The following is a 57,671-nucleotide window of genomic DNA, read 5'->3' as shown; positions in this document are numbered from 1 at the left end:
AGCAGGAGTTAGCGCAACAACCACTTTAATTTAGATGTTTCCACTCATGTGAACACCTTATCTGCTTTATGTTACAAATTAGGCTTGTAAATATCGGGCACGACAATTTGCATAAAAGGGAATGCATTCGTTATTGGCTCAAAGCCATATTGCTCATACAAGCCATGTGCATCCTTAGTGGCTAGCATAGTGCGCCGTAACCCTTGTAGTTCGGGATGTGTCTGTATCGCCTCCATCAACCTTTTACTCAACCCTTGGCCTTGAAAAGCAGGTTGTACGAACACATCCGCCAAGTACCCAAACGTGGCTTTATCCGTGATCATACGCGCAAATGCCATAAGCCCTGCTTGTGGGTCTATAATAGCAAAACACACACTGTTCTCTAACGCTTTTCTAAGCAGCGGTTTAGGGATATTTTCTGCCCAGTAAGATTGGCTAATATTTGCGTGAATATCGTCGAAATAAGAAAGGATGAGATGAGAGTCTGAGGTCACGTTTACTTGCATATTGGGCTCCTTTAAATGCAACAGTGTGATTGCCACATTATCACCACTTAGGAGCCCATACTATTGAATTTTGGTTATTTATGAACCTAAATATTCATAACTTGCTTGCAAACCCAAAGGAATATCCAGTCCCCAGTAAACCAATAAGAACAAGCTCCAACCTATTAAGAAGGCGATTGAATACGGGAGCATCATCGCTATCAATGTGCCAATGCCTGTTCCTTTTACATATTTTTGGCAATAGACCACAACAAGCGGAAAGTAAGGCATCAATGGAGTAATAATATTGGAGCTTGAATCGCCTACGCGATACGCCGCCTGACTTAAATCAGGAGAGATCCCTAATTGCATCAACATAGGCACAAAAATAGGCCCTAATAGCGCCCATTTTGCTGAACTAGACCCCACAAACAGGTTTACAAAAGCGGTTAGGAAAATAATACCTACGACTGTAATTCCGCTAGGCAGTGCTAACGCCTTGAGTATTTCTGCGCCTTCAATTGCTAATAAGGCACCTAGATTCGACTTTGCAAATGCAGAAATAAACAATGCACAGAAAAATGCCATTACGATGTAATAAGCCATGCTCCCCATGGATTTACTCATCGCATCTATCATATCTTTCGAAGATTTAAAGGTGCCTACCATAAAACCAAACACGGCACCTGGGATCCAAAATAGTAAAAAGATCAGCGGCACAATAGATTGCATTAAAGGAGCACTAAAGTCTGTCAATGCCCCTGAAGGGCCGCGTAGAGCTGAGTCTTCACCGCTTGCCGCATACGTCAATAGGGCTATTCCTGCTAGCATCACAGTGCTGGCTACGTAAAAGCCCTTACGCTCCACATCGGTGACTTCATGAAATTCAGGTAGGCTATCGGTGTCTCCATCCACAGGAGTATTTTTAAGTCTTGGTTCAATAATTTTATCGGTGATGTACCAGCCTAATAAAATGATAAACACACTCGATGCTGAGGTGAAAAACCAATTATTCAGCGGGTTTATAGCCATCTCAGGGTCAATAATATGTGCGGCACTTTGTGTAAAGCTCTGTAGTAATGGGTCTATTCCTGAAGGAATAAAGTTGGCACTAAAGCCGCCACTTACACCTGCAAATGCAGCAGCAATACCAGCCAAAGGATGCCGCCCCATGGCATAAAAAATCACCCCAGCAAGTGGAATAACCAGTACATAACCAGCATCCGTTGCTGTGTGGCTTACAATTGCCACCAAAATGATTGAAGGCGTGAGCAGAATTTGTGGTGTGCGTTTGAGCATCAGCTTGAGGCCAACATTGATATAGCCAGAATGCTCTGCCACACCTACGCCCAACATAGCAACCAGTACAACTCCCAAAGGAGCAAAGCTGGTGAATGTTTTAACCATAGTCGCCAAGAAGCCCGCGAGTGCATCACCACTTAACAGATTATGCACCACAATTGCTTGCCCTGTTCTTGGGTCAATCGATTCAAATTGAGTGTTAGAGAAGAGCCAAGATAGCAGCCAAATCAATAACATAGAAAATAAAAAAATCATGGCAGGATCTGGTAGTTTATTCCCAACCCGCTCAATAAAATTCAGAAATCGAGTCACTGCGCCATTGTTTACCGCACCGTTCGCCTGTGAGTCCATAGTTGTTCCTTAATAAAAAAATCACCTAACTCTACTTAAAATTAACATTCGTCGCAATATCCAGAACATGTCACACCACAACCGATGAGCCGTCGATGCATATACAGTATCACTTGATTTCATATTAAATAGGCTATGCTTTGGGCTAACCCTTTGACTTGGTGCACGCTACTATGATCAATATTGATGACAAGGTAATAAACGACATAAAAAGAGGCTTTAATTTACCACCTAAGCCAGAACTTCTTGAACAATTACAAACAGCTATTCAACACCCCGAGCCTGATTTAAACCACATTGCAAGCCTAATTTCCACTGACCTTTCAACGTCTGCTGCCGTACTTAAAGTTATTAATTCGCCAGCTTACGGCATGTCACGCACGATCACCGATATTAAACAGGCCGTGATGTTTTTAGGTCTAGATAGCGTTACTCAGCTGGTCACAAGCTGCCTGTTGCAACAAGCTTTTGAACAAAGCTCTTGTTGTATCAGTCTCGAAAGGTTTTGGGACACCTCAACAGAAATCGCAGCGGTTGCTACACTCATCGGCAAAAAAGTGAAATCTAAAGTGCCCTCGGAAAATCTACACATGCTTGGATTGTTTCACGATGCAGGGATCCCCGCTATGGCGGTTAAATACCCAGACTACGTTAAGGTGCTCGATATAGCCAATAACAGTCATGATGAACCTCTCACTCAATTTGAAGAGCAAGCGTACAACACCAATCACACCATTGTAGGGTTTTTTCTAGCATCCAGCTGGCATCTACCAAAACCTATCTGTCAGCTTATTTTACGTCATCATGATTTAGAGTTCTTGACAGAACCGCACGATCAGGAGTTACTTCTCAGTTACGCCACATTAAAAATGGCTGAGAACCTAGTACACACGCAAAAGCGCTTTAGGAATACAGCAGATTGGCTGCATGTAAAAACAGAGGTACTTAGCACCTTAGAGTTGGATGAGGACGATTATCAGGATATTTTGGAAGATACGGATGACTACTTCCAAGAACGCTTTGGTTAAATGGGTTTGCGGAGTGCCGAAAATTGTAAACTAACTGTTCAGTTTTAAAAGCACAAGCGCTACTATGGCACAAAAAATCATAAGGAATCACCGTGCTGTTGGCGCTAAAACACAAATTCACTTCCGTTGGGGCGACGCTTGGCCCCGGCATTCTCATGGCAACCGCTGCCATTGGCGGATCCCATTTGGTAGCTGCAACGCAAGCTGGAGCACTATTTGGTTGGCAATTACTCTGGCTGATCCTAGCCGTTAACTTGCTTAAGTATCCCTTTTTTCGCTTTGGAGTCGAATACACCCTGTTAAGTAAAAACAGCTTAGTTGCAGGTTATCAGCAACAAGGTAAGGCCGTTTTTATTGCCTTTGTCGTTCTTAATATCATTGCTGCTATTGTCAACACCGCTGGCGTATTATTACTTACGGCCAGCTTGTTGCACTATGCACTGCCTTGGGCAATAGACATCACCACCCTATGCTTTGCTATTTTGGCGCTATGTCTCGCTATTTTGTTACTCGGTCATTATAAACTACTTGATAAAGCGAGTAAGTGGATCATGGCGACATTGACAATTTCAACTGTGGCTGCCCTTTGCATTGCAGTGAGTCAAGGCGCGGCTAACCCACCACCAGCTAATCCACCGGAGCCATTTCAAATGGCCATGCTTGGCTTTCTTGTGGTGTTAATGGGCTGGATGCCAGCGCCGATAGAGATCTCTGCTATCAACTCTCTTTGGCTAAAAGCTAAAACGAGAACATCAGCCCTTACACTCAAGCAGGGATTATTTGACTTTAACCTTGGTTATGGACTTACCGCTGTACTTGCAGTGGTATTCTTCTCGTTGGGCGTACTCATTCAATATGGCAGCGCCACCAAGATTGAGTTAGCTGGTATCGCGTTTAGCCAACAGCTCATCAGTATGTATACACAAACCATTGGCCCGTGGTCACATTCACTGGTTGCTGCGATTGCCTTTTTGTGTATGTTTGGCACCACACTCACAGTATTGGATGGTTATGCCCGAACGCTGAATGAGTCCATGCAATTGACGAAAAAGTCAGTTCCAAAATATACCTTATCGTTGTTGGTGCTAATTCAAGCAGCACTGGGCATGACCGTCGTACTATTTTTCAAGGCTAATTTAAAAGACATGCTGACCTTTGCAATGACACTGGCGTTTGTTACAACCCCAATCTTTGCATGGTTTAACTATCGACTCATGAAGGTGATTGATAATCAACCAAAAGGGTTTATGAAGTATCTCAGTTTGCTCGGGCTGGTTTACTTGTTCGGTTTTACTTTGATGTTTTTGTATTGGAAGTTTTAATCAACGAAGGAGCCATAGTTTTGGCTCCCTCTCCTAATCACCGACTATTATCGCCAATGTTGAGGCTCAGCACTTTTTACTCATGAGTTTATACTTTTTGAAGGTGAAAAGACTTCATTTAACGACCCATTTTAAACGCCAGCCGTACCGAAGTTTTAGCACTAACAGCCTCACCATCCACAAATTTAGGCGCATAACGCCAATCTTTTAATGCTTTGATAGAGTTTTTCACAAACATTTCACCATGCTCTTTATCCAATACTGTTATATCTTCAACAAAACCTTCTGGTGTTACCGTAAACTCCAAATCAACCCACCCTTCTTTGCGAGCTCTTGCTGCTCTGGTTGGATATATGGGTTCTATCCGATATAAAGGTGTCTGCTCAATATCATCCTGCCAAGGTTTCATTTTGGCAATGGCAATGCAGTGCTGTGTCGCTTGTTCACGCTTACCCAGCTTTTCATATAGACCAACTAAGCGAGAATGCGCAACAAGCTCGATAGGGTGATCAAATTCCAGCTTCTCGTCGAACACCTCAATAATGCTGTGGAGTTTCTCAACAGCACCACTATTTTGCTTGCGGGCAGCAAGTAATTCTGCAACCCATAAATCTACCGTTAATCGATGAACAGCGTCTTTTGGTAAGTGCTTTTGATTAATTTCATCTGCATGAGTTAGATAGCGTTTAACTCTTGTGTAGTCTCCTACACGATTGAATACTTTTGCTGCTTCAAAATAGATTTTTGATTCGAGCAACTTATTGTTATGGTGTTGGGCAATATCCAATGCTTTAACAACATACTCCCTAGCAGTGAGGTCCTTACTTGGAAGTAACCAATCTACCTTGAGCATATATGTATCTATTAACTCTATCGCGTTATTACCATGTACCTGTTTCAAGATAGCAATTGCACCACTCACTAGATTAAGCGCTTCTTCTTTGTCATTAAAGGCGATGGCTTTGGCGTAGTTAATTGCTAGGTTTGCGGTGTTTTCGGTTTGCTCCCCAAATACTACACGACCTTGCTGGTAAGATAACTTTGCGTATTTTTCTATACTGTCGTAGTCTTCTCGCGCTTCAACAGCTTGCTGATAAGCACGGTAGTTTTGATTAAATTGCTCACGAACATCAGATTGTGCAAACGAGGTTGAGCAAACTAATAAGCTGGTTAATAACAGCGCTTTTGGTATAGAAGTCATTTAGAATCCTTTCAAATAAATTCCCTATTATATATACAAAATTTAAAATGGGAATATCTTTCCTTACGCCGCTAACCCTTTCACTTGCTCCCAAATGTCAACAACGTGGGCTTTATCGTCTTCGCTAAGTTCGCCACTGTGATACGCTTTAACTAGGCTTTTTTCTACGTTTTCGTTTAACTCTTGTGGGCTCATCTGTTCACCCGCAACTTGGGCATAACCTACAGCTAGGTCAAAGTGACCTCGTAGGTAGCCACCTGCAAACAGTTCATCATCTGTTGCCTTATCTACCAGTGCATCAAAAAACTGCTGTGCAGCATCTACGTATTCTTGAAATGACATAAGTATTTTCCTAATTTAAATCTGGGTGGCCTACGGCATACATCACATGATCATTGTACCCTGTGATCACTTTAATATAACCGCTTAAGGCCTCATCTAGTTGCTCATCGCCAGTGTCAGCAATAAGTGGGCGACCATTGAGCGCTTGTAGCTTGGTTTTCGTTGCGACAACGATGATGTTGTCTTTACCAATTGTTCTAATTAATTCCGGGCTGAGTTGCTGGTTGCCTCTGCCAAAAATATGACCTTGTCCCCCAATTAGCGTGATCACTAACTTAGTCGTTGCGCCTTTAACATTGGCAAGTAGCTGGCTTGCAGTCATATCCTGAGCCACTAATTGTTGATCTCGAATAAGGTCAACACCCAACAAGGTGTTCTCAAGACCCAACTCTTCCATAATGGCAGCAACGGTTGAACCCGACCCCATAATATATTGGGTATCTGGGTCCATCTCACTGATAACATAAGCTGCGATATCGGCAAGTACGAGTTCATCACTTTCTTTACCGCCATTTTTAACGCTTTGCACATAACGTAATTCCGAAGGCACTTGCATTTCGCCATAACGTTTCGCCCTTACCGAGCCTTGACGAAATGCCTCTTCGTCAATATCCATCACATCTGCCTCTGACAGGGTAACCAACTCGCCAGTAACCAACATAGCTACGACACGCCCCGCCGCTTTAGGGGTAATGGCGTAAACACCTGAATGAATTTTACAGCCTGCTGGTACACCAAGCACCGGAATACTATCGTCCACAGCCGCGCAAATATTACGTGCGGTGCCATCACCACCTGCAAATAAAATCATATCAACGCCACATGCCAACATAGCCTTCGCAGCTTGCTCTGTGTCCTGAGGGGTAGTTGGCTGATGGCTTTGATATACAACTTGGGTTCTAAAACCAAGTGCTTTGGCTGTGGTCTCCCCCATTTCCCCATCAACCGTAAACACCGCTATCTGCTCTTGATAGGCAAGCAGTTGCTCAAGTGCCATTTGGGTTCTTTGATTAGCCTTAGGCATAGCCCCCAAAGCCAATGCCTGCTGTGCAGTCAGCTCTCCATCGCTGCCTTTTAGCGCAACACTACCACCCAAACCAGCTACAGGGTTAACTATCAAACCAAGTTTAAACTGCATCAAGAAGCTCCTTTGGACAATGCCAACTAAATTGTGCCTGCGAAAGCGGCCATGGGGTTTTATAGAAATCACTCAACACATGTAGCAACTGCTCTGTACGCGTATTAAAACCGCCCTCTAGTAGTGCCATTACTTGCTCATGCACTCTACGCTGAAATCTAAAGCGACATGTTTGTTCGCCATTGAGATTGTCTACCGAGACATTAAAATCAAATCCAGCAGCCACGCTCAGCGCCCATTCAATGGCCTGAGGTTTTACTTCAACATTTTCAAATTCAAGTTGTTTGGCCTTGTCGCGACCATCCGGACAATACCAATAACCATAATCTTCCAAAGTGCGGCGTTTTGTACCCGCCACCAGCCAATGGGCAATTTCGTGTAACGCACTGGCATAAAAACCGTGAGCAAATACCACTTGGTGATAGCCACAACTGGCGTTAGCTGGAATATAAATAGGCTCATCATCGCCTTTTACGAGTCGCGTGTTGTATTGAGTTGAAAATAGTTGATCAAAGATAGTGATCAGATCGTCGATGTGATGCATTAACTACGAGCAAACCATGTGTTACATAATGGCCGCAGATTGTACGTACTTTTAGGCAGGAAGTAAAAACCTCTAGTGTGAAGCCATCATCAGTTCGGGCTCAAACATGACCGCCTGATTTCGACCTCGGCTTTTTGCGCGATACAATGCTGCATCGGCTTGATCGACGCAGTCATTTGCACAGTGTTTGTCACTGACAAAATCATAGGCGACAACACCAATACTAAGTGTAAGTTCATATTCCGTTTGCTCGGCAAACTCTTTAACTAATCGCTCAGCAAAGCTCATCACACTATGATGTGCGGTTTCAGGACACACTATCAAAAACTCATCTCCTCCCCAGCGCCCAATTACATCGGTTGGTCGCGCGGATTCATTCAGAAATTGGCACAGGTTTTTTAACGCCATATCACCCACTAAATGCCCTTCTTTGTCATTCAATGGCTTAAAATTATCAAGATCGATTAATAACACTGATAATGGCCGGCGATAACGGTTCGCTCGAGTGAGTTCATCCTCAAGCAAAGAGTAAGCATGCCTGCGGTTATACACGCCCGTTAGATAGTCCCGTTCAGCTTTTAAAGCCAGCTCTTCTTCTTGGCGTATATCTCGAACGATAGCGATTGAAAAATCTTTCGCCCCGTGGCTAATACTTGCAATGGCGATATCCAGTGGCAGCTGCGTGCCATTTTTGTGCAGACCAACAATTTCCAGCCCATCTTTTTTGCTGTGTCGCATCTTAGACTTACCTAAGTAACCTTGTCGAAGGTGGATGTGATGGGATCGATACGGCTGTGGGATCAAATCCTCAACCTTCATGGTAAGTAATTGTGCTTTACTGTAACCAAACAATTCCTCCGTCGCCTTGTTCACTCGGATTATCTTCCCTTGTTTATCGCAATAAAGGATTGAATCAGGTGTCACTTCAAATAGAACATCTCTTTCACGAAACAGTACTGCTATGCGCCACAACGCAATCATGTTGAGAATGGCCGCTAAACAAACAATAGGAGACACCACAAATGCCCCGAGTTTTATGGTAGATAATGTCTCGTTGCGAAGCTTAGTCTGCAAGAGCAATGCCTCATGATTACTACTACGTAAGCTTGCTCGCAAGCTCTGCTGGGCACGTTCAGCATTGTCATCATCAACACGTACCAATTGATCCAACTGCTCAACACTTAGCTCTCTATAGCTCTCAGACTGAATTTCGGATAATTTATTGGCATAAGTACGAACAGTGCTTTCAATAGCATCAATTGCCGATACTTCTTCGCTTGTGAGCTTGAGCTTTCTCAATGCTTTTATGCTGTCATAAACCTGTGAGAGTCCTGTTTGTGCGCCCAAGAGATAAAGGCTATCGCGACGCAGAACGTAGTTTTTAAAATGGTGAATAAACCCCCCATAACCCATATTCTGGTCTAGTTTAGCGAGCAACACGGCTTTTTCTAGGTTACTGCTGGTAATTTGCTGCCAGTTTGCGTTGAGCTGCTCTGATTTTTGAATGGCAACTGTATTCCAATAAAAAAGCGCAAAGTTAACCAAGACTGTTAACAACAATAATGCGCCCAACTGCCAGTAAAAACGCCGCTCCATATCCTTGCATCCACGCGAAAGTGTTACCGTAAGTGTAGTCAACAATCAAATGACGGCAATAAATTACCAGGCTAATTTATTCGTGATAACAGCAATTAAAAAAGGGAATACATCGTGCGATGTATTCCCTTTTTTTAACACGCTAAACAATAAACTGGGTAGTGTTTTTTAAGGCGTTTCGGTTTGTTCCTCATTCGACTTAGCGACTTCTTGAGGTTGCGACTTACTCACTTCACTCAAAGCGGGTTTAGCATCTTGATAAAACTTAGTGCCTGTTTCAGCCATCTTCATCAATGGCTCTGCTGGTGTAAACACTGGGTTATCAGAAGCATACGTCGACAGTTCTGAACATACCTTGTTAACTCCACGATTATCCATATAACTAAATGGACCTCCTAGGAATGGCGGGAAACCAATACCAAAGATTGCGCCAATGTCACCATCGCGAGGGCTAGCAATAATGCCCTCATCTAAACAACGCGCGGCTTCGTTGAGCATCTGAGCAACACAACGGCTTGCAATTTCTTGTTTGTTCAGACGTGGACTGGTGGTAATTCCCAGTAATTCATATACTGACTCGTCCACTTTTTTGTCTTTTTTATCGTAGCTATAGAAGCCTCTGCCAGTTTTACGACCTAAACGCTTCGCGTCTATCAGGCGGTCAAAAGCATTAGGCGCCTTAAAACGCTCCCCTAGTTCTTTTTCCAAAATTGGCGCTATTTTAGAACCAATATCAATGCCTACTTCATCAAGTAGTGCCAACGGCCCTACTGGAAAACCAAACTCTACCAATGCTTGGTCAATCTTTTCGATTGGCTCACCCGCTAACAATAAGTTGGCCGCTTCATTCACATAAGGCGCCAAAATACGGTTGACGTAAAAGCCAGCTTTGTCTTTTACCACAATAGGCGTTTTGCCCTGTTTGCGCGCAAAATTCACCGTGCGAGCAATTGTCTGCTCCGAGGTAGCAGCATGAGGAATGATTTCTACCAATGGCATTTTTTCAACTGGAGAGAAATAATGTAAACCTATTACATTCTCAGGGCGTTCAGCCTTTTCAGCGATTTGAGCTATCGGCAGCGACGACGTGTTGCTGGCAAAAATGGTTTCTTTTTGACAGTGCTGTTCAATATCAGCCACCATACCTTGCTTGAGCTTTAAGTCTTCAAACACCGCTTCAATCACCATATCAATATGTTTGAAACCAGAGTAATCTGTAGCACCAGTGATACGGTTCATGGTCTGTTGAAGCTGCGCTTTTGTCATGATGCGGCGCTTTTGACGCTTGGACAAAATTTTGTAGCTGTAATTCATTGCATTGGCGATGCCTTGCTGAGCCACATCTTTAACGCGTACCAGTGCTTGTGCCTTAACAGCACTGACATGTGCAATACCCGCGCCCATCAAACCGCCCCCTAAAACAGCGGTGCGCTCAATTGGTGCAACATCGTCATTTTTCCACTCTTTTTTCATTTCAGTGGTGGCAAAGAAGATCCCGCGTAGCGCTTTTGATACATCGGTCATCACCAAGTCGGCAAACCCTTCCGCCTCGGTTTTATATGCCTTGAGCTCATCAAGCTCTATCGAAGCGCGTACGGCTTTTATGATATTCACTGGTGCAGGATAGTGACCACCGGTCTTTTTCAAAACATTTTCCTGCGCTTTTTTGAATATGATGTTACGACCGAATGGGTTTGACTCAAGCAGCTGGCTCAATCTATCTAAGCGAGGTTTAGTTGGTTTAGCTTTACCTTTAGTCGCCATTTTTGCGGCAACAGATAGCAAGATACTCGCTGGTACACAGTCGTTAACTAAGCCTGATTTTTTGGCTTGTTTAGCGCGTACCTGCTTGCCTGTTAACATCCACTCCAGCGCCTTTTGGATACCTACCAACTTTGGTAAACGCTGAGTGCCACCGCCTCCTGGTAATAAACCAAGCTGTACTTCAGGTAAACCTAGTTTGGTAATATCACTGTCGGTACACACACGATAATCACATGCAAGCGCAAACTCTAAACCACCACCAAGAGCCGCACCATGAATCGCAGCAACCGTTGGGTAAGGCTGTTTTTTCATGGTGAAAAACGCTTGCTGACACATTTCTGACAGGGCTAGTGCATCTTCGCGCGTTTTGGCACTATCCAACATTTTGATGTCTGCGCCCGCAATGAAGTTATCACTTTTGCCACTGATAAAAACCATTCCAGTAATGTTGTCATCACGGCCCTGTTTTAGAATTGCCAATAAATCTTCGGCAAAACTATCCCGCAGAGTGTTCATCTTTTCACCCGGCACGTCGATGGTAACGATGGCTACTCGTCTTTCGTTTAATTCATAACTAAATACTGACATTACGCGCTCTCCAATACAAAGGCTGCACCCAAACCACCCGCCGCACAGGCTGTGGTAAGTGCTAAGCCGCCGCCACGACGTTTTAACTCATGTAAGCTTTGCGTGATCAAACGAGCTCCTGTTGCCGCAAATGGGTGACCATATGCCAATGAGCCGCCGTTAACGTTAAATTTATCCATATCAATTTCACCAATCGCTTTCGAGCGACCCAGTTTTTCTTGCGCAAACTTGTCCGAGCCAAACATTTTCATGTTCGCCAATGCCTGCGCGGCAAATGCTTCGTGCATTTCAATCAAATCTAAATCTTGTAAGCTAATACCCGCTCTGTCTAGCGCCACAGGCGTTGAATGAGCAGGTCCCATCAGCATATCTTCATGTACACCAATTGCTGAGAATGCAAAGCTACGAACATAACCTAAAATGTCGTAACCCAATGCTTTAGCCTTACTCTCACTCATCATCAGTACCGCTGCAGCGCCATCTGTTAACGGTGTAGCATTGGCTGCTGTAACCGAACCATGCACTCTATCAAATACTGGCTTCAGCTTGGCATACCCTTCTAATGAAGAGTTGGTACGAATATTATTGTCTTGTTCAATAAACGATTTGTAAGGCGGCACATGCGCCGTCATCACTTCTTCCGCTAATAGCCCATCAGCCCATGCTTTGGCTGCCAGTGAATGCGAACGGTGCGCCATGGCGTCTTGATCTGCGCGGCTAATCCCGTGGGTTTTTGCCATTTGCTCAGCAGTTTGTCCCATTGAGAGTCCCGTTGAATATTCGGCTACCGCAGGAGGAACTGGCAGTAAGTCTTTCAAACGTAACTTGGAGAAAATCTTTAAACGCTGACCTAACGTACGCGCTTTGTTCAAATCAACAAGGCTACCGGCTAGTTTCTTACTCACACCGATTGGTAATACGGAAGATGAGTCTGCGCCACCCGCAATACCCACAGTCGCAGACCCTGCAATGATTGATTCAGCCACATTGGCAATCGCTTGGAAACTGGTTGCACACGCACGTGATACAGAATAGGCATCAACAGATACTGGCATACCGGTACCCAATACAATTTCACGAGCGATATTGGGTGCTTCTGGCATTTGTACAACTTGACCAAACACCAACTGGTCTATTTCATTTTTATCGAAGTTTAAACGCTCAAGCATTTCGTTGACTACCAGCTTACCGAGGTCCAATGCTGGTACGTGGTGGAACGCCGTAGCTTGTTTTGCAAATGGAGTACGTAACCCGCTTACAATCGCGATACGGTCGCCTTTTGTTGTTTTTAGAATATTTTGCTCAGACATTAATATGCTCTCCCGCTGACAGGTCTGACCTGTTAAATTTTACCTGATTCTAAACAACCGCTAATACAATGCCAATAGTAAATTCAAAATTGGTTACAAAAGAATCAAACATCACTTACCCTAGTCGTTTTTTTATACAGTCGCAAAAGTTATTGAAAAAACTCGGGAACTATTCAAAAAACCAGAGTCTAAGTATGACGCAAAAATGTCAATCAACACTTGAGATCAGACAACAAAACCATATAACTTAAAGCAAAAATTTGTCACAACAAGGACAAAGCAATGGCAGTAAATGAATTTTCACAATTAAAACGCTATCTCGATACACAAATTATTGGTCAGCCGGCTTTGACTCAGGCTTTACTTATCGCAATTTTGGCTGATGGTCACCTTTTGGTTGAAGGCCCGCCAGGACTTGCTAAAACCCGCGCAGTCAACGCCCTAGCAAAAGGGATTGAAGGCAGTTTTCAACGCGTTCAGTTTACCCCAGATTTATTACCTGCAGACGTCACAGGTACGGATATTTATCGTCAACAAACCAGTGAGTTTGTGTTTGAAAAAGGCCCACTTTTTCACAACCTGATTCTGGCTGATGAAATTAACCGAGCCCCTGCTAAAGTGCAATCAGCACTGCTTGAAGCAATGGCTGAGAGACAAATCACCGTGGGTAAAAATACCTACCCCTTGTCTGAATTGTTCATGGTTATGGCAACACAAAACCCGTTGGAGCAAGAGGGGACTTACCCGCTGCCAGAGGCCCAGTTAGACCGCTTTTTACTCCACCTGAACATAGATTATCCGCACGCAGAGAATGAACTGGCGATTTTACGACTGACACGTGGCGAAGCCTTGGAGCAAGAGCCGGTCAGCTTTGCTCCTATCAGCCAAGCCACCTTATTTGCCGCCCGTAAGAGCGTATTATCAATGCACCTTGCCGAGCCGCTTGAACAATATTTGGTACAACTGATCATCGCGACGCGTCAAGGTGCAAAACTCGATGCCCAACTTGGCGCATGGATTGAATTTGGTGCAAGCCCGCGGGCAACCATCGCATTAGATAAATGTGCACGAGCGCATGCATGGTTGCATGAGCGTGACTTCGTTACTCCTGAAGATATCCAAGCCGTGGTCCACAATGTTTTGCGTCACCGCATCATCCTGAGCTACGAAGCACAAGCGGATGGCATCAGTAAAGATGAAGTGATCAGTCGAATTGTTGATTTAGTGCCAGTACCGTAATGAAGCAAGCAACTCAGTTATCAACCCAAGCATGGTTAGAGCAATGCCACAGTAATGGTGCACAGCTGGGCTTGAAAGAGTTACTGTATTACAAGCCCAAAGCTAATTTATTGTCGCTAAAGCCTAGCGCACGCATCAAAAGTGCTCAGGCAGGCCAATATTTAGCCCCCCACAAAGGCCGTGGGATGGAATTTGCCGAGGTGCGCCAATATCAGTATGGTGATGACATTCGTGCCATTGACTGGCGCGTTACCGCAAGAACGGGCGAAGCGCACACTAAACTTTATCAAGAAGAAAAAGAGCGTCCCGTCTTTGTTTTTACCGATCTTACAAACAGCATGTTGTTCGGCAGTAAGCTACTACTCAAGTCAGTGCAAGCAGCACATTTAAGTGCGCTGGTTGCTTGGTCTGCATGTCAACGTGGTGATAGGCTCGGTGGTATTGTTTTTAGTGAATATGGTCACCATGAGCTCAAACCCGCAGCGCGAGATAAAGGCGTGCTAGCCTTGTGTCATCAGCTGTGTGATATCCACCAACTAGCCTTACAAAACCGAGAGCAAGTTGTTGAGCATCAGCAGATAGAAAATCGCTTTGCCGACAATCTAAAACGTCTTACGCATCTGGCCAAGCCAGGCAGTCTGATCTATTTAATTTCAGATTTCACTCATCTTAGTGATACCAGTTTTAAACAGTTAGAACGCTTGGCTCGACATTGTGAATTGATTGGCTGCCATATCAGCGATCCTTTTGAACACCAGCTCCCAGCCTACCGTGAAGCCATTATGGTGGACGCTGGCGCAGGTAGTTGGACATTACCTCTGATGGATAAACAATTTCGTAGCAAATTTGCCGAGCAAGCAGCGGATGTGTTCGCAAAACGCCTAGCGCGCTTAAAACGTGCGGGTATGACCATGCAATCTTTTAGTGCGGCAACGCCCTTAGAATCACAGCTTTTGAGGTATTAACAGTTATGCAGGCTTCTCCACTAGATGCATTACACGACGTGATGCCACCAAGCGAAGTATCATGGTGGCCATTATCCCCCGCTATGTGGGTCATCATTGCAATGTTACTTTTACTCACAATCATGCTGATTGTTTGGCGCTACAAAGCTTGGCAACACAAGCGCGCAAAACGTGAAGCAATTAGCCTGTGTGCGCAATACCAAGATGACGCCCAGCAATTACACATATTAGTCAAACGACTCACCAAACATTACTATGGTAACCAAGCTGTTGCAGGCTCTAATCAGCTTTGGGCGAGCCGTTTGAGCAAATTGAGTGGACAAACATTTAATGCACAAGAGCTAGATACGCTTTACAGCCCAGAGCCTAGCGCGAACTTGGCGTCCAAGTTGCGTATGGCTATCAAAAACTTCAAGTTAAAAGAGGCCATCGATGTTTGAGTTTAGCTGGCCTTGGGCCTTTGTGTTACTGCCACTGCCGTGGCTGCTGGCAAAATTGAAACCTGTACAATACACAGCCAATGCTCGTTTGCGTATGCCAAGCTTTGCTAACCTCGCAGAGCTAGCCCCGAAAGCTGTACAACAAAGCCGCAAAATACACTGGTTAGAGCTACTCATCTGGCTACTACTTGTGGTGGCTGCAGCAAACCCAAAATGGCTGGATGAACCAATAGCCTTGCCCAACGAAGGTCGCGACATCATGCTTGCTGTGGACTTATCTGGGTCAATGACTGAACAAGACATGGAGTATCAAGGACGTTACGTTGATAGATTGTCCGTTGTTAAGGCCGTACTCAGTGAATTTATTGAACAACGACAAGGTGATAGACTTGGCTTAATTTTATTTGGTGATACTGCATTTTTACAAACGCCACTTACAAGAGATTTAAATACCGTAAGTCAAATGCTAAGCGAGGCACAAATAGGCTTAGTAGGCCGTGCAACCGCCATCGGCGACGCTTTAGGGCTTGCAGTAAAGCGGTTCAGTCAAAAACAACAAAGCAACCGAGTGCTTATTTTGCTGACTGATGGTCAAAATACGGCGGGAAATTTAAGCCCAGATGATGCCTTGATCTTAGCGCGTGAAGAAGGAATAAAGGTGTACACCGTAGGTGTTGGCTCTGATGGTAGGCGTGGTTTTAGCCTATTTGGCATGGGTGGTGTCGGTGGCAGCAATATCGATGAAGCTACGCTAAAACATATCTCTAAAGAAACCAGTGGTCTTTACTTCAGAGCAAAAGATGTAGCGGGTTTACAGCAAATTTATCAAGAGTTGGATAAACTTGAGCCTGTCTCTGACGAAGCGCAAACGTTTCGTCCACAACTTGCGCTATTTTACTGGCCGCTTGCTGGGGCTTTGCTCCTAATCACGCTGACAATTTTACTAAAAGCCCTACGTGGCATGAGACAGGAGGTGTAATATGGAGTTCATGTTTATTCGCCCTGCTCTATTGTGGCTGCTTCTCCCTTGGTTACTTATCACGGGCTTACAGTTTGTAAAGAGAAACAATCACAAACACGGTGAGCTTATTGCTCCACACCTTGCGGGAGTGATGCTCAGTGAAGCAAAGCAGCAGAAAAAACAAAGTAGCCCGCTGTTGATGAGCCTATTTTTATTGCTTGGTATTTTAAGTATCGCAGGCCCAAGTTTCGAAAAACAACAAGTACCCGTCTATCAAGCCAAACAAGCGCGAGTGCTGTTAATGGATATGTCCTATTCAATGTATTCCACCGACATCACACCAAATCGTTTAACCCAAGCGCGTTTTAAAGCACTGGATATGATTGAGCTATTCAAAGAAGGTGAAACGGCACTAGTAGCCTACGCAGGTGATGCCTATACTGTTTCACCGCTAACCAGTGATGCAGCAACATTAGCTAACTTAATTCCCAGCCTAAGCCCTGAGATTATGCCTGATAGAGGTTCAAATGTACTCGCTGGTATCGCTCAAGCGGTCTCCTTACTAAAGCAAGCAGGTTATACCCAAGGTGATATCATTTTGGTGACTGACGGACTAGACCAGAACGATGTTGATGACATCACCTCTGAGCTAAAGAATGAACGTTATCAATTGAGTATTTATGGTATTGGTACCGAACAAGGCGCGCCAATCGCGGTACCTGAAGGTGGATTTTTGAAGGACGCTTCAGGACAAATTGTAGTACCTAAAATTAATTTCTCGCGCTTAGCGGGGCTTGCAAAAAGTCATGGCGGAAAATTTGTACGCTACAGCCCTGCAGGGCAAGACATCAAAGCGTTTAAACCCAAAGTTAAAAATGATGATGTACTAAACGAAACTCAACAAAGCCAAGCATTATGGCGTGTGGATGCAGGGCATTATGGTTTGCTGCTCTTGTTACCAATGGCACTGTTGCTCATGCGTCGCGCAGGCATCACTCTCCTAGCCGTGATGTTTATAATGACACCGATTGAGCAACCCATGGCCGCTGATTGGCAAAGTTGGTTAAAAAATACCGACCAGAATGCCCTTGGTGCATATCAAAATGATGACTTTGCAAACGCCGCTGCAGCGCAAAACCCTGAACTTAAAGGTGCCGCCCTATACAAACAAGGCCATTACGACCAAGCCGCTGAAGTATTGCGCGACACACAGTCTGCACTGGGACAATACAATTATGGTAATGCACTGGCTAAGCAAGGCGAGCTAGACGCAGCCATTGAAGCATATGAACAGGCGCTATCAATAAATCCAGACTTGAGCGAAGCGGCTGATAACAAAAAGCTTGTTGAACAACTTAAACAACAACAAGACCAACAGCAGCAAGATGACCAACAGCAACAAGGTGACCAGCAGCAACAAGGTGACCAGCAGCAACAAGGTGACCAACAACAGCATGGTGATCAACAGCAACAAGGTGATCAAAACAATCAGCCCGATATGCAAAGCGACCCCAGTACACAACAGCATGCGCAAAGTGCTGAACAAACTGAACAAACTGAACAAACTGAACAAACTGAACAAACTGAACAAACTGAACAGCAAAACAGTGATGATCACAATGCCCAAGCAGCAATGCAACAGCAGCAAAAGCAACCAAGCTCTGATGAGGCCACTGATGAAGCACAAGGCGCATCGGTTGCGGCTCAACCACTTACCCCTGAAGAAAAAGAAAAGGCTCAGCAGCTCAATCAGTTACTTCGTAAAGTACCCGATGACCCTGCTATTTTGCTACGCAATAAGATGCAACTAAAAGCCCAGCAACGCGCTCAACAACGCCGTCCACAAGGAGTTGAAAAATCATGGTAATACGCTTGTTAATTTCCGTATTCCTTTTACTATTTTTACACCCAAGTATGGCCATTGATACCCTCACTGCCAGCGTCGATAAAAACCCCGTGCTAGTTGGGGAATACTTTACCCTCACCATTGAGGCTGATGGTAAGGTCTCTGGCGAACAGCCCGATACCAGTGCTCTGTCTGCACAATTTGTGACTGGCCCAATTAGTGTTGGGTCTCGAACCAGCATTATCAACGGTAGCATGAGTAGTCAAACCACATGGCAAATGCAGGTATTGGCTAGAAAGCCCGGAACTTTCACGATCCCCGCTTTTGAAGTAGCTGGCAAGCGCTCTGAGGCCATTCAATTAAAAGTCGTGCCTCGGGGCGATGAGCAGCAACAGCAAAAAGATATTTTTGTCACCGCTGAGCTAACACCAAGCAACTTGTATGTTCAACAGGCTGGCCTGTATACGGTTAAACTATATCTGGGCAAAGACTTACTGGATGGGCAACTGAGTGCCCCACAGATGTCAGACGCTCAGATCTCGCAAATGGGGAAACAGCAAGAAGACTACGAAGTCGTTGATGGCCGCCGTTATATGGTCATCACTCGCGAGTACTTGATACAGCCACAAAAAAGCGGCGACTATACTATTACAGCACCGGTGTTTAATGGCCAGGTAAGAGAAAACTATCGCCGTATGGCTGTTTCTGCCATCGCCGAAGATACACAACTTGAAGTAAAGCCAATTCCAGATACCTATCAAGGCGCCTGGTTGCCTAGCGAGTTGGTCAACCTCAGTGAAGAGTGGCAGCCCGCCGATGAGTCGGTCACGGTAGGAACACCTATTACCCGCACCATCACCCTAACGGCGCTTGGGGTAACACAAGAGCAATTACCCGATATCGAGCTAGATACTATCTCTGGTATTCGCAGCTACCCAGATGAAAGCGATAGAAACCAACTTAGTCGTGACGGGCGCGTGATCTCACAATTGGTGTCATCACATGCGTTAGTGCCACAAAAACCCGGCACATATACTCTGCCAGAAGTGAAAATCCCATGGTTTAACACAGTTATCAACAAGGTAAATTACGCAACATTACCCGCACGAACTATCACTGTGACTGCCGACCCTAATCAACCACTTGCCCCAATTACAGCGCCTGTATCGCCCATAGCACCAGAAAACCCACAAGGCAACACAGAGCAACCCAATCAGCGTGCACAGAGTTTGCCAGTAAATACGCCTGTTGAAACAGCAAGTAAAACCCTTATCGATTGGATTGTAATGGGAGCTGGCTATGTCTTGTGGTTGCTGACTTTGGCAATTTGGTGGTTTAAAAAGCCACAGGCACCTCAGCCAAAAACGTCAGCAAAAGCGCCAGACTCAATGATTGCTCTAAAAGCGGCTGCAAAACAACATAACGCCCATGAGTTTTATCAAGCGTTGAGAGCCTTGGCTAAAAAGCAAGCTCCGACGCTCGGCTTTGATGCTTGGCTGGCACAGTTAAACTCCCCTGAGCTTAGCGATGAAATTGCCAAGCTTCAGGCATCCCTTTATAGTGAGAGCACTCACAGTGCGGATTTAACACAGATATATCAACTGCTGCAAACAGCCATAAAAAAACACGCGGCACAAGATAGCGCTCACCTGACTCAGCTATACTGAGTCAGGTGAAAATTAATTTTTATCGTGATGTAAGAAATTCACGGATCATAAGGTCTTATTAGCATGACCACAAAACAAAAACGCTACGAGGCTTTAGTGCAGGTCTATCATGGTGAGCTTTATCGCTTTGCCTACTGGCTATGCCAAGACCCGACTATAGCCGAAGACTTAGTTCAAGAAACTTTTTTACGGGCATGGCGCTCACTTGACTCGCTTCAAGACAAAAATGCTGCCAAGCCTTGGTTGTTAACTATTTTACGCCGAGAAAATGCACGGCGCTTTGAGAGAAAACAGTTTGATTACGCCGATGTAGATAACGACACCTTAGTCGACAACACAGGCACAAGTTTAGACGATGAGATGGAGCAAACCGTTATACAAAGGCAGATAAGCAAACTTTCAGTCGAGTATAGAGAGCCATTGCTGCTGCAAGTGGTTATGGGTTGCTCAGGGGATGAAATCGCAGATATTTTAGAGCTAAACAAAAACACAGTTATGACTCGCCTTTATCGAGCTAGAAATCAGCTCAAAGAGGCACTAACCGAATGTCAAGAACCATTAAAAGGGGCACAAAACTGATGGATGAACTAGAATTTCGTCGCCGCCTTTTTGCAGATCCAAACGATAAGGACGTTGCGCAAGAGGCAGCAAATAATGCTGAGCAAAACGCCCTGTTAGAGGAACTTCAAGCTTTTGATGCGCAAATTGCAAAAGCGCTGGATGTAGAAGTACCAGCTGGCTTGGCTGAGCGTATTTTGGCAAATCAGCAAGCTGATAATAAGCACAACAAGGTGGTGAAAAAGAGCTGGTTTCGCAGCTACCGCACCCCATTTGCTACGGCAGCAAGTGCGACTTTTGCATTGGGTTTGTATTTTATGAGTGCCACGCAGGCCCCCCTCTTGGCGGGCGAACATGCCTTAGCCCATGTGCGTCATGAGCAAATCGCATTTAAGGGGCAAGATGAAATCGCGCTGCAAACGGTTAACGATAAACTATCGCTATTTGGAGCAAGACTTGAAACGCTGCCTGGCAAAGTGACCTATGCTACGTTTTGTAACTTTAAGGGCCAGAAAAGCCTGCACTTGGTATTTCAGTCTGAACATGGCCCTATGACAGTATTTATCGTACCGCTGTCTGGTAAAAATAGTCTAGGCGGTGACGGTCAATTTGCGGATGATCGCTACAATGGTGTCATTGGTCAGGACAATCACGGCGCTACTGTATTAGTTGCCAATATAGGTTCCCCAGTTGAGCAATACCAAAAAGACGTAAGCAACGCTTTGCGCTGGCAATAGGATGTAAATAAAGCGGTACGTTCTATACGTACCGCTCCCCCCGTTTAATTCCCTATTGGCCCTATTTCTATTTATATCACTCGGCTAATTCATTAAAATTCAAGACAGTTTTAGTTCTTTAGGATAGTTATGAAAAACTTTATTGTACTTTTTTCACTGATCTCATTGTTGTTCGTAAGCAGCTTTAATGCGGAAGCCAGAAAAAAGTTTGGCAGTAAGTCATCTGGTAAAACCCATCAAACCAGTACGACACAGCAAAAGCAACAAACAGATACCAAGTCTCTTTCAGCACCAACAACTGCAAAGCCTAAATCGAGTAAGAAAGGCATTATGGCGGGTGTTTTAGGCGGCCTACTTGCAGGTGGCCTTATCGCTGCAATGCTTGGTGATGACTTTGAAGGCTTTGCGTTTTTAGAAATGCTACTGCTTGCGGGTGCGGCATTTTTAATCTTTAAACTGGTAAAAAGTGCTTTAGTTAAGCGTCAACATCCGCAGATGGCGGGTGGCCCACAAGTTAACCCAAGTCAATTCAATCAGCCTCAACAGTTTCAAGCCCAATCGGCGGCAACTGGTGGCTTTGCTCAGCAAGAGTCAGTTCCTTTCAACTTACCTAGAGATTTTGACATAAATGGCTTTTTACAAGGCGCCCGTCAGCACTATGTCACGTTACAAGAGGCTTGGAATAAAAAAGACTACACGACCATGGCCGAATACCTAAGCCCACAACTTGTTGCAGAGTTTAAGCAAGAGCGTGAAAGCGCAGGTGATGTGGCGACCGAGGTGATGTTTGTGGATGCACAGCTCGTTCGTGCTGACACCAACCCTCAAGTATGGGAAGTAAGTATTCTGTTTAAAGGGAAATACCGTGATTTAGGTGACAAACAAGAAGAGCCTATTCATGAAATCTGGCACTTAGAGCGCCAAACTCAAGGCAATGCGCCTTGGCTAATCGTTGGCTTAGAAGATTTAGCACAAAGCTAATCACATTATTAAAGAAGTAAAAAAGCCGCCAGCACTGATGCTCGCGGCTTTTTTGATGATATCTGGCCTTTATTTGTATTCCAGCCCTCTAAATCTTACTGTGAACTGGAGAAGTACTCTGATGTACCATGCGCATGTAACGCATCTGACAAGCGCTCCAACGCGATTTGGTACACCACTTCACGCATTGACCCATTGGCTTGTTGATATCGCTGCCAAGCATGTTCAAACGCTTGGTGCATGTAGTCATTGAGTTTGTCATGAACTTTTTGTTCAGACCAGGTTTCGCCCTGACGATTTTGACACCACTCAAAAAAGCTCACTACAACACCACCTGCATTGGCCAAAATATCAGGGATCACATGGATCCCCTGCTCAGTCAGTTGCAAGTCGACATCTGAGCTTATTGGGCCATTGGCAATTTCTACGATATAACTCGCTTTTATTTGCTCAACATTATCTTTGTTAATAACACCAGCTAATGCCGCAGGCACTAAAATATCAACATCAAGTGATAACAACTCCTCATTGCTGATACGCGTATGTTCGATATCCTCACAGACGGAATGCTGGCAATAAACAGCCCTAAGTTCATTGCTGCGTTGCTTTTCAGTGAATACACTTTGCACATCAAGCCCTTGTTCACAATAAACTCCCCCCTTTGAATCGCTTACGGCTACGATTTTATAGCCCTCGGCTTGTAGTAATCTTGCACAGTGATAACCACCATTACCAAACCCTTGAATCGCAACTGTCTTTTCGCTTGCTTGCCAGTCTAACTTTCCAGCAAGTGCTTTAATACATAAAAAGGCTCCTCGCCCAGTTGCGCTCTCGCGGCCAAGGCTGCCACCAAACGCTAGGGGCTTACCTGTGATCACGGCTGGACACTTTGTTCTAGTTATTTTTTCATATTCGTCCATCATCCAGCCCATGATACGTGCATTGGTATATACATCTGGCGCAGGAATATCAAGCTCAGGCCCTATAAAATCGGCTTTGGCTCTGATGTAAGAGCGCGATAATCGCTCCAGTTCCATGGGCGACAACTTTTTGGGGTCTACGGTCACCGCACCTTTCGCTCCGCCAAAAGGCACATTCACCACGGCGCATTTTAATGTCATCCATAAAGCTAACGCTTCAACTTCACTTTGATCTGCGTGCTGGTGAAAACGGATCCCGCCTTTGGTAGGGCCGAGCAAATCATTGTATCGACATCTATAGGCCTTAAAGTACGCGGTATTACCATTGTCTTTACGAATTGCGATATGGCTTGTCAAAGTGCTTTGAGGCTGGCTCAACGCTTCTAAAACAGCACTAAATTGGGGAGTGTCTTGAGCAATGGTGCTCAAGCGAGCGAGCGCATCTCGCAGCAGGTCTTTTCTCATATTTAACTCCTTTAATATTATTCGCTATGATGCTTTTGGCATATAACTACAAGCGTAGTGTAATAAAGCTAAGCTGCACAAAAGCGTTGAGAGGTTTTAATTGCTTATTATCAATAACGCTTTCACCGCTGTGTTTAATTATTAAAGAATGAGGCTTTGTCACCTAGTGAGTATTGCTTTTTATTTCTAGCTCAGCTAAAAATCGACATGCGTTGTCTTGTGGCTTAAATAGATAAACTCGCCGCTTAGCACGGGTCAACGCCACATAAAACAAGCGTCTTTCCTCTGCAAAGGAAAATGTCTCCCGTGCTGGCAACATCGCTTCCATCAACGGCTGAATCGGTCGATTCGCGGGAAAGCCCGTGTGACCTTCATAGAGCCCCATGATCACCGCATATTCTGCTTCCTTACCTTTTGCTGCATGAAAGGTCATCGCCCTTATTTTAAGCGCTTTGAATTTACCTTGTAAGTCCACCAGCTCATCACGTGAAGGCAGCATCTTATGAAAACGCGCCAGTAACAACACGCAGGCCTCCCCTTTATCATTGAGCTGAGCAAGTACTTTTTCAAGCGTATTAGCTTCACATTCGACAGTTTCCATTTGTAATGTAGGTCCTGTTTCCGTGCGAGCCGACTTCACGTATTTTTTTAGCTGATGTGGGTTGGCACATACGAAACGACTAGAGATATCTAGGACATCTTGAGGGTATCGAAAAGTTTTATCCAATGCAGTGATAGTAACGCGACCAAAGTGCGCGTCAAACTGCGTGGTTAATGTAATATCTGCACCGCTAAACCTATAAATTGATTGCCAATCATCCCCTACAGCAAACAAATACCGTTTATTTTTTGCCTTCATTAAGGCTTTGAGCAATTTAGCCCTAATGGGTGATAGGTCTTGAAATTCGTCCACCATTATATGTTGCCAAGGTACATTAAAGCGGTCAGCTTCTATATAGGCTATTGCTTTGGCAATCATATCTTCAAAATCAATCGCCCCCTCGGTATCCAAGTAAGATTGATATTCATCAATGATTGGCGTTAGACATTTCAGGAGGTCACTTTGCTGTGAGGCAATTCTTGTCAGTTGACCTAAAGCCGCAACATTCTTATAGACACTTAACAAAGAGGTAATATGAGCGATGACCGCTTTACATCGTGCACTTCTTATAAATTCAGCCAGATCTAAATTAGGCTGAATATGACACTCCTTGATACAAAACTGCTCGAATAATCCCTTGTACCCAGGCTGAAGGCAAAGTACCTGAAGTGTATCTCGAACAAACCTGAATCGCTTCTTGGCATCGTTAGTTAACTCACTGAGCTGTGGCTGTTTACCCTCAACTGTTGCAATCACCAGCATGCCCAAGGCATGAAAGGTCAAACATTCAAACGACTCTCCAGCTCGTTGCTTTAGCTCCTTTGCAGCTTCACTGCCATAAGCAAGGAGTAAGACTTGCTCTGGGGTTGCTACATCACTGTGGACCAAAAACTTGGCTCTTGACGCCATCACACTGGTTTTGCCCGTGCCAGCCCCCGCTAGCAGCAGGTGGTTATCATCTCGAATAATACAGGCTTGCCTTTGTGCTGCTGTTAATGGCTGAGCTTCAACGCTGTCAAAAAAGTGCTGATATTTATTTGCATAGTACTGTATATACTTCGCTCTAAATGCCGCGATATCGTTTGCTTGCCACTGCTGTAACTCTTTAAGCGTATACAACGCCTGCTCGAACTCCGGTGTTGGCGTAATGTGAAGGGTCCAACTCAACCATTGTCGTTCAAGTACAGCAACAGTTTGTTTTACAAGGTCAAGGTTGGATTCCGAGAGGTATTGGTTTTTAAGTGAATCTTCTACCTTACCAATGGCTTTGATAAGCCGATGAGCGTGATGATTAAGCCAATACCGCTGAAGCGCGTCATTGGTACATCCGCTATGCGCCAGCGTAACAGTCAAAACTCTCCCTTGCGCCCCTAGCTTTATTTCTAACTTTGTGAGGAAAACTCCGCTTGTCAGTCTCGGTGGGACAAACATCTGTTGCCATGCTATCTCTTTATGAGAAGTGCCCTTGCGTAAAATTAGCGAATGCTTATTTACACAACAACTATGGAAGTGCGCAACACGTTGTTTTAAAGAAGATAGATTTAAGTTCAATTAATTAAGGCACTTAAGAATTAGCTAAAGAATGATATCGATTTCACACTATCATCCGATAAATTACAGGCATAAAAAAACCAGCATCATGCTGGTTTTTATAATTTGGTGCGGATGGGGGGACTTGAACCCCCACGGCCGAAGCCACCACCCCCTCAAGATGGCGTGTCTACCAATTCCACCACATCCGCATTTTTCGGTTAATCGTCTGATTGAGGAATCAAACCACCGAGTAACTTAAGGTTACTAATCTTTTAATTTGGTACGTCTGAAGATTTGTTGTCTTCAGGAGATACTGGAACATCTGAAGTTGCCGGCGCTGTTGTTGAAGGCGGCACTTCAAGGTTTTCCCACTCATCTGTCTTTTTAATCTGACCCGTTGTAAGGTTACCAAGCACAATACTTAATACAAAGAAAACCGTCGCTAGAATCGTAGTCGTCTTCGTCATAAAGTTACCTGCGCCCGATGAGCCAAATACCGTTGCTGATGCGCCAGCACCAAACGATGAACCCATGTCAGCACCCTTACCTTGTTGAACTAACACCATGCCGATAAGTGCTAAAGCAACAATTAAGTAAACAACCAATAATATTTCGTACATTTTATACGTTCCCTAGTGCACTTTTACAGATGCTGATGAAGGCATCTTTTTGCAAACTCGCTCCGCCAATAAGGCCACCGTCGATGTCTGCCTGTGCAAATAATGATTCACTGTTTTTTTCGTTTACACTACCACCATAAAGGATGCGTAGCGTCTGTGCCACCTGCTCATCATAACTACTCAGCATGTGACGAATGAATTTATGTACCGTCTGTGCTTGCTCTGGGGTTGCTGTTTTACCAGTCCCGATAGCCCAAACGGGTTCGTATGCTATCACAGAATTATTTAACGCTGCTACACCTAATTTATCAATTACGGCTTTTATTTGCTCTGCAACGACTTCTTCTGTTTTTCCAGCATCACGCTGCTGCTCTGTTTCACCAACACATAGTATTGGCGTCAAACCAAACTGCTGTGCTTTGGCAAACTTATCAGCTACCTGTTGGTTGCTCTCTGAAAATAAACTACGTCTTTCAGAGTGACCCACTAAGGTATATTTAGCCCCTATTTCATGAGCTAGTTTTGCGTGGATTTCACCGGTGTATGCACCTGAATCAAACTCAGAAATAGTCTGAGTTCCTGCCATTACCCCCTTGTTTACTACATCTTTAAGTAATAAAGCGGGAGGAAATATAATAACATCCACGTCTGCATTATTGTGCTTTTCAACTTCGCCGCAGATCTCAGATACCAGTTCCAGCGAACCGTTCATTTTCCAGTTGCCTGCAACTATTGGCTTACGTTGCGCCATACGATACTCCGCATCAGAAAGCGGGTGAGATACTAACTCTCCTCACCCAGATTTACAAGAAATAAAATTAAAAACCAGATTAATTGCTCACAGATTCAACAACTTCAGCAATCTTTGTTGCAAAATCGATCACTTGCTTCTCTTGCTCAGCCTCAACCATCACTCGAACAACTGGCTCGGTGCCTGATTTTCTTAATAAAACACGCCCTTTGCCTGCAAGCTGCTCTTCAACTTCAGCGACAACCTGCTTAACAACATTTTGCTGCGTAGGATCATCAGCAGTCGAATAGCGTACGTTGATCATTTTCATTGGATACTTTGTGAATCCGCTACCTAGGTCTTGCAAGGTTTTGTTTTGAGAGACCATCGCCGCTAACACTTGAAGGCTAGAAATAATCCCATCACCAGTACAAATAAGGTCTAGATTAAGCACATGGCCCGAGCTTTCACCGCCAATCGTCCAACCTTTCTGATTAAGCAGCTCCATAACATATCGGTCACCCACTTTGCTACGAGCAAATTCGATACCTTGGCTCTGTAGCGCGTTTTCAAGCCCCATATTTGACATGACCGTACCGACAACACCGCCGTTTAACGTGTCATTAGCGTGGGCTAAACAAGCAATGATATAAACGATGTCATCGCCATCAAAAACATGGCCTTTGTGATCGACCATCATCACCCGATCGCCATCACCATCGTATGCAATGCCCACATCTGCTTTATGCTCAAGAACCTGACGCTTTAGGCTATCAACGTGTGTTGCACCACACTCATGGTTAATATTCAAACCGTTTGGTTCACAGGCATGGCAAATCACGGTCGCGCCTAACTCACGCATTACCGCAGGCGCAATATGGTAAGTAGCACCGTTGGCGCAGTCTAAAACAATTTTCAGCCCTTCAAGTGACAACTCTTTGGGAAATTGGCTCTTACAAAACTCTATGTAGCGGCCATCAGCATTCTCAAGACGTCTTGCCTTACCTAGCTTTTCAGATGCAACACATGTCATGTCCTCATCCATCATTGCTTCAATTTCCAGCTCTACGCTATCTGCCAACTTTAAGCCATTACCGCTAAAGAATTTGATACCATTATCATGATATGGATTGTGAGACGCGCTGATCACAATACCTGCTTCTGCTCTAAAAGTTTGTGTCAAATACGCTACAGCTGGAGTTGGCATTGGCCCAAGCAGAACCACATCAATACCTGCTGCGATTAGTCCAGCTTCCAAAGAAGTCTCTAATAAGTAACCAGAAATTCGGGTATCTTTACCAATAATTACTTTTTTTGTGCCAGTTTTAGACAAAACTTTACCAGCAGCCCATCCTAATTTTAGCGCAAACTCAGGTGTAATTGGGTGCTGTCCAACCAAGCCCCTTACCCCATCTGTGCCAAAATACTTTCTAGTTGTCATATGGTTACTCCATTAATTGCTGCATGCCAAACATTCAGAGCATCAGCAGTTTGCTGAACATCGTGTACTCTGATTATTTGTGCTCCCTGTTGTGCACATAGTAATGCGCCAGCGAGACTTGCAGCTAAACGTTCATTTGTTTCTCTGTTTAATAACTTTCCAAACATAGACTTACGCGACAGTCCAGCGAGTAGTGGTAGTCCAAATGATTGGAAAGCTTTAAAGTTGCCCAATAATTCAAAATTGTGTGCCAAGTTTTTACCAAATCCAAAACCTGGATCGAGTATAAGGCGCTCCCTCGATATGTTCGCCTCGTCGCACGCTAGCAAACGTTCGCTGAAAAATGCCTTAATATCGGTGATCAAATCACTATACGATGGGTTTTGCTGCATGGTACGTGGCTGTCCTTGCATATGCATCAAACAAATCGCCACGTCTGGATGAGCTGCAGCCACCTGAAGCGTGTCAGGCTCTTGTAATGCGCGTACATCATTAATAATATCAGCGCCGGCTGCTATCGCCTCACGCATCACTTGTGCTTTACTTGTATCGATTGAAATAACACAGTCGCTTTGCCGACGAATACCTTCAATCACGGGTATCACTCGATTGAGCTCTTCTTCACATGTGACATCTGGCGCGCCTGGTCGAGTTGACTCTCCTCCCACATCTAGAATGGTTGCACCTTGCTCTAACAATGAAAGAGCCTGATTGACAGCGTTATCACATTGCAAAAACGCACCGCCATCTGAAAATGAATCTGGTGTCACGTTAACAATGCCCATGACTTGCGGCTTATTGAGGCTTAGCAAACGGCCTCGGGGTAAACGTATTGTGGTTGTCATTATCGTTACTCGTTTTAGAGTAATGTTAGCAAAAGCATGTAAGTATGCTGTGCAACTTCATATTGTGCAAAAATCTATCGAAAACTTTCAGTTTTATAGTTATGAAAAAGCCCCGACTTAGCGGGGCTTTAGACATTCGACTATTTTAACCGTTATTCGGTTCTATCATCAAGCTCTGACGACGCTTCAGATTTATCAACTGGCTTTTTATCATCTTCTGCTGTCGGCTTTGTACCCGTTTTGTCAGACTTTGGTTCTGGTTTGCGGTCATGAGCGTCACGAGGTGGACGCACTTGCGTACGAGCCATTAGGTCATCAATTTGACCTGCATCAATAGTTTCATACTTCATTAGAGCATCTTTCATGCTGTGAAGAATATCCATGTTGTCCTTTAGGATCTGTTCAGCACGTTGGTAGTTGCGAGAAATGAAATCTTTTATCTCTGCATCGATCAGTTTAGCAGTTTCATCTGACATGCCGGCCATTCGGTGTGAACTGCCGCCCATATACATTTCACTCTGCTCTTCAAGGTACTTTTGCGGTCCAAGCTTACTGCTCAAGCCCCATTGCGTAACCATTTTCTTAGCAATATCCGTTGCACGTTCAATATCATTGCTGGCACCAGTGGTGACTTTATCTTCACCATAGATAAGTGCTTCAGCAATACGGCCACCGTATAGGCTCGATAACATTGATTCTAGGTGCTCTTTCGAGTGGCTCACTCTATCTTGCTCAGGCAAGTACATTGTAACACCAAGCGCTCTACCTCGAGGGATAATTGAAACTTTATAAACAGGGTCATGTTCAGGTACCAAGCGACCAACTATCGCATGGCCTGCTTCATGGTAGGCTGTCATTTCTTTTTCATGCTCGCTCATTACCATAGACTTGCGCTCAGCGCCCATCATGATTTTATCTTTAGCGGCATCGAACTCGGCCATACTCACTTTACGCTTGTTGCCTCTGGCTGCAAATAGAGCGGCCTCGTTTACTAAGTTTGCCAAGTCTGCACCAGAGAACCCCGGCGTACCACGAGCAATTACCGATGCTTCAACATTATCATCTAAAGGCACTTTGCGCATATGTACATTAAGGATCTGCTCACGACCGCGAATATCCGGAAGGCCAACAACCACTTGACGGTCAAAACGACCAGGACGTAATAACGCTGGGTCTAATACATCTGGACGGTTGGTCGCAGCAATAACAATAATGCCTTCATTGCCTTCAAAACCATCCATCTCAACGAGCATTTGGTTAAGTGTTTGCTCACGTTCATCGTGGCCACCACCCATGCCTGCACCGCGCTTACGACCTACAGCGTCGATCTCGTCAATAAAGATAATACACGGCGCTGCTTTCTTAGCCTGCTCAAACATGTCACGTACACGAGATGCACCCACACCAACAAACATTTCAACAAAGTCTGAACCAGAAATCGTGAAAAATGGCACTTTCGCTTCACCTGCAACCGCCTTAGCAAGCAAAGTTTTACCGGTACCAGGAGGACCGACCATCAGCACACCTTTCGGAATGCTACCACCTAACTTTTGGAACTTTGATGGATCGCGTAGGAAATCGACCAACTCTGTTACGTCTTCTTTAGCTTCATCACAGCCCGCAACATCTGCAAACGTCGTTTTCACTTGGTCTTCGCTCATCAAGCGAGCTTTACTCTTCCCAAATGACATGGCCCCTTTTCCGCCGCCACCTTGCATTTGACGCATGAAGAATATCCATACGCCTATGAGTAGTAGCATTGGGAACCAAGATATAAAAATATTCGCCAAAAATGATTGTTCTTCCGGTGCAACACCTTTTACGTTTACATCATTTTTTAGTAAATCATTGATAAGGTCTTCATCGTACATTGGCATGATAGTTTGAAAACGCTCACCATTGCCCTTCATACCTGTAATCGTGCCGGTTGAACGGTCAATATTGACGTCTCTTACCGCGCCACTGCGTACTTCTTTGACAAACTGTGTGTAACTGGTTTGACGATCAATGTTATCGCCGCCGTTGAAACTCTGAAAAACGGTCATTAGCACAACTGCAATCACCAACCAGAGTATTAGATTCTTCGCCATATCGCTCAAGGGGTTAACCTCTTGTATCCAAAAATTATTTAAATTCGACTGTAATGCTTTTCAACTGTACTACAGTTTGTAGCCTGTCGCCACTATATAAACCTCACGGGAACGTGGACGGGAGGCTTTTGGCTTTCTAATTTTTACCACGTTAAAACATTTACGTACTTCCTGTACAAACTGATCAAAACCTTCACCTTGGAAAACTTTTACAGCAAAAGCACCATTTTTACTGAGTACTTGGTGACACATATCCAGCGCAAGTTCTACGAGATACATACTGCCAGCCTGATCAGTAGACATGTTGCCGCTCATATTTGGCGCCATATCTGAAAATACCACATCTATATTCTTGCCACCAATGCGGTCAAGTAATGCATTTAATACGGCTTCCTCGCGAAAGTCTCCCTGTAAAAAATCCACCCCTGCGAGTGAATCCATAGGCAAAATATCACAAGCAATAACTTGCCCTTTATCACCCACCTCTTCGGCTAGATACTGTGACCAGCTGCCAGGAGCCGCGCCTAAGTCAACAACACTCATGCCAGGTTTGATGAGTTTATCGCGTTGTTGGATCTCTTCGAGTTTAAAGATAGCTCGGGAGCGAAAGCCGCGCTTTTGCGCTTCATGAACGTAAGGGTCGTCCACATGTTCCTTTAACCAGCGTTTTGAGCTCGCTGAGTGCTTTTTATTTGCCATTATTCACTGCAACTCATTAGTAATATTGTCTAGATGGCGGTAGAATATGAAAATTCAAGCCTACATAGTGTAAATTGTATCAATATGACTTTATCAAATAAACAAAAGCAGTACCTTAAAGGTTTAGCACATCCACTAAAACCCGTTGTTTTGCTCGGCGCAAATGGTTTAACTGAAGGTGTTCTGGTTGAAATTGATCAATCTTTAAACATTCACGAACTTATCAAAGTTAAAGTGCCGACAAATGACCGTGAGACAAAGCAGTTAATTTTTGATGCGATTGTTCGTGAAACTGGCGCATACAAAGTGCAAACCATCGGCCATGTCATCGTTTTGTATCGTCAAAGCGAAGAGAAGAAAATTCAACTGCCTCGCCAGTAATTTTCTTATGCGCCATCGTCTGAGTGCGTTGGCGCCACTCGGTACTTTTTAATAACCTGAGTTATGAAATCAGTCGTCAACTGGTTTATCACCCCGCTTTCTGCGTTTAGCAATAAACTAAACCCCACATTCAAAGCTGGTATTACAACCAAATCGGTGCGATAACCCTGTACCCAGCCACTGTGATATAATACGTATTCACCATCAAAGTCGTAAATACGCCAACCCAACCCGTAAAACGCCTCGTTGACATGCTCACGCCAAATACGTCTGCGCAATTCTCTTTTCGTGTGTGTGTAGGGCCTACTTTGTAACGTCAATGCATCCAATGATAACACCTCAGGGTAAAGCCCAAGCTGCGCTTTGAGCCATTGAACCATATCGTTTGCACTGGCATTTACCCCTGCAGCTGGGGCCACTTTATAATAATGTGGTTTGAGTTTTGCCGTATGCCAGCGCTTACGCCCAAGTACGTGTGGTAAAGCATAGTTATTGTCCTTTACCATGCTTTCTATACCAATACCGCCGTCATTCATTTTTAACGGTGTGAAAATAAATTCTTGTAACCAACGCTCGTAAGACATTCCCGTTGCATGCAAAATCACATCAGAAATCAGACTAAACATGGCATTTTGATAACCATAACACTGTCCAGGTTTACAAATACGTTCAACTTTTATGAGCCGTTCCACTATTTGCTCATAAGACATTCTGGACTCGATTAAGTTGTCGTAAGCATTGGGGACTAAGCCACTTGAATGACTTAGTAGGTGATAAACTTTTAGGTGTTGATAGTCAGTCCCTTTGAGATAAGGTAAATAGGTACTTACATACTCGTCCAGCGCTAGATACTGCGCACTCGCTAGCTTTGCTGTTAGAGAACCCGCAAATGTCTTGGAAACGGACGCTAGACGAAAGCGCGTATTTTCATCAACTGTTCGGCCTTTGTTAACTTTGGTCTTGCCATATCCCTTCGCTAAAGAGCCAAATTCACCATGTACAACACTCAATGCCGCACCTGGGATTGATTTTTCTTTTAGTTTTCGCTCGACTTGCTTAGAATAGCTGTTCAAAAATTGGTGCCACTGCTGCTTTTTGTCTTCTGATGCAACAGTATTAGTCGCAAACAACCAGAAGACAACAAGAACTAAATACTTCATAATAACTCGTTAAACTAGAATTCGTTGAAGTTTATCACGAAGTTAGCTTGTGTTTACATCACCAATTGAGACTTAAACTGTAACAAGAGGTACATGAATGCGTTTTCTGCTTATTTTTATTACTTTGGCTTTCTCATTTGGTTGTTCTTTAACTCCCGAGATGGCACCCAAACTTGATGTGCCTCCTAAGCCGATATTAAGTAAGGAAATTTATCAGCTTAGTTATAGTACTGAACTAGATTCAGCGAGAATAAAATCGGTACAGTTGCCAGCACATCCGATTGAAAAAGCAAACTCGGTGCGTATAGTCGCTGACAACGTTGCAATGACAGACACATTAAAGTCGCATATTGAGCGCGCGCTTAAAAAGCATGGACTAAAAATAGTCACTAGTAACAAAGCCGACTACATACTTAACATTCATCAATTAGACCTTACTTTTGGCCCGAACAAAACCTACGTGCTCAATGTACCAAAAGCATCACACGCTTTATATCAGCTCGTAACTCAAAAAGCGCCGAGTTATCAATGTAGCAATATCATAGCAAGTGTCAGTATGAGACTAACTCACATTGCATCATCAGATGTTGTTTGGTTTGCAAAGTCTTCGATTGATAGCGCCAGCTTTCAAGGTATTCCATTACAGTTCAGCTATACCAAAGAGCAGAAAATAACTAACGAAAAAGACATACTTTCGTTTATCGTGTCACAAAATACAGAACAAGCTAGAATCGCACGCTCCAGCACCCCCGTTGAAGTACCTAAGTACATTGTGGAAGATGTGATTGGTGAGCCACAGAAAGTTGCAGGTGCCTGTACAGAAACCGAAGTGAGTGCGCTAAGTAGCGCTATGCACCAACAACTTGCTGCGGTCTTGATTGATAAAATCAATGTTTTATAGGCCAATAATATAGCTCCCCGTAAAGAGCATGCCCTGTGCTCAACAATTTTTTACAGATACTAACGCCGCATTCAATATAATGTTCATCAACTTAGTTGTTGGTGAACATTATGCTCCGTACATTAACAAAATTGATAATCATCACTGTTGTTTTATCTTCCACTGCATACGCGAGTAACCGTTTGTATTCTGACAATACATTAACTCCCACCAATGGCCTGTACCTAGATATCAATATGGGCCTAGGTTACCTGTTAGAGGACTCGTATCTTATCGGCGTCAATGTAAAAGATGGCGTGGAGTTACTTAATGTAAATGTGTTTGCATCATATGGAAACTGGTACTTGGATGCTGATCGCAGCCAACTCAGTGGAGGCTGGATAGTAGGCTATAGTGCCATTGAGCACAGCAATTGGGATCTTGATGTTATTGTGACACAAGCACAAGATGGTTTTGATGAAAAAGGCTTTAATTTATATAACTCGGATGAGATCCCACAGCTCAAAGGTATTACACAAAGAGCGTTTGATGTAACCGGCGGATTGCGGTTAAGCCGAAGGTTCGGTGACAATCAAGCATCACTAGAACTATTGCAAGATATAAGCAGTACCCACAATGGTTGGATAGTCAGCACCTTTTATAGCAAGATTATCCCGTGGCAAAACTGGGAATTTAGAACCGGGCTAGGCATCAATATCTATTCCCGCGATTTTACCAATTATTATTTTGGCATTTCTCCAAAAGAACAAAGAGTTGATCGACCAGTATATCGCCCTAAAAGCGCAATGAGTGTTGTATACGAGTTTCATGCCGAATACCCGCTCAACGAAAATTGGATTTTTTTAGCCGGTTGGATGACAACTTGGTTTTCACAACAAATTTATCGCAGCCCCATTGTTGTACAAAACTATCAACATAAGGCGAAAATTGGGGTACGGTACGTATTTTAGCAAACAATCATTAAGCGCCTAATTTCGTATAGGTAATTAATTGATTTATAAACTTTACCAATAACAAAACAGTGATAAGTGACAGCTCTAGATTAGTCAGGCACAATCAGGATCATGTTTGAGTCTCGCGATTTAGCTGCAAATTTAAGATGCTAGAGGATTATTAAAATGGATAATTACGGTACAATTTTGCTCGTCGAAGATGACGAATCTCTATCTCAATGGGTTGCGGACTATTTGAACAACCAAGGATATACCACACATGTTTGCGCTCGTGGGGATCAAGTAGTTGCAATGGTGAAATCTCTTAGCCCCGACATCGTGCTGTTAGATGTCATGCTACCTGGGCAAGATGGCATTAGTGTTTGCCGTGAACTTCGTCAGTTTTATCAACATCCCATCATTATGCTAACAGCCAAAGACGAGGAAATGGATGAAGTGATAGGTCTTGAGGTTGGTGCCAGTGATTATGTTATTAAGCCTGTTCGCCCCCGTGCTTTATTGGCAAGAATTAAAGCGATGTTGCGCTCATCTAGTGAGCAAAAACATTCCGATATAAATAATGATAAGTCGCTGTGTGTTGGCAACCTGAGCATAGACACTCAAGCGCGCAAGGTGTTGGTGCAAGGTAAAGAGGTGAATATTTCTAGTGCAGAGTATTTATTACTACACTTTTTGGCATCAAATGCTGGAGAAGTTGTTTCAAGAGACGCAGTGTTCAAAGCGACCAAAGGTCGAGAATACGATGGACTAGACAGAAGTGTCGATGTACTTATTTCGGCCTTGCGTAAAAAATTCAATGATGATCCGCAGCACCCAGAAAAAATCAAAACTATTTGGGGCAAGGGCTACCTGATGGTTCCAAGCGCATGGTAAAAGGCTAATTTGTGAGAAAGCTATATATTTATTTGCTTACCAGCGCCTTGGTTTCAATTGTCGTACTCGGTTGGCTAATTGATATATTTAGCGAACAAACCTTAGAAGTCGACGATAACTTTGGCTGGCAAAGTACACTCGCCAGCGGCGTTGCCAAGCAAGCTGCTAGAGAACCTGTTGCAAATAGGTCTAATTACATCGCTACTTTGAGTGAAGACTATGGCTTAGCTATCAGCTACAAACAAGGTGACACTTTAGCCGTACCTTCTGAACTCAAAGCGCAAATGCTCACGGGCAAAGGCTTAATTTTAGAAGATCAGCAAGGCTTTTATTTGTTGAAAACTAATGACGCTTTACTTCCTGACTATCTAGAGCTGCGCTTAGATAAACCAGCAGAACGGCAGAGTAACGATGCCATGCTCACCTTGTTGTTTTATACCGGCGTATGTACCTTTATGTGGTTTATACTCTCGCCGTTAGCTAGACGCCTATCTGTGCTCACAGAAGCCGCTAAACAATTTGCCAGTGGCAACCTGAGCGCCAGAATCGCTACTGATAAATTTACCTATATCAAAGACGTAGAACTCACATTTAACCGCATGGCGAGTCAAATTGACAAACTCCTAGCAGAGAACAAGCTTCTTGCATCAAGCTTATCACACGACATACGTACTCCTGTAGCCTGTCTTCGCTTTGGATTGGATGCAGCACTAGATGAAAAAGACATTCATCAAGTGCATGATATTCTAGCTAGAATGGAAAAAGACTTAGATCAAATGGAAGATATGCTGGCCAGCTATCTGTCGTTTGCCACATTAGAGAAAAAATCGCACTTACTTAACTTTGAATCTACCGATGCGACACCTTATTTTGTTTCATTAATTGAGCAGATTGCGCCAAAGTTTAAAAGCGCAAACCTACAAATTAATTACGAAATAGAACCTCACCTATTTATATACGCAGACCTACACTGGCTGGCACGCGCTGTAACAAATCTGCTGTCTAACGCCTGCGACTTTTCCGCCAGTGCCGTTCTTATCAGAGTTTTCGGTGATGGCCATGAGATTCAGATCCATATCGAGGATGATGGCCCAGGCATTGCGCCACAAAACTGGCACAAAGTCTTCAGCCCATTTTTTCAAGAGCAATCTCACCGTAACCGGGCGGGAAAAAGCTATGGTTTAGGGCTGGCGATTGTAGCCAAGGTTGTAGATTGGCATCATGGCAAAGCGAGTGTATCCCAGTCAGACATATTGGGCGGTGCTAAATTCACCTTAACTTTACCTTGTAAAGCTAAATGAGCAGCGTAAAGTAATGACCACATTTAATAAGTAGCTTTTGAGTTAATCAACTTAAAAGCAACAACTTACAATCTATAGTTGAATTTTCAGTCTGGCGAACTAATGTTACACTCGCAAAATCACCAAAATATTGCGCTAGATCATGGCATTGTTAATAACAATTAGCGCTTTTTATTTCGCTGTAATTACAGTAGATTGTCAGCCGCCGTAAAAAAAATAGAGAAGTAAAATAATATGAGCACTGTGCGCGGAGAATTTAGTTCTCGCTTTGGATTCATCATGGCAGCAGCAGGATCAGCTGTTGGCCTTGGCAACATTTGGGGCTTCCCCACTCAAACCGCTAGCAACGGTGGAGCCGCTTTCGTTTTGGTTTATTTGGTACTAGCCTTTTGTTTAGCTTATCCAGCACTAATGGCTGAGCTAGTTATTGGACGTCATGGTCAGGCTAACGCCGTTTCATCACTGCAAAAACTCTCTAATAACCCACTTAGTAAACGCTTTGCCTTCGCTGTGGGCTTCGGTGGTATTATTTGCGCCGGCCTTATCCTCAGTTTTTATGCAATCGTTGCTGGCTGGATGTTTACTGCAACGTTAGAGCCCATCGCTAAACTCACTCAGTTGTCAAGCACAGCCCAATGGCTGAATAGCCAGTCTCTGGCAAGGGACTTAATTTTTACCGCCCTATTTGTGGTGCTGACTATTTCTATCATCAGTAAAGGCGTTGAAAATGGTATTGAGAAATGGTCTAAGCGCTTAATGCCCGCTTTATTGGGGATTTTATTTTTGCTCATTGCCTACGTCTTGATGCAAGAAGGTGCCAGTGAAGGACTGAAGGCTTATCTTGTCCCTGATTTTTCTTCCATCTTAAACCCCGAGTTACTGGTCAGTGCACTTGGACAAGCATTCTTCTCGCTATCTTTAGGAACCAGTGTAATGATCATTTATGGCTCTTACATTAGCAGGCAAGAAAACTTAGTTTCACTTGGCGCCTACGTAACATTAATCGATGTGTTTATTGCCTTTGTTGCTGGCCTTTTGATCATCCCTGCCATGTATGTAGCCCAAGCTCAGGGAGTTGAAATATTTGCGGCAAATGGACAACTACTGTCAGAAGACACTCTAGTGTTTCAAGTGTTACCAGCTCTATTTGAAAGCATGGGAGATGTCGGCTTATTTGTCGGCTTTGCATTCTTTGCATTGATGAGTATTGCTGCGCTCACCTCGTCAATATCTATGCTTGAAGCGCCCGTATCTTATGCCGTTGAGCGTTTTGCACTGTCACGCGTACAAGCAACTTGGGTGATCGGTGGCCTTATCTCATTGGTTAGTTTTACTATTATTTTTAACTTCAGTAGTTTGTTTGGTTTCGTGGTGAGCTTAACTACACAATTTGGCCAGCCATTGATAGGGATGCTTTGCTGTATATTTGTTGGCTGGATATGGCACAGAAATAGTCTGCTAACAGAGATAAAAAGTGGTTATCTAGATGCGGATCATAGCGTGTTTTGGAAAATATGGCCTTGGTATATTAAGTTTGTCTGCCCTCTTGCCATAGCGCTGGTATTTATACACTCGCTTTAAATATGAAAAATCAGGCTATGAGGTTAGCGCAGCGCTAACCTCATTTAAATCCTCGAGTTAATCGCATATCTTGGTGAGGGATACCATCTTCTAGGTATTCTTCACCTTCAATCACAAACCCCGTAGATTGATAAAATTTCAGCAAATAGGTTTGTGCACTCAGTACCACATCGTTTCCTTTAAAATGTGTATCACACACCTCAATTGCTGTTTGCATCAAAGGCGCTGCGAGACCTTTGCCTCGGGCGCTTGGCATCACCAATACCCGCCCGATTGCACATTCACTCGCTGATTTTCTGTACACTCGTGCGTAGGCACACAACTCCCCCTGCTCATAAGCCATGACATGAAAGGTGTCTGATTGTCTATCAATCTCATCCAGCTCTGGGTAGGCACACTGCTGTTCAACAACAAAAATATCAACACGAGCCTTAAGCAAACTAAACAAAGTATCTGTATCTAGTTGTGAAAAAGTACTTATCTGCCAATTCATTAAATATCACTCCACATAACAAAAAGCCCAGCAATGCTGGGCTTTAAAGTTTATACCCACTTGCCGCTATGCGAACAAGCGCTCTAATTGATCGCATAACTGCGACAGGTTTACGTGATCATGCTCTATGGTGAGATCAACATATCCGTCACCGCGAAACGCCCTATCAAGCTCAATCAGCACGTGAGTCCTGTGAGCTTCGGGGACAAATGACAATTCCACTTCTTGAATTCCAAACATAGATTGCCGATGAGGGCGATACTCTAGCTCCTGATAACAACCTGAAACGGTGTGAAAGTTACTTGCACGCAAATACCCTTTTTCAACGTCGGCCTTAACCAGTCCAAAGCCGAGCTTTTCCATTGCTAGCATACAGGTTTTTATTGCATCATTTGGATATATATGGAGCGCATCTCGGTCTGTAGGATCGAGTGCTAAGTCTATATCAAGGCCTGTTTCCAGCCATACGTGGCTATGGTTGTATCCAGCATTTAGCTCGGTAAGTGGTGTTTCTGAGTGTAAACGAGCCTCAAATGGGATGGTCTTACGTTCTTTTGCGGCAACTTCAAATCGCTCGCCTATCTTCCACTTTTCAATCACATGATTTTCGAAGTAATGACCATCATCATGTTCAACTTTCACTTTGGTCATCAATGCCATCTCTAAGCCATTTATTTCCTGACTAATATCACCACCTTCAATGATGATTTTTGCTTGAAATTTTTGCCCAGGGTGCAAATGCTCTGTTTCTAATACAGTATCTACTTTTGCCGCACCTATACCAACAGATGCGAGGATCTTTTTAAACATTACTTCTCCTGTGAGAATGTTCCCTTATCGCATCTTAACCACATTTACAGCGCATTGTCAGCGAAAATTTATGGGTTCTTATATATTCTTCAAGAATATTCAAAAAAATATCGGCGTTATACGCCTGTAAAAGAACTTTTCAATTTATAAATCAGAGAGTTTTGGTACACTGTGGTTAGATAGAACTAACATAGGCACACCATGGAACTTTTGTTTTTTGCCGCAGCGTTCGCCTGTGGCTTTTCGGTATATCAATTAAAGTTGCCGCCGCTAATTGGTTTCTTAATGGCTGGGTTTATTTTAAACCTAATGGGATATCGTAGTACTGAGTTACTCACTCAACTTGCAGATTTGGGCGTAACTTTGTTGTTGTTCAGCATTGGCTTAAAGCTCAAAATTGGTAATCTTGTCAAAGCACAGGTTTGGGCACCAGCAACTCTACATATCGTAATAAGCAGTGCATTTTTTGCCAGTCTGTTATTACTGCTCGGCGCCATGAGCCTACCACTGTTTACCGATTTAACGGTTTCGACAGCCCTGTTAGTTGGCTTTGCCTTTAGTTTCTCCAGTACTGTTTTTGCTGTAAAAGTGCTCGAAGAGCGCGGAGAGATGGCGAGCCTACACGGTAAAATCTCTATCGGCATATTGGTTATGCAAGATATCTTTGCCGTGGTATTTTTGGCGATTAGTACTGGAAAAGCACCAAATGTGTGGGCGTTGGTACTGCTAGTTTGTCTACCTGTATTCAGACCGATTATGTTCTGGGTTTTAAACCGCTCTAAACACGGTGAACTACTGCCATTATTTGGCTTTTTCTTCGCACTGGTTATTGGTTATCATGCCTTTGAGTTTGCAGGCTTAAAAGGAGATCTTGGTGCCTTAATCATTGGTATGCTGTTCGCACCTCACAAGAAGGCTGGTGAGTTATCAAAATCTTTGATGAACTTGAAAGATGTTTTACTGGTAGGCTTCTTCCTTAATATTGGCCTCAATGCCAACATGAGCTTTGATGCTCTGCTCATCGCCTGCCTGTTGACCTTGGTCTTGCCCGTAAAGGTGTGCCTATATTATGTCCTTACTAATATTTTTAAATTGCGTGCTCGGACATCTTTACTCAGCGCCTTTACACTTGCAAATTATAGCGAATTTGGACTTATCGTCTGCGCGGTTGCCGCCAGCTCAGGAGCGATAGCACCTGATTGGTTGGCCGTTGTTGCAATAGCCGTGTCTATCACTTTTGTGGTTGCCTCACCGCTTAATAAGCGCGCCAATGGATTCTATGTCAGATTAGAGCCCTTTTTATTAAAATTCGAAAGCAATAAACGTCTTGAAGAAGAGCTCCCCGTAAACCTAGCCGACACACGCATTGTTATCTTTGGTATGGGTCGCATTGGAACGGGTGCATACGAAACCATAGAAGCCACCCACCCCGGCTCGATTGCAGGTATCGATATAAAACCTGAAGTAGTTGATAAACACGTACAAAGAGGGCGCAGAGTGTTACTCGCTGATGCAACAGACCCTGATTTTTGGCAACGTGTAAACCACTCTCAAGTTGATATGGTCATGTTAGCAATGCCCAAGCACATGCAGAACATATATGCATTGGAGCAGCTAAAAGCCTCTGGCTTTAAAGGCCAAGTAACTGCCATCGCCAACTACCCTGATCAACAAAAAGAGCTTGAAGAAATGGGGGTCAACTCAACCTATAACTTCTATCTTGAGGCTGGAAGTGGCTTTGCTGAACATGTAAAGCAAAATTTATTTTCCTAATACATTATTATGTTCTCAGTACCACAAAAGGTACTGAGAACTATTTTTATTTGCTCATCAATACCTTACTTCTAGATGTCCACCACGCCCTGTTTGATCATTTCAAATCGTACATTATTCGATTTACAAAGCTTTACATCGAAGTTAGTAATCTACCCTAAAAACAGAGTACACTGTTTTCAACAAAGAGGACGTAAGTATCTATTTTTAACACAAAAAATATGATGTGCGTGACTAATATAACAATTGGATGTTTTTTTGGGAGAAGGCCAATATGCTTAAAACTAAACAGGTAAATCACTTTGCTGCTGTCGTTGATGACGTAAAAGCTGGGCCACTTTCCGAGCTGCAAAATCGACTTGATGAAATCCAAGACAACGGGATGACAGCGTTAGCAATTCGCAATGTATTATTTAATAAAATGCTTGATTTACACAATGTACCAAATGACCATTTTTTGCGAGATGAAGACACACCATCACGTATAGATGATCCAGCATTACTGATAGAAAAGCTTAACGACTTAGGATTTTATCGTAAAGGTAATGGAGCTTTACACTAGAACTGATTATGGGGAGCCTACTCTCCCCGCTATAGGCTGGCAATGCCCGTCGCCAGCCTATCTTCTTTCTTCGTATTACAAATTTTCTAAAAAATCTTCATCGAAATCTGTTGGTTCTTCCTTAATTGGAGGATTACCATCGTATAGCTCATACAATTGACGCTGGAAATAGATATCTTTCATAAAGATGTATGGGTCGAGTGATTCTTCCAATAATTTCTCTTGCGCCATCAACGATGCTCTTGCTTCAATGGCTCTAAGTGTGAACACGGCGATAGTTTCCGGTGTACTCAGTGCAATCTCTGGCATCACATAATTGTCAACAACATCACCTGCCAGATTTCTGGCTGTTGTAGGGCCCATAACGGGTAGCATGATATAAGCACCATCACCCATTCCCCAAACGCCTAAAGTTTGCCCAAAATCTTCATCATGATGTTTAAGGCCTAGACTACTGGCGACATCAAATAAGCCAAAAATCCCTACGGTAGAGTTCACCAAAAAGCGTGCAGCATTCACTCCCATGCTGCTAGGCTTACCCTGTAAACCAGCATTAATTGCATCGGTTGGGGTAAGCAAATTAGTCGTAAAATTAACAATACTATTGCGTACCGGCTGCGGTGTAACAGCAACATAGCCAACCGTTACTGGGCGTAAAATATATTTGTCTAAAACATCCATATTAAAATCATAAACTGGGCGATTTAATGACTGAAGTGGATCACGCTCGTCCTGTTTTTCTTCAGGAATAGTACTACATCCTGAAATCACAACAGCTGCCAGAACAGCTAAAAAAGGCTTAAACATTTAATTTCCTGTGTTTGATATAATCCGATTAATCTCAACTGGGATCACCTCAAGCGCTTCGCTCAACGCTATAATTTCACTTTGTCCTTCCAACTCGCCAGCTTGTGCCATAACACTTTCATCAGTTGAAATGCGAGCCGTGATAATGACGTTTTGATAGCTCGACAGCTTGAGGCTTGGCATCATCGCCATACTATCATCTAGTGTCACACGTAAAGGCAAGTTAAAATTTGTAAGCTTAGCAACCGCCAGCGGCATAGCTGGGCCATCAGCGGCTTTAGCAAACACGAACAATGTACCCTGACTGGGAAGTTGCTCAGTCAGGTTAGGACTGAGCGTAACTTCAATTTGTAATGCCGCGGCTGTAGACTCGGTTTGAGGGGCAAGTTTCTGTTCTATTTCAACAATACGTTGCTCTATCATTGCATATCGTGGGTCTTCGCTGTTCATACTTGCCAGTAATACTTCAAAGGCTGTTTTGGCTTCATGCCAATCTTGCTTTTCGTATGCAATAAGTGCGAGTAAAGAAATTGCATCAATATTAGTTGGCTCACTTCTTAACACTTTGGCCAGCAATCGTGCTGCGCGGTTCATACCGGACTCCGACCCCTCAATCAACAATACTTGACTGTAATTGATCAAAATATTGCTATTGTTTGGTTCCATTTTCAGCGCTTTGTCGAATGCCTGTTTGGCCATCTCATAGTCATTTAGCGACATTGCTACACGACCCAATAGCATCCACGCTACTGCATCATCGCCGCTGTCGGCTAATTTAGTACGTAAGCCGAGCGCAAAAGCCTGTAATTCGTTTGCTGTTAATCTTTGCCCTTGTTGCAATACCGCTCTTTCACCGTATTCTGGCAGCTTTTCAATAGCATCGTACCAATTGGCTATCTGCTGCTGACTTCCCGTAAAGTGATAAAAAACACCGCTGACGGCGAGGGTGAACAACAACCCCGTTAGGGCAAAGATACGATTGTTGCCACGGCTACTGAGCTGCTGTTCAGGCGAGAGCTCATTGAGTAATCTGCGCTTAAGCTCCAGTACCGACTCCTGATAAGCCTGTTGTTCGATGCGTTGATTGCTCAGCTCAGCATTTAACTCATCAAGGCGTTGGTAGTAGATATCAACTCGTTCGGCATTGGCTTGGTTGTCCACCGTCAGCACTTTTTCTCGACGAATGAATGGCACAACCACAAACAGTACTGCTAATAAAGTAAGCAATGCGAACATCACCCACATCTGCATAATTCCGTCCACTGCTACTGCTCCCTACGCTGATATTGCTTAATAAGTTTGTTCAACAGTTGCTCATCTTGCTCGCTCCAAGTCTGCTTACTTGAGGCCTTTTTCTGCCTAAAAACAATAAACCCAAAGCCCACAACAACAATAAATATAGGCAGTACCCATAATATGATAGTGGCAGGTGTAACAGGTGGCTGGTAATGAACAAAATAGCCATAACGGTCTATCATGTAATCAATCACCTCATCCTTACTCTTACCTTCGTTTACTAAGCTAAGGACTTTATCCCTAAGATCTTTTGCCACCACAGCATCTGAATCGGCGATATTTTGATTTTGACATTTAGGGCAACGCAACTCGTGAGTGAGCTCACGAAAAGTACTCTCACGCTCTGCATTGGCAAATTCATATCTATCCTCTGTCGCAAATGCCGAGCCACATACCATTAGAAAAATAACAATCATGAGTCTCATTGCGTCAACTCCATCAGCTTAGGTGCAAATTTAGCACGCCATACACGCTGGTTGATATCACCTGTATGATGAAGCAAGATTTTACCTTGCTTATCAACTAAGAATGTTTCAGGGGCACCAGAGACGCCTAAATCCAGCGCCAACGTGCGCTTCAAATCGAGAATATTAAATTGGTAAGGATCGCCTGTTCTGGCAAGCATCGCGTTTACTTCGGCACGTAATTTGTTGATATCAAATTGGTCACCAAAGTCAGGATCGTAGCCTTGCTCATAGTACAAGCCGATTATCCTAACTCCTTGCTCTCGCAACTCGGTTAAATAGCTCAGCTCCGCTACACAAGTCGGACACCAAGTACCCCAAACGTTGAGTAAATAGACTTCTCCCAACAGGTCACTCTCTTGCCATTGCTTGGAATCACTCATCAAATCAGGCAGGGTAAAGCTCGGCATTTGTTGTCCAAGTCGCCCTGTTTGAAGCTCCCTTGGATTACCGAATAACCCTTGGTATAAAAATACACACAACAGGATAAAAATAAGAAACGGGATTAACCCTAGTAACTTGCGGTTCATGATGTTGCCTCCTGTTGATTACCCTTAGAAGGACTTTTTCTATAGCGTTTATCAGCCAATACGATAAACCCAGCAAAAGCAATGAGTAATCCTCCTAGCCACATCCAACGTACGTATGGCTTATGGTATATACGTAGTGACCATGCTCCACCACCGAGTTGCTCTCCAAGTGCCAGATATAAGTCTCTAAAGAACCCGTCATCTACCGCGGCTTCTGTCATAAACTGCATACCGATGTTGTATAAACGCTTTTCAGCATGCAACTCAGTCACTTTTTCATTATTCTTTAATACCGTTACCACACCGGCGTGCCCAGTATAATTAGGCCCAACAATTTCTTTTACGCCTTCAAAACGATATTCATATTCGTTCAAAGATGCTGTATCACCGGGCTGCATGCGTACAGAACGTTCAACAGAATACGCTGACGTAATCGTGACCCCCGCAATAACAAAGGCAATACCAACATGCCCCAAGACCATTGCCCAATAGCTAAGTCCTAGTCGCTTTAGCCCCTCAGATAGACGCTGCTGGGTTGATACTTTTTGTGCAAAGTCTACAGCCGTCGATAACATAATCCACACAGCCAGCGCACTGGCAACAAATGTCAAAGGTGCCACTGTTTCAAAACTGCCGAATAACCAAGCCGCGGTAATGGTGATTGTCGCCATTAAAATAACTAACCATTTTTTCGCCAATGGCGGTAGCTTATTTTGTTTCCAGCGTAGCATCGGCGCGATACCTAACAATAACGCAAAAGGCACAATTAATATCGAAAACATTTGGTTGAAAAATGGCACACCGATTGAAATAGAACCCAGGCCTAGCTCTTTGTGGATCATAGGTAGCAGCGTGCCTAAAAATACAACTAAGGTCGCTACCACTAAGAATATATTGTTTACCCACAACGCCACTTCTCGAGAAAAGAACTGATACCGCCCCTCACTTCTAACCTGTGACACTCGCGCGGCATACAACGCCAAGCTGCCGCCAACAACCACGGCTAAGAATAGTAAGATATACAGCCCGCGATCTGGGTCTGTCGCAAAAGCATGTACGGAAACGATAATGCCAGAGCGTACGATGAAGGTACCTAGCAGACACAAACTAAACGCTGTGATGGCCAGTAGTACAGTCCAAGATTTAAATACACCGCGCTTTTCTGTTACGGCCAACGAGTGTAGTAAGGCCGTTGCAACCAGCCAAGGCATCAATGAAGCATTTTCTACTGGGTCCCAAAACCACCAGCCTCCCCAACCAAGCTCTGAGTATGCCCACCAACTGCCGATTGTAATACCCAAAGTCAGAAAGCCCCATGCCACCATGGTCCACGGTCTTGACCACTTCGCCCAAGTATTATCTAACTTACCTGTCAATAAGGCTGCTATGGCGAATGAAAAAGACACCGATAAACCAACATACCCCATATACAACAGTGGCGGATGAATGATCATGCCTGGGTCTTGTAATAGGGGGTTGAGATCACGCCCCTCAACTGGATAGTAAGGTAGTAGACGCTCAAATGGACTCGACATCCACAAAGTGTAAAGCATAAAGCCCACACCTAAAAAGCCTAACACCCCCAACACCCTAGCACGCAACACCCAAGGTATTGATTTAGACATCAACGCAACTAGCGCAGTCCACGATGACTGCATCACCAACCACAACAAGATAGCGCCTTCATGTCCACCCCAAGTTGAAGTCACTTTGTAATACCATGGCAAAGTACTACTCGAATGGTGCGCTACGTACGCAACCGTAAAGTCATCCGCAAGCGTGATATAAATTAGAATCGCGAAAGAAAATAACACGAACACACATTGGCCAACCGCCAAAGAAGGCGCTGCACGCATTAATCTCAAATTGCCGGTATGCGCGCCCCACAACGGGAAAATGCACAGCAGCAAACTCAGCGCCATAGCTAGCACTAATGCAAAATAACCTATCTCTGGGATCATATTAGTTCTCGTTGTTTAAGTTGTACTTTGGCTTCTGATGTTTTATGCCTTTCAGCGCTTCTGCAACTTCTGGTGGCATATACTCTTCATCGTGCTTTGCCAAAACTTCGAACGCTTCAATAACATTAGGTTCTACCAAAGTTCCCTGTGCGACAATCCCCTGACCTTCTCTGAATAAGTCAGGTAAAATTCCCTCATAGCGGATGGTGACAGTTGGCCCTGTATCCATCAATTTAAAGCTGACATCTAGGCTGTCTTCGTCCCTAACAACTGAACCCGGAACAACCATGCCACCGATTCGCAATTTTTGACCGATAAAGGGCTTTTCTTTATTTTCGCCTTTGCCATCGATCAATTCTGTTGGTGTGTAAAACAAATTAATGTTTTCTTGTAACGCATATAGCATCAGTCCAATTGCTGAGCCAACCCCAAAAATAATTGCAATGACTGCCAGTAAACGTTTTTTGCGCCTCGGGTTCATACTTGCTCCTGCTGCTTAGCTTTCTTTATACGCTCTTCACGCTTCATTTGAGCGCGAACTTCATGACGTAACTTGCTACCTTCTCTTAATGAGCTGAAAAACAAGGCCAAAAGAATGGCGGCGCAACTGCCGAAAGACAACCAGACATAAAATCCGTATCCTCCCATCGCCAGAAATTCGTTCAATGATTCAAATTGCATCACTCACCTCGACCAACTAGTTCTCGCACCCATGGGCGGTGCCTTTCACATTGTAGGATTTCGTTCTTCAAACGGATCAACGTCACAACTCCAACAAAGCCCGCAAATGCGGTAATATTGATTAACAGCGGCCATAGCATTGATGAGTCTATCGCTGATGTATCAAACTTGGTTATGGTGGCCCCTTGATGCAAAGTGTTCCACCACTCTACCGAAAAGTGAATAATAGGTAGGTTAATCACGCCCACAACAGCTAAAATACACGCTGCACGCCCTGCTGACTTTTTATCTTCAAACGCGTGGTATAGTGACAACACACCAAGATACAAAAACAATAAAATGAGTTCAGATGTTAATCGTGCATCCCACACCCACCAAGCACCCCACATAGGTTTACCCCACGCAGCCCCCGTTATTAGTGCGATGGCTGTCATGGCAGCACCTACGGGCGCAATCGCTATCACCGCCAACTCAGCGTTACGAATTTGCCATACCAGAGCAATAACTGCGGCAATCGCCATGGAAGAGTATGCACCCATTGACAATATTGCCGAAGGAACATGGATAAAAATAATGCGATAACTGTCTTTTTGTTGATAGTCAGCCGGGGCATAGGCAAGACCCCACACCCAACCAACAACCAAACATACTACGGTAACCACCGCAAAATAGGGAATTAACGTATTACATAGCTGGTACGCACGCTCTGCCTTTGCATAAGGATGTAACCATTTCCACATGTTAACTAACACTCACTTTTAAAGCTGAAGATATTGCAATAGGTGCACACACACAGGCTACAGCCAGCATGGCACCTAGGATTGCGAGTTGCCCACCATAAGCTAAAGACATACTACTCGTATCAATGGCAGACGTCGCAAAAATCAGTACGGGAATATACAGGGGTAAAACCAATAAACTCATTAAAATTCCACCTTTTTGTAACCCCACTGTCAGCGCAGCACCGATGGCACCAATAAAGCTCAATAGCGGAGTGCCTATCAGCAAGGTCAATACCGTTGCGCCAAGCGCCTGAGAATCTAGATTCATTAACAAGGCAAACATAGGTGCCATCAGTACCATAGGTAGCCCTGTGATAGTCCAATGCGCAAATACTTTTGCCAGAACTGACAGCGAAAGTGGATAAGGAGATGCAATGAGCTGCTCTAACGAGCCATCGTTGTAATCATCCCTAAACATTTTATCTAACCCTAACATGGTAGACAACAAAGCCGCTACCCAAATAATTCCCGGCGCCATGCGTTTCAACAGCGCAGGTTCTGGGCCAATAGCAAGCGGAAACAACGTAATAACAATAAGAAAAAATAACAATGGATTGACAATTTCCGAGCGCTGACGAAATGCCAAGGTCACATCCTTACTGTAAACGCTGGTAAATAATTGCCAATAAGAATGCTGGGCCGTCAAAATTGATACTCCAATACGAGGGTTTTGAGCGCCGTAAAATGGGTGGTTAAATCTTGGTGCGTGGTAAGTAAAATAGCCCCGCCTTGAGCCAAATGCTCAGCAAACCTAGTTTGCAATTGCTTCACCCCTTTCTTATCAAGCGCAGTAAATGGCTCATCGAGTATCCACAGCCTCGCGTTGTTAAGCCATAGCCTCACTAAAGCAACGCGCCGTTGTTGACCTGCTGAAAGTGTTCTTACCGGTACATCTTCCAGACCAACCAACCCCAGTAACGATAATAAATCATACGCACGCTTATCCACGTGACAACCGTGAACCCGCAACCAATGGCACACATTCTCATACGCCGTTAGTTGGCCATTTACACCCGTTTTGTGGCCGATAAAAAGTAGTTGCGCTGCAAACTCTTCGTAGTTTTCACTAATCGGCTGACCTGTAAAATGAATTTCTCCCTCATCAGGACGTGCAAACCCAGAGATGATCCGCAATAATGAGGTTTTACCAGCGCCATTTGGGCCCTCAATTTGCATGATCTGCCCTGCTTCCAACGAGAAGCTTAACGATTCAAACAGACAGCGTTCTTGTTTAATACAAGTAACAGATTTAATCTCTAGCAAATTGGTTATTCTCATTACCCAAAATTGGGCGTTAGTCTACCATAATGGTATGGTAATACGAATAACGCGTTGCGACCGATTAGCGAAAATTTGATTTAAAATAATGAATAAGCCACCGATTTCTATTCAATATTCGAACACATCTGATACAAGCTCAGCTTTAAACGAAGGGCGTGCAAATATTGACCTAACGAAACAAGCCAGTCAGTTTGTGGCACGAAATGTCGTGATCAAACCGGATGCACTACAAATGGAAGTAGAAATTGATGGCCGCTGGCAAACTATCCGCTTAGCTGTAAAAGATAATAACCAGCCAACATTAAGATTAAACGAAGCTGTGGTTACTTTAGGTGAAAACGGTCAATCTCTCACCATTAAATCACCCGAACAAACTGTTAATATAAAAGCCGCCAACCAACTGTTATCACTTTTAACCTTGATGAAAAGCGGCACACCTGAATCCAGTTTAACAACCAGCGCTCATGTCACAGCTGGTAACAACCCACAGCTTGTATTAGACAAGCTAGGACTTAAACTCGCATTAGACCCGTCCCTTGCCAAGATATTAACTCAAGAGAGCAAGCTGATTGCTCAGCTACAAGCAAGTGAGAATAAAATCCAGTTGAAACTGATGAACGGCTTTGCCGATCAGCTGTTTTCTAGTGTACTGGCAAAGCAAAAAGTGTCGGAGCAACTGGCTACACTCGGAAAAAGTCCGCTTTTACTCGTTGATAAACATGCGTTACAAGTCAAGTTTTCGCCCACACTCAAAGCGATTACGTTACCTATGAGCAATTTGCAAAGCCCACCGCCAGGTGTTGGCACGCCACAGTGGCAACAAGCACAGCTCAAAGCCACCACAATGGGAATACAAATTAAGACCCTCAGTGATCTGCAACACTTAGACTTAAAACAGCCGATCAAAGGCAAGTTTGCTCAGGTCAGCCCGCATATTACACCACAGCGTATGCCTGAGACGGTACAAAGCGGCCTAAACCTTGGCTACGACAAGCCACTTATTAACATCACCATTAACGATATAAAAAAGGCTGTCGAGCAAGCAATTACCCAGTGGCTGTCAAAACCATTTAAGCAAACAAGCAATAGTTCACCATCCGCAGGTACAGTTAGCGCATCGCAGGCGAACACTGTACAAAATGCACAACCAAACCAAATAAATTCTTTGCCCAAGCTTTCTGCAACTCCACTTATGCTTAGCCCACCGCAAACTGATGTGCTACCGCCCATAGTAAAACTGTTTGCACAGATAAAAAGTGTGCTGCAAAGCACAGGAAATACAACGGGCCAAAACACAAGCAGTTTGGTGAGTCAGCAAGATGCAAACAGTGGCCGATCAAGTACACCTCAAAATGCGAATCTGGCACTGGACAAAAATGTGTCTGCTACAAGTGCAGTGGCTCCGCCATTTAGCAGCGCAAAAATGAAAATGGACCAACGTAACTTAATCACCGACACATTAAAATCATCTACCCAGCTACTTAAAACCCCAGAGCAAAGCCAAAAAGTAACGGCAGGTGCTCATAGCACTTCTCTGTTACCCTTACCTAGAAGTGATTATCAAGCGAGCCACCCTATTGAGCGCAAGTTGTTAGAACCTTTGTTAAAGTTAGTAGCTCAACCTGCTAAGCAAACTGCTTCACTGCTAAATAGTCAAATTACAACCGAAAAAGTAGCACAGCTAAGTCAATATAAAGACTCACAATCAGTGGATATGACCAAGCTTGTCCATCAAGCCTTTAGTCGTATGATAGATGCCAATAATATTTCAGCGAACCATGTAATGGCTGAACTAAACAGTTTAGTGCCGGGAATGGTTAGTCAACACTCACAAACACAGACGTTCATGGGTGCGAATAGCTTTACACAGGCTCTTGATAAATTACTGGTGACACTTCTGGCGTCGCCTCGTGCAACTTCACCACAGTCTTTGCCCGACAATATAGATCAAGCTCAACGTCTGGGCGCATTACTAGAAACCCTAGTGCCCAATGCCAAGAATATTGCAACAAAACAGGTACTGCCTCATTTACAGCAACTAAATAACACACTATTAAATGACTTAGCACAGGTACAAAATACGCTGACCAATAGCGTACAAATCACGCCTACTAGCCAAAAGGTCGATAGTGAAACTCAGTTGTTACTCAGTCTTTTTATGCCGATGAAACTACCCAGCGAGTGCAAACAAACAGAGCTGCAAATAGGCAAATATAAGAAGCCTGCTAAAGCCAAAATGCCTGAAAAAACAGTATGGTTTGTACGCCTTAATTTTGACTATGCTCACCTTGGTAAACTGAGTGCGCAAGCAGAGCTAATGGATAAGGCACTTGATTGCCAATTGGTCGCCAACACTCAGCAGGTTTGCGCGTTGGCCGAACCACATTTAGATGCATTGCGACGAAAACTATGTGCCCATGGTTTACAGGTAAATGAAATAACGCTCAGTGAAGATGCTCAGCAAACACACACCTTTTACGAGCAACATGCGATCGTTAACATTAAAGTATAGGAGTCGATAGTGGAGCAAAAAACAGCCATAGGTTTATTATATGAAGCAGGTAGTTCACCGCATGTAGCCTGTAAAGGGTTTGGTGAACTTGCTGAAGAAATTATCGCACTTGCAAAAGAAAAAGGCATCATGATCCATGAAGATGCTGAACTGGCAAAAACCTTGGAACAGTTAGACCTTCACCAAGAAATACCTAAGGAGCTCTACTATGTTATAGCCGAGCTCATCGCCTTTTCATATGTGTTAAGGGGGAAGTTTCCACCTGGGTGGCAAGGCTTTAGCAACAAGCTGGATATTAAGGCCTGATCAAGATTTTTGATGTAACGACATTAATAGCTCAGCTTCAGCTCTGGGGATCTCACACTCACGCATAATTTCTTCCAAGCCTGCCCCAAGTTCAATCATCTTAACGGCACGAGAGTAGATTTTTGCATCTGGATCATCATACTTTTGAGCAGCCTGTTGCTGAGCGAGTTCTTTTGCGTGGTTTTCACATGCAACTAAACGCTTACCAATACTCATCAAACTGCTACGCACCTCAGCTATTTCGCTTCTCAAGATTGAGGTTTGATCGTGATTGTCCTTTATTATTTGTTTAAGGGAATGCACTTGTTGGTGAGCGCCCCCTAAACGTTTACTCAACATAAAAATCAACCCCAAGCATACAAAGGTTAGTAAGCTTGAGGCTAACAATAGGAGCAATACAAAGTTATTATTTACTACTTCCACAGTTTATAAATGACTCAACTCGTCCCACTCATCATCACTGAGTAGTTTATTCAAATCTACAAGAATAAGAAGCTCACCTTCACGGTTCGAAACACCTTGAATAAACTTAGCGCTCTCTTCCGTTCCAATATTCGGCGCACTATCAATCTCAGAACTGCGTAAGTAGACAACTTCAGCAACACTATCAACCAAAATACCGATAACTTGCTTTTCAGCTTCTATGATCACGATGCGAGAGTTATCTGTCACCTCAGCACTGACCAATCCAAAACGTGCTCGAGTGTCTATAACTGTTACAACATTACCTCGCAGATTAATGATACCCAACACATACGCCGGTGCACCGGGAACTGGAGCAATCTCTGTATAGCGCAATACCTCCTGTACCTGCATTACATTTATGCCGTATGTTTCATCTTCGAGTTTATAGGTCACCCATTGAAGAACTTCATCGTTACTATCGGCATTTTTGTCTGCGGAAAGTAGTCTATCTTGGCTCATGGTTTAACTCCAAAAAGATCTTGTTTACTGCTCTCGACTATCGAGGCCTTGCTCAAGCAAGCGGTTTAAATTCTCTACATCAATTAACGCGCACATTTTTTCTTTAATTACGCCTGCCAACCATGGTCTTTTGCCATTGCCTGTGCGCCACTTCACATCATCTGGTCGCAATGTAATATTATTTACCAAGTTTTCAGCTAACAACCCCCAAGGGCTATCACCCAATGTGATTAAATACTGATAATCTAGGCTTTCTTCCAGCTCGGGCGTATACTTTTCCGGCATCACCCAACGCGCAGTATCAACCACATTGAGTTTTTCATCGCGATTTAACATCACGCCTTTAAACCACTTAGGCTTACCGAATAACTGATTTACTTCGCCCAACTGGTGAATACCACCTAGCGATTTCAATGGCACAGCCAATGTGAGGCCTGCAACTTCGAAAAATAGCGCCTGAAACTCTTGCTCACCATACGCCTCTTTTGCGCTAACTGGTTGATTTTTTATTTCAGTCGATTCTTTGATAATAGTATTATTTTCTGTTATCTCAAGATCTTTCGTTTGTTCTTCAGGGATTTCCTGTACTGGCTTTGGTTGTACTTTTGGTTCAACTAGCGGCTCACTTTTGAGTTGCTCGACTTGTGCTTCAGGCTCAGCTTCTGACACAAGCGGAACTTGCTCAAGTAATTTAGCAACAGGCAGCAACGAAGTGTCTTCAGGCTCTTCTTCACTAAGAAGCGCTCCTAAATATTGCTTCATAACTTTTTCATTAGCAAACAAATGTTTACTCATTACTACCTCTATTAAACCTGCAATAAATAATCAAGTAACGCCCGATAAGCAAACACTCCTCGGGACTTTGGACAGTATGAAACTGGGACCTGCTGCGCCAAACTTGCATCTCGGAACTTGGTGTCCACGGGAACAACCCCAGGCCATACATACTCTTTGTAACTGGCTAACAGGCTTTTGTATGCCTCCAGTGAAGCTTTGGTCCGCTTATCGTACATTGTAGGTACTATGGTATATTGATATTTCTTGGATTGCGAACTTTGCATTAATTCCATAGTGCGCATCATTCTATCCAGCCCTTTGAGCGCAAGAAATTCAGTCTGAACGGGAATTAATATTCGCTCGCTTGCTGCCAACGCATTAACCATAAGTACACCAAGTACAGGCGGGCAATCAATAATAGCGTAGTCGTAATGGTCTTTAATTTTATCTAACGCTTTTTTGAGTACCAAACCCATTCCTGCGCGATTTCCCATACTTCTATCTAGTGTTGCGATGGCCATCGTCGCAGGCAAGATATCCAAATTTTCAATTGTTGAGGGACACAATGCCTGTAAAATTTCTTCACTTTGCATAGCGCTTCCACGAGCAAAAATGTCGTAGACGCTTATCTCTAACTCTTCCGAGTCAATACCGAAGTAATAAGTCAAAGACGCGTGAGGATCAGTATCTATCAACAACACACGCTTACCTTGGAGTGCTAAAATTCCCCCCAAGCTCACTGTAGTGGTCGTTTTCCCTACGCCCCCTTTTTGGTTTGCTACTGTCCAGATCTTCACGAGCTAATGCATTCTCCAAGTTTTGCGCTTATTTTTGTTGTTATTTGCTTACTGGCATCTACAGCTAACACCCAACCTCTTTGTTTAGCCTTGCAGCAACCTCTGGTAAAGCGATATGCTCAGATGCAAGGCCAGCATTAGCAACAGCTTGCGGCATTCCATACACAACACAGGTTTTTTCGTCTTGAGCCCAAATAGTTGCCCCCACTTGTTTGAGCATACGTGCACCATCACGCCCATCGGCCCCCATTCCCGTTAGGACGATTGCCAATACATCGCCATGATATGCCTTAGCAGCACTGGCAAATGTTACATCAACACTTGGCTTATAGGTGATACGTGGGCTATCGTCTTCAAAAACGCGGAGCGTCTTACTAGACCCCCTCGCTTCAACCATCATTTGCTGGCCACCCGGCGCTAAATAGGCAACGCCAGGCTCTAGACGATCGCCCTGCTGTGCTTCTTTGACTCTTATTTTACACAAGCTGTTCAAACGGCTGGCGAATGCGGGCGTAAACGCAGCAGGCATGTGTTGGATCAGCAATATCGGATGAGGAAAGTTGCTTGGTAGCTGCGTTAAAATAGTCTGTAATGCAACAGGACCACCTGTTGATGTACCAATTGCAACAACCTGATACTTCTTGCCCGACGCCTTAAGTGAAGCACTAGAACCACTTACGGGCGCAGCACGCTGAAACGTTCTATCCGGCTGACTAATACTGGTATTGCTATCAAGCTCTTGACTCGTGGCAGGCTTACTCGCTTGCCTTGTAGCAAAGGGACTGACAAATCGAGGTAAGCGGCGGCGACCAATCTCTTTTACTTTATTCTGTAAAGACTTTATTGCTTCTTCGCTATTGCGAGCAATATCTTCAAACTTCTTTGGTAGAAAATCCAATGCCCCTGCATCTAAAGCATCTAGAGTGGCACTTGCCCCTTCCCTAGTCAAAGACGAAAACATTAGGATTGGTGTAGGATTGGAGGCCATAATCTGTTTTACAGCACTAATACCATCCAATACCGGCATTTCCACATCCATGGTGATCACGTCAGGCTTTAACTGCGCGGCTTTTTCAACAGCTTCCTTACCATTAACGGCAAAATCAATCACCTTGATATCACTATCTAGCTCAAGAATTTCGCTCACTCTACGGCGAAAAAAACTTGAGTCATCAACTACTAACACTTTAACTGCCATTGGCACGCTCATTAAATATTCAGATCTAAAAAGTGGTGCGCAAGGCACCACTGTGTCTAACTCTTATTTAGAAACTCTACTTGCCCGCATAATGCTTGAGCATATTCGGCACATCTAAGATCAAAGCAATACCACCATCCGATGTAATAGTTGCCCCAGCCATACCAGGTGTGCCCTGTAAAAGAGCATCAAGAGGTTTAATTACAACTTCTTCTTGGCCTATCAAAGAATCAACAACGAAACCAACTTGCTTAGTTC

Annotated in this window: 57 protein-coding genes and 1 tRNA gene (1 of these 58 running past the window's edge); 21 read left to right on the top strand and 37 right to left on the bottom strand. The window is 44.0% G+C overall.

Annotation, left to right across the window (positions count from 1 at the left end; genetic code table 11):
- Positions 1–71 precede the first annotated feature (71 nt).
- Together L1070_RS04555 and L1070_RS04550 are read right to left on the bottom strand one after the other, a co-directional pair.
- Positions 72–506 carry a GNAT family N-acetyltransferase gene (locus L1070_RS04555; protein ID WP_237124644.1) on the bottom strand — a complete coding sequence of 145 codons (435 nt, stop codon included), beginning with the start codon at positions 504–506 and terminating at the stop codon, positions 72–74.
- 78 nt (positions 507–584) lie between these two features.
- Positions 585–2,138 carry an AbgT family transporter gene (locus L1070_RS04550; protein ID WP_237124643.1) on the bottom strand — a complete coding sequence of 518 codons (1,554 nt, stop codon included), beginning with the start codon at positions 2,136–2,138 and terminating at the stop codon, positions 585–587.
- A 173-nt stretch (positions 2,139–2,311) separates the two neighbouring features.
- On the opposite strand from L1070_RS04550, the gene L1070_RS04545 reads away from it, so the two are divergent.
- A complete protein-coding gene (locus L1070_RS04545) occupies positions 2,312–3,166 on the top strand; it encodes an HDOD domain-containing protein (protein WP_237124642.1) in 855 nt (284 codons plus the stop codon).
- An 86-nt stretch (positions 3,167–3,252) separates the two neighbouring features.
- Positions 3,253–4,488 carry a divalent metal cation transporter gene (locus tag L1070_RS04540; RefSeq protein WP_237124669.1) on the top strand — a complete coding sequence of 412 codons (1,236 nt, stop codon included), beginning with the start codon at positions 3,253–3,255 and terminating at the stop codon, positions 4,486–4,488.
- Between the two features lie 118 nt (positions 4,489–4,606).
- Here L1070_RS04540 and L1070_RS04535 read toward each other — a convergent pair whose 3' ends face one another.
- The 7 genes from L1070_RS04535 to fadI all read right to left on the bottom strand — a co-directional run bounded on the left by L1070_RS04535 (position 4,607) and on the right by fadI (position 12,971).
- Positions 4,607–5,689, bottom strand: a complete 1,083-nt coding sequence (locus L1070_RS04535; RefSeq protein WP_237124641.1) for a TonB family protein — start codon at positions 5,687–5,689, stop codon at positions 4,607–4,609.
- 63 nt (positions 5,690–5,752) lie between these two features.
- Positions 5,753–6,031 carry a YfcL family protein gene (locus L1070_RS04530; protein ID WP_070984658.1) on the bottom strand — a complete coding sequence of 93 codons (279 nt, stop codon included), beginning with the start codon at positions 6,029–6,031 and terminating at the stop codon, positions 5,753–5,755.
- 10 nt (positions 6,032–6,041) lie between these two features.
- On the bottom strand, positions 6,042–7,169 hold the full coding sequence (locus tag L1070_RS04525) for an ATP-NAD kinase family protein (RefSeq protein WP_237124640.1): 1,128 nt from the start codon (positions 7,167–7,169) through the stop codon (positions 6,042–6,044).
- A complete protein-coding gene (locus L1070_RS04520) occupies positions 7,159–7,713 on the bottom strand; it encodes an elongation factor P hydroxylase (protein ID WP_237124639.1) in 555 nt (184 codons plus the stop codon). The genes L1070_RS04525 and L1070_RS04520 overlap by 11 nt, the downstream gene beginning before the upstream one ends.
- A gap of 72 nt (positions 7,714–7,785) precedes the next feature.
- Positions 7,786–9,309, bottom strand: coding sequence for a sensor domain-containing diguanylate cyclase (locus L1070_RS04515; protein WP_237124638.1), 1,524 nt, complete (start codon positions 9,307–9,309; stop codon positions 7,786–7,788).
- 168 nt (positions 9,310–9,477) lie between these two features.
- The gene (gene fadJ / locus L1070_RS04510) at positions 9,478–11,661 is read right to left on the bottom strand and encodes a fatty acid oxidation complex subunit alpha FadJ (RefSeq protein WP_237124637.1); all 2,184 of its coding nucleotides are present in this window, start codon (positions 11,659–11,661) and stop codon (positions 9,478–9,480) included.
- The gene (fadI, locus tag L1070_RS04505; protein ID WP_070984648.1) at positions 11,661–12,971 is read right to left on the bottom strand and encodes an acetyl-CoA C-acyltransferase FadI; all 1,311 of its coding nucleotides are present in this window, start codon (positions 12,969–12,971) and stop codon (positions 11,661–11,663) included. Before fadI ends, fadJ begins: the two co-directional genes overlap by 1 nt.
- Positions 12,972–13,253: 282 nt before the next feature.
- On the opposite strand from fadI, the gene L1070_RS04500 reads away from it, so the two are divergent.
- From L1070_RS04500 to L1070_RS04460, 9 genes are all read left to right on the top strand, one after another.
- The gene (locus tag L1070_RS04500) at positions 13,254–14,210 is read left to right on the top strand and encodes a MoxR family ATPase (RefSeq protein ID WP_070984642.1); all 957 of its coding nucleotides are present in this window, start codon (positions 13,254–13,256) and stop codon (positions 14,208–14,210) included.
- A complete protein-coding gene (locus tag L1070_RS04495; RefSeq protein ID WP_237124636.1) occupies positions 14,210–15,175 on the top strand; it encodes a DUF58 domain-containing protein in 966 nt (321 codons plus the stop codon). Before L1070_RS04500 ends, L1070_RS04495 begins: the two co-directional genes overlap by 1 nt.
- Positions 15,176–15,180: 5 nt before the next feature.
- Complete coding sequence (locus tag L1070_RS04490) at positions 15,181–15,615, top strand: DUF4381 domain-containing protein (protein WP_237124635.1); 435 nt, start codon at positions 15,181–15,183, stop codon at positions 15,613–15,615.
- On the top strand, positions 15,608–16,594 hold the full coding sequence (locus L1070_RS04485) for a VWA domain-containing protein (RefSeq protein ID WP_070984636.1): 987 nt from the start codon (positions 15,608–15,610) through the stop codon (positions 16,592–16,594). Before L1070_RS04490 ends, L1070_RS04485 begins: the two co-directional genes overlap by 8 nt.
- 1 nt (position 16,595) lies before the next feature.
- The gene (locus L1070_RS04480; RefSeq protein ID WP_237124634.1) at positions 16,596–18,443 is read left to right on the top strand and encodes a VWA domain-containing protein; all 1,848 of its coding nucleotides are present in this window, start codon (positions 16,596–16,598) and stop codon (positions 18,441–18,443) included.
- Positions 18,437–20,089 carry a BatD family protein gene (locus L1070_RS04475; RefSeq protein WP_237124633.1) on the top strand — a complete coding sequence of 551 codons (1,653 nt, stop codon included), beginning with the start codon at positions 18,437–18,439 and terminating at the stop codon, positions 20,087–20,089. Before L1070_RS04480 ends, L1070_RS04475 begins: the two co-directional genes overlap by 7 nt.
- A 63-nt stretch (positions 20,090–20,152) precedes the next feature.
- On the top strand, positions 20,153–20,668 hold the full coding sequence (locus L1070_RS04470) for a sigma-70 family RNA polymerase sigma factor (protein WP_070984630.1): 516 nt from the start codon (positions 20,153–20,155) through the stop codon (positions 20,666–20,668).
- Positions 20,668–21,384, top strand: coding sequence for a DUF3379 family protein (locus L1070_RS04465; protein ID WP_237124632.1), 717 nt, complete (start codon positions 20,668–20,670; stop codon positions 21,382–21,384). Before L1070_RS04470 ends, L1070_RS04465 begins: the two co-directional genes overlap by 1 nt.
- A gap of 129 nt (positions 21,385–21,513) precedes the next feature.
- Positions 21,514–22,365: a Tim44-like domain-containing protein gene (locus L1070_RS04460; protein ID WP_237124631.1), complete on the top strand. Its 852-nt coding sequence runs from the start codon at positions 21,514–21,516 to the stop codon at positions 22,363–22,365.
- Positions 22,366–22,460: 95 nt separating this feature from the next.
- Here L1070_RS04460 and L1070_RS04455 read toward each other — a convergent pair whose 3' ends face one another.
- The 9 genes from L1070_RS04455 to rlmE form a co-directional block, all read right to left on the bottom strand.
- Positions 22,461–23,750 carry a Glu/Leu/Phe/Val dehydrogenase gene (locus tag L1070_RS04455; protein WP_237124630.1) on the bottom strand — a complete coding sequence of 430 codons (1,290 nt, stop codon included), beginning with the start codon at positions 23,748–23,750 and terminating at the stop codon, positions 22,461–22,463.
- Between the two features lie 163 nt (positions 23,751–23,913).
- Positions 23,914–25,704, bottom strand: a complete 1,791-nt coding sequence (locus tag L1070_RS04450) for a UvrD-helicase domain-containing protein (protein ID WP_237124629.1) — start codon at positions 25,702–25,704, stop codon at positions 23,914–23,916.
- Between the two features lie 304 nt (positions 25,705–26,008).
- Positions 26,009–26,093 (bottom strand) — tRNA-Leu (locus L1070_RS04445).
- A gap of 63 nt (positions 26,094–26,156) precedes the next feature.
- Complete coding sequence (gene secG, locus L1070_RS04440; RefSeq protein WP_070984619.1) at positions 26,157–26,504, bottom strand: preprotein translocase subunit SecG; 348 nt, start codon at positions 26,502–26,504, stop codon at positions 26,157–26,159.
- Between the two features lies 1 nt (position 26,505).
- The gene (gene tpiA / locus L1070_RS04435; RefSeq protein ID WP_070984617.1) at positions 26,506–27,255 is read right to left on the bottom strand and encodes a triose-phosphate isomerase; all 750 of its coding nucleotides are present in this window, start codon (positions 27,253–27,255) and stop codon (positions 26,506–26,508) included.
- 79 nt (positions 27,256–27,334) lie between these two features.
- Positions 27,335–28,675: a phosphoglucosamine mutase gene (glmM, locus tag L1070_RS04430; RefSeq protein ID WP_237124628.1), complete on the bottom strand. Its 1,341-nt coding sequence runs from the start codon at positions 28,673–28,675 to the stop codon at positions 27,335–27,337.
- The gene (gene folP / locus L1070_RS04425; protein ID WP_237124627.1) at positions 28,672–29,520 is read right to left on the bottom strand and encodes a dihydropteroate synthase; all 849 of its coding nucleotides are present in this window, start codon (positions 29,518–29,520) and stop codon (positions 28,672–28,674) included. The genes glmM and folP overlap by 4 nt, the downstream gene beginning before the upstream one ends.
- A 152-nt stretch (positions 29,521–29,672) precedes the next feature.
- Positions 29,673–31,610, bottom strand: a complete 1,938-nt coding sequence (ftsH, locus tag L1070_RS04420; RefSeq protein WP_237124626.1) for an ATP-dependent zinc metalloprotease FtsH — start codon at positions 31,608–31,610, stop codon at positions 29,673–29,675.
- 69 nt (positions 31,611–31,679) lie between these two features.
- A complete protein-coding gene (rlmE, locus tag L1070_RS04415; protein ID WP_070984609.1) occupies positions 31,680–32,309 on the bottom strand; it encodes a 23S rRNA (uridine(2552)-2'-O)-methyltransferase RlmE in 630 nt (209 codons plus the stop codon).
- 84 nt (positions 32,310–32,393) lie between these two features.
- Between rlmE and yhbY the strand changes: the two genes are divergently transcribed.
- Entirely contained in the window at positions 32,394–32,690 is a 297-nt protein-coding gene (gene yhbY / locus L1070_RS04410; RefSeq protein ID WP_070985578.1) for a ribosome assembly RNA-binding protein YhbY, read from the top strand.
- 5 nt (positions 32,691–32,695) lie between these two features.
- On the opposite strand, the gene L1070_RS04405 is transcribed toward yhbY, so the two are convergent.
- Positions 32,696–33,850 (bottom strand): serine hydrolase domain-containing protein, encoded by a 1,155-nt coding sequence (locus tag L1070_RS04405; protein WP_237124625.1) that lies wholly within the window; start codon positions 33,848–33,850, stop codon positions 32,696–32,698.
- A 97-nt stretch (positions 33,851–33,947) separates the two neighbouring features.
- Here L1070_RS04405 and L1070_RS04400 point away from each other — a divergent pair, with 97 nt between their 5' ends.
- From L1070_RS04400 to L1070_RS04380, 5 genes are all read left to right on the top strand, one after another.
- Positions 33,948–34,751 (top strand): hypothetical protein, encoded by an 804-nt coding sequence (locus tag L1070_RS04400; RefSeq protein WP_237124624.1) that lies wholly within the window; start codon positions 33,948–33,950, stop codon positions 34,749–34,751.
- Positions 34,752–34,861: 110 nt separating this feature from the next.
- Entirely contained in the window at positions 34,862–35,701 is an 840-nt protein-coding gene (locus L1070_RS04395) for a MipA/OmpV family protein (protein WP_237124623.1), read from the top strand.
- Positions 35,702–35,869: 168 nt separating this feature from the next.
- Positions 35,870–36,577, top strand: a complete 708-nt coding sequence (locus L1070_RS04390) for a response regulator transcription factor (RefSeq protein ID WP_070984601.1) — start codon at positions 35,870–35,872, stop codon at positions 36,575–36,577.
- A gap of 11 nt (positions 36,578–36,588) precedes the next feature.
- Positions 36,589–37,878 carry an ATP-binding protein gene (locus L1070_RS04385; protein ID WP_237124622.1) on the top strand — a complete coding sequence of 430 codons (1,290 nt, stop codon included), beginning with the start codon at positions 36,589–36,591 and terminating at the stop codon, positions 37,876–37,878.
- Positions 37,879–38,112: 234 nt separating this feature from the next.
- Positions 38,113–39,459: a sodium-dependent transporter gene (locus L1070_RS04380; RefSeq protein WP_237124621.1), complete on the top strand. Its 1,347-nt coding sequence runs from the start codon at positions 38,113–38,115 to the stop codon at positions 39,457–39,459.
- Between the two features lie 40 nt (positions 39,460–39,499).
- Here the strand turns inward: L1070_RS04380 and L1070_RS04375 are convergent, their stop codons facing one another.
- Both L1070_RS04375 and L1070_RS04370 read right to left on the bottom strand, forming a co-directional pair.
- A complete protein-coding gene (locus tag L1070_RS04375) occupies positions 39,500–39,952 on the bottom strand; it encodes a GNAT family N-acetyltransferase (protein WP_237124620.1) in 453 nt (150 codons plus the stop codon).
- A gap of 66 nt (positions 39,953–40,018) precedes the next feature.
- Positions 40,019–40,762, bottom strand: coding sequence for a sporulation protein (locus L1070_RS04370; protein ID WP_237124619.1), 744 nt, complete (start codon positions 40,760–40,762; stop codon positions 40,019–40,021).
- 201 nt (positions 40,763–40,963) lie between these two features.
- Between L1070_RS04370 and L1070_RS04365 the strand changes: the two genes are divergently transcribed.
- Both L1070_RS04365 and L1070_RS04360 read left to right on the top strand, forming a co-directional pair.
- The gene (locus tag L1070_RS04365) at positions 40,964–42,535 is read left to right on the top strand and encodes a cation:proton antiporter family protein (protein WP_237124618.1); all 1,572 of its coding nucleotides are present in this window, start codon (positions 40,964–40,966) and stop codon (positions 42,533–42,535) included.
- A gap of 274 nt (positions 42,536–42,809) precedes the next feature.
- Entirely contained in the window at positions 42,810–43,097 is a 288-nt protein-coding gene (locus L1070_RS04360; RefSeq protein WP_237124617.1) for a hypothetical protein, read from the top strand.
- A 75-nt stretch (positions 43,098–43,172) separates the two neighbouring features.
- On the opposite strand, the gene L1070_RS04355 is transcribed toward L1070_RS04360, so the two are convergent.
- Genes L1070_RS04355 through ccmA form a run of 10 tightly spaced genes read right to left on the bottom strand, consistent with a single transcriptional unit; the run spans position 43,173 to position 50,896 of the window.
- The gene (locus L1070_RS04355; protein ID WP_237124616.1) at positions 43,173–43,904 is read right to left on the bottom strand and encodes a VacJ family lipoprotein; all 732 of its coding nucleotides are present in this window, start codon (positions 43,902–43,904) and stop codon (positions 43,173–43,175) included.
- Complete coding sequence (gene ccmI / locus L1070_RS04350; RefSeq protein WP_237124668.1) at positions 43,905–45,158, bottom strand: c-type cytochrome biogenesis protein CcmI; 1,254 nt, start codon at positions 45,156–45,158, stop codon at positions 43,905–43,907.
- 11 nt (positions 45,159–45,169) lie between these two features.
- On the bottom strand, positions 45,170–45,625 hold the full coding sequence (locus tag L1070_RS04345) for a cytochrome c-type biogenesis protein (RefSeq protein WP_237124615.1): 456 nt from the start codon (positions 45,623–45,625) through the stop codon (positions 45,170–45,172).
- The gene (locus L1070_RS04340) at positions 45,622–46,194 is read right to left on the bottom strand and encodes a redoxin family protein (RefSeq protein WP_237124614.1); all 573 of its coding nucleotides are present in this window, start codon (positions 46,192–46,194) and stop codon (positions 45,622–45,624) included. Before L1070_RS04340 ends, L1070_RS04345 begins: the two co-directional genes overlap by 4 nt.
- Positions 46,191–48,155: a heme lyase CcmF/NrfE family subunit gene (locus L1070_RS04335; RefSeq protein WP_070984575.1), complete on the bottom strand. Its 1,965-nt coding sequence runs from the start codon at positions 48,153–48,155 to the stop codon at positions 46,191–46,193. Before L1070_RS04335 ends, L1070_RS04340 begins: the two co-directional genes overlap by 4 nt.
- 1 nt (position 48,156) lies before the next feature.
- A complete protein-coding gene (gene ccmE, locus L1070_RS04330; protein ID WP_237124613.1) occupies positions 48,157–48,636 on the bottom strand; it encodes a cytochrome c maturation protein CcmE in 480 nt (159 codons plus the stop codon).
- Positions 48,633–48,836, bottom strand: a complete 204-nt coding sequence (gene ccmD, locus L1070_RS04325; RefSeq protein WP_237124612.1) for a heme exporter protein CcmD — start codon at positions 48,834–48,836, stop codon at positions 48,633–48,635. Before ccmD ends, ccmE begins: the two co-directional genes overlap by 4 nt.
- Positions 48,836–49,576, bottom strand: coding sequence for a heme ABC transporter permease (locus L1070_RS04320; RefSeq protein ID WP_237124611.1), 741 nt, complete (start codon positions 49,574–49,576; stop codon positions 48,836–48,838). The genes ccmD and L1070_RS04320 overlap by 1 nt, the downstream gene beginning before the upstream one ends.
- A 1-nt stretch (position 49,577) precedes the next feature.
- Complete coding sequence (gene ccmB, locus L1070_RS04315) at positions 49,578–50,264, bottom strand: heme exporter protein CcmB (RefSeq protein ID WP_237124610.1); 687 nt, start codon at positions 50,262–50,264, stop codon at positions 49,578–49,580.
- Positions 50,261–50,896 (bottom strand): cytochrome c biogenesis heme-transporting ATPase CcmA, encoded by a 636-nt coding sequence (gene ccmA, locus L1070_RS04310; RefSeq protein WP_237124609.1) that lies wholly within the window; start codon positions 50,894–50,896, stop codon positions 50,261–50,263. Before ccmA ends, ccmB begins: the two co-directional genes overlap by 4 nt.
- Before the next feature lie 88 nt (positions 50,897–50,984).
- Here ccmA and L1070_RS04305 point away from each other — a divergent pair, with 88 nt between their 5' ends.
- Both L1070_RS04305 and L1070_RS04300 read left to right on the top strand, forming a co-directional pair.
- Positions 50,985–53,411, top strand: coding sequence for a flagellar hook-length control protein FliK (locus L1070_RS04305; RefSeq protein ID WP_237124608.1), 2,427 nt, complete (start codon positions 50,985–50,987; stop codon positions 53,409–53,411).
- A 9-nt stretch (positions 53,412–53,420) separates the two neighbouring features.
- The gene (locus L1070_RS04300; RefSeq protein WP_237124607.1) at positions 53,421–53,717 is read left to right on the top strand and encodes an EscU/YscU/HrcU family type III secretion system export apparatus switch protein; all 297 of its coding nucleotides are present in this window, start codon (positions 53,421–53,423) and stop codon (positions 53,715–53,717) included.
- On the opposite strand, the gene L1070_RS04295 is transcribed toward L1070_RS04300, so the two are convergent.
- The 6 genes from L1070_RS04295 to L1070_RS04270 form a co-directional block, all read right to left on the bottom strand.
- Positions 53,718–54,056, bottom strand: a complete 339-nt coding sequence (locus tag L1070_RS04295; RefSeq protein ID WP_237124606.1) for a DUF2802 domain-containing protein — start codon at positions 54,054–54,056, stop codon at positions 53,718–53,720.
- Positions 54,057–54,143: 87 nt separating this feature from the next.
- Positions 54,144–54,641 carry a chemotaxis protein CheW gene (locus L1070_RS04290; RefSeq protein ID WP_070984558.1) on the bottom strand — a complete coding sequence of 166 codons (498 nt, stop codon included), beginning with the start codon at positions 54,639–54,641 and terminating at the stop codon, positions 54,144–54,146.
- 24 nt (positions 54,642–54,665) lie between these two features.
- Entirely contained in the window at positions 54,666–55,436 is a 771-nt protein-coding gene (locus tag L1070_RS04285) for a chemotaxis protein CheW (protein WP_070984557.1), read from the bottom strand.
- A gap of 11 nt (positions 55,437–55,447) precedes the next feature.
- Positions 55,448–56,215 carry a ParA family protein gene (locus L1070_RS04280; RefSeq protein ID WP_070984556.1) on the bottom strand — a complete coding sequence of 256 codons (768 nt, stop codon included), beginning with the start codon at positions 56,213–56,215 and terminating at the stop codon, positions 55,448–55,450.
- A 64-nt stretch (positions 56,216–56,279) separates the two neighbouring features.
- Positions 56,280–57,413: a chemotaxis response regulator protein-glutamate methylesterase gene (locus L1070_RS04275; RefSeq protein ID WP_070984554.1), complete on the bottom strand. Its 1,134-nt coding sequence runs from the start codon at positions 57,411–57,413 to the stop codon at positions 56,280–56,282.
- A gap of 76 nt (positions 57,414–57,489) precedes the next feature.
- Positions 57,490–57,671, bottom strand: partial view of a chemotaxis protein CheA gene (locus L1070_RS04270; RefSeq protein ID WP_237124605.1) — the 3' end only. Its footprint extends 2,014 nt past the window's final position; only the last 182 of its 2,196 coding nucleotides appear in the window; its start codon lies off the right edge, out of view; its stop codon occupies positions 57,490–57,492.

Origin of the sequence: Pseudoalteromonas sp. MMG022 (genome assembly GCF_021654245.1) — a bacterium.
Lineage (GTDB): Bacteria > Pseudomonadota > Gammaproteobacteria > Enterobacterales > Alteromonadaceae > Pseudoalteromonas > Pseudoalteromonas amylolytica.
This window is presented reverse-complemented; position numbering and strand designations above follow the sequence as displayed.

What these genes read in the sequence shown, in the direction of transcription:
- fadJ (WP_237124637.1), bottom strand. Translation starts at nt 11,661, where the DNA reads ATGTCAGTATTTAGTTATGAATTAAACGAAAGACGAGTAGCCATCGTT.
- L1070_RS04340 (WP_237124614.1), bottom strand. Translation starts at nt 46,194, where the DNA reads ATGAACCGCAAGTTACTAGGGTTAATCCCGTTTCTTATTTTTATCCTG.
- glmM (WP_237124628.1), bottom strand. Translation starts at nt 28,675, where the DNA reads ATGACAACTAGAAAGTATTTTGGCACAGATGGGGTAAGGGGCTTGGTT.
- L1070_RS04555 (WP_237124644.1), bottom strand. Translation starts at nt 506, where the DNA reads ATGCAAGTAAACGTGACCTCAGACTCTCATCTCATCCTTTCTTATTTC.
- L1070_RS04295 (WP_237124606.1), bottom strand. Translation starts at nt 54,056, where the DNA reads ATGTTGAGTAAACGTTTAGGGGGCGCTCACCAACAAGTGCATTCCCTT.
- L1070_RS04515 (WP_237124638.1), bottom strand. Translation starts at nt 9,309, where the DNA reads ATGGAGCGGCGTTTTTACTGGCAGTTGGGCGCATTATTGTTGTTAACA.
- L1070_RS04320 (WP_237124611.1), bottom strand. Translation starts at nt 49,576, where the DNA reads ATGTGGAAATGGTTACATCCTTATGCAAAGGCAGAGCGTGCGTACCAG.
- L1070_RS04305 (WP_237124608.1), top strand. Translation starts at nt 50,985, where the DNA reads ATGAATAAGCCACCGATTTCTATTCAATATTCGAACACATCTGATACA.
- L1070_RS04465 (WP_237124632.1), top strand. Translation starts at nt 20,668, where the DNA reads ATGGATGAACTAGAATTTCGTCGCCGCCTTTTTGCAGATCCAAACGAT.
- fadI (WP_070984648.1), bottom strand. Translation starts at nt 12,971, where the DNA reads ATGTCTGAGCAAAATATTCTAAAAACAACAAAAGGCGACCGTATCGCG.
- L1070_RS04490 (WP_237124635.1), top strand. Translation starts at nt 15,181, where the DNA reads ATGCAGGCTTCTCCACTAGATGCATTACACGACGTGATGCCACCAAGC.
- L1070_RS04365 (WP_237124618.1), top strand. Translation starts at nt 40,964, where the DNA reads ATGGAACTTTTGTTTTTTGCCGCAGCGTTCGCCTGTGGCTTTTCGGTA.
- L1070_RS04480 (WP_237124634.1), top strand. Translation starts at nt 16,596, where the DNA reads ATGGAGTTCATGTTTATTCGCCCTGCTCTATTGTGGCTGCTTCTCCCT.
- ccmA (WP_237124609.1), bottom strand. Translation starts at nt 50,896, where the DNA reads ATGAGAATAACCAATTTGCTAGAGATTAAATCTGTTACTTGTATTAAA.
- L1070_RS04370 (WP_237124619.1), bottom strand. Translation starts at nt 40,762, where the DNA reads ATGTTTAAAAAGATCCTCGCATCTGTTGGTATAGGTGCGGCAAAAGTA.
- L1070_RS04355 (WP_237124616.1), bottom strand. Translation starts at nt 43,904, where the DNA reads ATGTTTAAGCCTTTTTTAGCTGTTCTGGCAGCTGTTGTGATTTCAGGA.
- ccmE (WP_237124613.1), bottom strand. Translation starts at nt 48,636, where the DNA reads ATGAACCCGAGGCGCAAAAAACGTTTACTGGCAGTCATTGCAATTATT.
- L1070_RS04285 (WP_070984557.1), bottom strand. Translation starts at nt 55,436, where the DNA reads ATGAGTAAACATTTGTTTGCTAATGAAAAAGTTATGAAGCAATATTTA.
- L1070_RS04535 (WP_237124641.1), bottom strand. Translation starts at nt 5,689, where the DNA reads ATGACTTCTATACCAAAAGCGCTGTTATTAACCAGCTTATTAGTTTGC.
- folP (WP_237124627.1), bottom strand. Translation starts at nt 29,520, where the DNA reads ATGACAACCACAATACGTTTACCCCGAGGCCGTTTGCTAAGCCTCAAT.
- L1070_RS04545 (WP_237124642.1), top strand. Translation starts at nt 2,312, where the DNA reads ATGATCAATATTGATGACAAGGTAATAAACGACATAAAAAGAGGCTTT.
- L1070_RS04530 (WP_070984658.1), bottom strand. Translation starts at nt 6,031, where the DNA reads ATGTCATTTCAAGAATACGTAGATGCTGCACAGCAGTTTTTTGATGCA.
- L1070_RS04345 (WP_237124615.1), bottom strand. Translation starts at nt 45,625, where the DNA reads ATGAGACTCATGATTGTTATTTTTCTAATGGTATGTGGCTCGGCATTT.
- L1070_RS04475 (WP_237124633.1), top strand. Translation starts at nt 18,437, where the DNA reads ATGGTAATACGCTTGTTAATTTCCGTATTCCTTTTACTATTTTTACAC.
- L1070_RS04500 (WP_070984642.1), top strand. Translation starts at nt 13,254, where the DNA reads ATGGCAGTAAATGAATTTTCACAATTAAAACGCTATCTCGATACACAA.
- L1070_RS04290 (WP_070984558.1), bottom strand. Translation starts at nt 54,641, where the DNA reads ATGAGCCAAGATAGACTACTTTCCGCAGACAAAAATGCCGATAGTAAC.
- L1070_RS04390 (WP_070984601.1), top strand. Translation starts at nt 35,870, where the DNA reads ATGGATAATTACGGTACAATTTTGCTCGTCGAAGATGACGAATCTCTA.
- L1070_RS04375 (WP_237124620.1), bottom strand. Translation starts at nt 39,952, where the DNA reads ATGAATTGGCAGATAAGTACTTTTTCACAACTAGATACAGATACTTTG.
- tpiA (WP_070984617.1), bottom strand. Translation starts at nt 27,255, where the DNA reads ATGGCGCAACGTAAGCCAATAGTTGCAGGCAACTGGAAAATGAACGGT.
- yhbY (WP_070985578.1), top strand. Translation starts at nt 32,394, where the DNA reads ATGACTTTATCAAATAAACAAAAGCAGTACCTTAAAGGTTTAGCACAT.
- L1070_RS04360 (WP_237124617.1), top strand. Translation starts at nt 42,810, where the DNA reads ATGCTTAAAACTAAACAGGTAAATCACTTTGCTGCTGTCGTTGATGAC.
- rlmE (WP_070984609.1), bottom strand. Translation starts at nt 32,309, where the DNA reads ATGGCAAATAAAAAGCACTCAGCGAGCTCAAAACGCTGGTTAAAGGAA.
- L1070_RS04395 (WP_237124623.1), top strand. Translation starts at nt 34,862, where the DNA reads ATGCTCCGTACATTAACAAAATTGATAATCATCACTGTTGTTTTATCT.
- ftsH (WP_237124626.1), bottom strand. Translation starts at nt 31,610, where the DNA reads ATGGCGAAGAATCTAATACTCTGGTTGGTGATTGCAGTTGTGCTAATG.
- L1070_RS04400 (WP_237124624.1), top strand. Translation starts at nt 33,948, where the DNA reads ATGCGTTTTCTGCTTATTTTTATTACTTTGGCTTTCTCATTTGGTTGT.
- ccmD (WP_237124612.1), bottom strand. Translation starts at nt 48,836, where the DNA reads ATGCAATTTGAATCATTGAACGAATTTCTGGCGATGGGAGGATACGGA.
- L1070_RS04495 (WP_237124636.1), top strand. Translation starts at nt 14,210, where the DNA reads ATGAAGCAAGCAACTCAGTTATCAACCCAAGCATGGTTAGAGCAATGC.
- L1070_RS04550 (WP_237124643.1), bottom strand. Translation starts at nt 2,138, where the DNA reads ATGGACTCACAGGCGAACGGTGCGGTAAACAATGGCGCAGTGACTCGA.
- L1070_RS04455 (WP_237124630.1), bottom strand. Translation starts at nt 23,750, where the DNA reads ATGAGAAAAGACCTGCTGCGAGATGCGCTCGCTCGCTTGAGCACCATT.
- L1070_RS04460 (WP_237124631.1), top strand. Translation starts at nt 21,514, where the DNA reads ATGAAAAACTTTATTGTACTTTTTTCACTGATCTCATTGTTGTTCGTA.
- L1070_RS04335 (WP_070984575.1), bottom strand. Translation starts at nt 48,155, where the DNA reads ATGATCCCAGAGATAGGTTATTTTGCATTAGTGCTAGCTATGGCGCTG.
- L1070_RS04485 (WP_070984636.1), top strand. Translation starts at nt 15,608, where the DNA reads ATGTTTGAGTTTAGCTGGCCTTGGGCCTTTGTGTTACTGCCACTGCCG.
- L1070_RS04275 (WP_070984554.1), bottom strand. Translation starts at nt 57,413, where the DNA reads ATGGCAGTTAAAGTGTTAGTAGTTGATGACTCAAGTTTTTTTCGCCGT.
- L1070_RS04525 (WP_237124640.1), bottom strand. Translation starts at nt 7,169, where the DNA reads ATGCAGTTTAAACTTGGTTTGATAGTTAACCCTGTAGCTGGTTTGGGT.
- L1070_RS04520 (WP_237124639.1), bottom strand. Translation starts at nt 7,713, where the DNA reads ATGCATCACATCGACGATCTGATCACTATCTTTGATCAACTATTTTCA.
- L1070_RS04470 (WP_070984630.1), top strand. Translation starts at nt 20,153, where the DNA reads ATGACCACAAAACAAAAACGCTACGAGGCTTTAGTGCAGGTCTATCAT.
- L1070_RS04380 (WP_237124621.1), top strand. Translation starts at nt 38,113, where the DNA reads ATGAGCACTGTGCGCGGAGAATTTAGTTCTCGCTTTGGATTCATCATG.
- L1070_RS04405 (WP_237124625.1), bottom strand. Translation starts at nt 33,850, where the DNA reads ATGAAGTATTTAGTTCTTGTTGTCTTCTGGTTGTTTGCGACTAATACT.
- secG (WP_070984619.1), bottom strand. Translation starts at nt 26,504, where the DNA reads ATGTACGAAATATTATTGGTTGTTTACTTAATTGTTGCTTTAGCACTT.